Genomic DNA, 43,497 nt, shown 5'->3' with positions numbered 1-43,497 from the left:
GCGGCGTCGAGGTGGGACCGACCGCTCCCCCGGCCGGGCGGTCCCACCGCCGGGGCGATGACGCAAGCGACTCAGCTCGACAGGAAGGGCTGACCATGTCCCGGACCACACCCGCCACCCTTCGGACCGCTCCCCGAAGCGCCCCGGAAGGCCTGCCCGACCCACCTCGAACCGCGCCCCGGGCCGGAACCGGACCTGGCGCCGCGTTCGGGGCGGCTCGTCCGGGTGTTGGTGGCCGAGGATGACGGCCCCGGTCGCGCCGCGCCGGGCGCACCTGCCGTTGCGGCCGCTCTGGCTCTGCCGGGTCTGCGCGGCGCCCTGGCCGTGCGCCGCCGCGCGGCTCGATCTCGTCGCCGAGTACGCCGACGACCGGATCGCGCTCAGCGTCTACCTCTGCGCGGTGCTGCACGAGGCGGCCGCCGACCTGTACCGCCTGAACCCGCAGGACGGTCCGGATCCGGCGGCGCTGTTCACCCGCTTCCTCGCCTGGGCACCCCGGCGTCGCCTCACCGACGATTGATCGACTCGGGTTGCGGCATCCCGGCCCGTCCGGGCTGCCGATGACCGCAAGATGCCGCAACTGGAGTCGATCAAGCTGGCCGAGAGGGCAGGCGGGAGGGGGTCAGGGGTGGGTCATGCGGAGCAGGTCGAGCGCCTCCTCCAACTGGGTCTCGGAGAGCTTGCCGGAGTCGAGGTGACCGCGCGAGATCACCACCTCCTTGATGGAGATCTGCTTCGCCAACGCCTCCTTGGCGATCGAGGCGGCCTCGTCGTAGCCGAGGTGACGGTTGAGCGGAGTGACGATCGACGGCGAACCCTCGGCGTACGACAGGCAGACCTCGGCGTCCGCGACCAGGCCGACCACGCACCGGTCGGCGAGCAGGCGGCTCGACGCGGCGATCAGCCGGATCGACTCCAGGATGTTGCGGCCCATCACCGGCAGCATGACGTTCAACTCGAAGTCGCCCTGTGAGCCGGCGAAGGCCACGGTCGCGTCGTTGCCGACCACCTGGGCGCAGACCTGCCGGACGGCCTCGCAGACCACCGGGTTGACCTTGCCGGGCATGATCGACGAGCCCGGCTGGAGGTCCGGGATACGCAGCTCACGCAGGCCGGCGCGCGGGCCGGAACCCATCCAGCGGATGTCGTTTGCGATCTTGTAAAGCCCGACGGCGACGGTACGCAACTGCCCCGACGTCTCGACCAGTGCGTCCCGGGCACCCTGCGCCTCGAAATGGTTGCGCGCCTCGGTCAGCGGCAGCCCGGTCGAGGCCCGCAACTTCTCGATCACCCGGGCGGCGAAACCGAGCGGAGTGTTGATGCCGGTGCCGACCGCCGTGCCGCCCAGCGGCAGCTCCGCCAGGCGCGGCAGTACGCCCTCCAACCGTTCGATGCCGTAGCGGACCTGGGCGGCGTACCCGCCGAACTCCTGCCCGAGCGTCACCGGGGTGGCGTCCATCAGGTGGGTACGCCCGGCCTTGACGACGGTCTCGAACTCCTCGGCCTTCGCCTCCAACGCACCCGCCAGGTGGGTCAGCGCCGGCAGCAGATCCCGTACGACGGCCTCGGTGGCGGCCAGGTGGATCGAGGAGGGGAAGACGTCGTTGCTGGACTGCGACGCGTTGACGTCGTCGTTGGGATGAACGCTGCTGCCCAGCTCCCGCCCGGCCAGGGTGGCGATCACCTCGTTGGTGTTCATGTTGGACGACGTGCCGCTGCCGGTCTGGAACACGTCCACCGGGAACTGGTCGTCGTAACCACCCTCGGCCACGTGCGCGGCGGCGGCGGCGATCGCCGCGGCCACATTCGCGTCGATCACGCCCAGATCGCCGTTGACCTCGGCCGCCGCGCCCTTGATCTGCGCCAGCGCGCGGATCTGGGCCGGCTCGATGCCCCGGCCGGAGATCGGGAAGTTCTGCACCGCCCGCTGTGTCTGGGCCCGCCACAGCGCCTCGGCGGGCACCTCCACCTCGCCCATCGAGTCACGCTCGATCCGGTAACCCGTCGCCTCTGGAGTCGTCACTCCTACATCCTGCCGCGCCGGCTGCGGACGTGCAGATGTTCGCGGCAGCCAGATCATCCGAACGCGGCGAGGGATTCCTGCACCTCGTACTGCTCCGGAACGTCGAGCTGCCGGAACAGGGCCAGCGCCCGGATCCAGTGCGAGCGGGCTTCGGCCGGGTCCGTGGCGCACCGGCAGCGGGCGATACCGTCCAGGGCCTGGGCCTGTTGATGCCGGAAGTCGACTCCGGTGGCGTCCTCCAGCACCCGGTGGAACAGGTTCCGGGCACTGCGCACGTCGCCCTGCTCCAGCAGTGCCCGGGCCAGCAGGTTCTGCGACGTGAACTGGCCCATCCGGTCGCCGGCCTGAGTGACGAGGGTCAACGCCTCCCGGTGGAGCCTGGCCGCCGACTCCGGGCGCCCTGCCTCCCGCTCGATCCTGCCCAGATCGTTGAGCACCTCGCTCTCGTTGATCCGATTCCCCGTCAGTCTGTGCAGGCGCAACGACGTGCGCAGCAGGCGGCGGGCGGGAGCCAGGTCGCCCATCCGGTAGCGAACGGCACCGACCTGGCCCAACGCGTTCGCCAACTGCCAGCGATCGCCCAGCACCCGGCTGAGCATGAGGTGGTTACGGCTGATGCGCAGCGCCTCCTCGTAGCGCCCCCACTGCAGGAGCAGGTAGCCGATGTTGTTGAGCAGCGTGGCCAGTTCCGTGGATCGGTCGGCACGCCGCAGCAGCCGCCCGGCCTCGCCGTAGTACTCCAGGCTGCGTTGCCTCTCCCCGGCACTGGCGTAGGCGCTGCCGAGGTTCCACAGGATGCGCGCCAACTGCCCCCCGGACCGCTGGCGCCGGCCCAACTCGACCGCCTGCTTGAGGAGCCGGATCGCGTGTGGAAACCGGGCTCTGCGGAACGAGACAGAGGCGAGATAGTTGAGCATCAGGGCCGAAGCCCACTCGTCGCCCAGCGCCTCGGCGGCCCGCAGCCCGGCGTCGTGCATCTCGGTCAGCTCATCGAGGTGCCCGCCGGTGAAGAACGGCCACCAGCAGGCGCGCGCCAACTGCCAACAACGCCGGGGAAAGGACCTTTCGGCCACCCGGCACAGTACGACGAGCGTCCTGCGGTTCTCCTCGAACCAGGCCCGCCCCGGCTCGGCGGCCAGCGACAGGAGGTCGGGGCGCAGCGGATCTGGCGGCGTGAAGTTCCGCAGGCTGCCGTACGACTCGAACTTGCGCGCGATCCGTACGGCCACGTCGACGTGGTGGTGCAGCATCCGATCAAGGGCGTCGTCGTGCTCGGCACGGTTGCCCGGCTCGTCGAGCATTCTGCGGGCGTACTCGCCGACCAGGTCGTGCAGCCGGTATCGGCCCGGCTCCGGCTCCTCGACCAGGTGCGCGTCGACGAGTTCGTCGAGTACATCCTGCGCCTCGTTCAGCGGCAGTCGGGTGAGCGCGGCGGCGACGGTCCTGTCGAAGCGTCCACCCGGGTGCAGGCCGAGCAGCCGGAACATCCGCTGCGCCGACGGTGTCACCTGGGCGTACGACAGGGCGAAGGCATCACCGACGGAGCGCTGCCCAGCCGCCAACTCGGCCAACGGGTCGCCGGCGTCGCGCAGTCGCTCGATCAGATCGCTGAGTTGCCAACGGGCGCGATGGGCCAGGCGGGCACCGGCCAGCCGGATCGCCAGCGGAAGATAGCCGCAGCGGCGCACCACCTCGGCGGCCGCCAACGGCTCCGCCGCCACACGCGCCACGCCCGCCACCCGCCCGAGCAGCTCGACCGCCTCCGCCGGATCGAGCAGCGGTAGCGAGTACGGACGCCCCTCGTCGAGCCCGACCAGGCGCCGTCGACTGGTGATCAAGGTCAGGCTGTCGGCCCCGGTAGGCAGGAGTGGACTCACCTGTTCGGCGTTGGCCGCGTTGTCGAGCAGCAACAGGACCCGTCGTTCGGTCAACTCGGTACGCCACATCGCGAGCCGGTCGTCCGGGTCCAGCGGTACCCGCTCCGGCGCGACGCCGAGTTGCCGCAGCAGGGACGCCACGGCCGCGGTGGCGGCCAGGGGGGTCCGGGTGCTGTGGCCATGCAGATCGAGGAAGAGCTGCGCGTCGGGGTACCGATCGGCCAGCCCGGTCGCGAGGTGCACCGCGAGGGTGGTCTTGCCGCTGCCCGGCATCCCGTCGAGCAGCAGGACCCGGGCCTGCTCACCTTCGATCTCCTTGACCAGTCGCGAGATCACCTCCTGACGTCCGGTGAAGTCGCTGATCCCCCGGGGCAGCGCCCGCACGGGTGGGTTCGGCAGTTGCCTGGGCCTGGTGAGGAGCAGGTCGCCGGCAAGCATCCGCTGGTGCAGGTCCTGCAACTCCGTGCCGGGATCGAGGCCCAGCTCCTCCGCGTACAGCCGGCGGCCGTCCTGGTAGACGGCGAGGGCCTGGGCCTGCCGACCGACGCCCGCCAAGGCCAGCATGAGCTGCCCCCGCAGCCGCTCCCGCAGGGGCTGCCGCTGCACCGCCTCGGTCAGCTCCTCGATCAGTTCGGCCGCCATCCCGAGCCGCAGCTCGATGTCCACACAATCTTCGAGGGTGTCGAAGCGCCGCTCGTCCAGGGTCTGGGCCCGCAGCCGCACGACCCGGCTGGCGATGCCGTCGAGGGCCGGCCCTCGCCACAACGCCAACCCGGACCGGTAGTGACGGGACGCGTCGACGAGCCGGCCAGCGGCGAGGGCGTCCCGTGCCAGCCTCACCTCGTGGGCGAACACCTCGGCGTCGAGTTCGCCGGTGCCGGTACGGACCCCGTAGCCGATGGGGTCGGTGACGATCGTCTCCGGTGGGACACCCAGGCTCACGAAGCGATGCCGCAGGCGGGAGACACAGGTCTGGAGCTGGGCGCGGGCGGTGGCCGGCGGTCGTTCCTCCCAGACCGCGTCGATCAGCTCCTCAACCGGCACGACGCGATTCGTCCGCAGCAGCAGGATCGCGAGGACGACCCGGTCCCGACCTGCGGTCACGGTGGCCTCTCCCCCACCGACCCGCAGCGGCCCCAGAATCTGAAACCGCATCCTCACGACTCGCCCGGTCGCGCCACGGCGCTGTCCAGCTCGGCGAGCAGCCGCTGCACCTCGTCCGCGTCTGGCGACTCGACCTGACGCATCAACGCCAGGGCCCGAACCCAGTGTGAGCGGGCAGCCGCCGGGTCACTGTCCAGCAGGCACCGGGCAATGCCGTCCAGCGCCCGGGCCTGCTCGAACCGGTGACCGATTCGGGTGGCGTCAACCAGGACGCGACCGAACAGGTCCTGGGCGGTGCGTACGTCATCCTGGTCCAGGATGGCGCGGGCCAACAGATTGCGGGACGCGCACTGGCCGGCCAGGTCACCGGCCTCGCTGATGGCGATGAACGCCTGCCGGTGCAGCGCCGCCGCCTCGTCGGGACGCCCTGCCTCCCGCTCCATCACGCCGAGTTCGTTGAGCATCTCGCCCTCGTCGAAGCGGTTCTTCCCGGCCCGGTGCAGGCGCAACGCCATCCGCAACAGCCGGCGCGCCGGTCCGGTGTGGCCGAGCCGGTGCCGGGTGATGCCGACATGCCCTATCGCGTTGGCCAACTGCCGGCGGTCACCGATCTCGCGGGCGAGCATCAGATGATTCCGGCCGCACTTCAGGGACTCGTCGTAGCGTCCCCACATGCACAGCACGTAGGTCATGTTGTTGAGCAGGGCACTCAACTCGGCCAACCGGTCGACACCGCGCAGCAGTGTCGCCGCCTCCCGGAAGTACTTGATCCCGCGACGCGTGTCACCGCCGGCCCAACTGTTGATGCCGAGATTCCACACCAGACTGCGTAGCAGGTGCCCCGGGCCGCTCCGCCGGCACAGCTCGACGCCCCGCTCCAACAGTTGGACGCCCTGCCGGAAGTCGGCCCGGCGGAAGTAGGCGGAGGCCAGGTAGTTGAGCATCAGTGCCTGCGCCGACTCGTCACCGACCGTCTCGGCCGCCCGGAGCCCCACCGTGTGCGTCTCGACCAGTTCGTCGAGGTGCCCGCCGTTGTAGAGAAGCCGCCAGCTGGCCCGGGCCAGCTGCCAGGCGCGCTCGGGAAACTCCGCTTCCGCCAGACCGGGTAGGGCCACCAACGCGGATCGGTTCTCGTCGAACCAGGCCAGACCCTGCTCGACACAGATCGTCACCAGATCGGGTCGCGGTGGGTCGGGCAGGCTGAGGGTGGTGCGGCTGCCGGGCGACTCGCTCTCCCGGCCGATGGCCGCCGCCACGTGCAGGTGATGATCCAGTAGACGCCGCAGCGCATCCCGCCGCTCCGTCCCGTTGGCCGGATCGGCCGACAGCGTCCGGGCATACTCGCGGACCAGGTCGTGCAGCCGGTACCGGCCCGGCACCGGCTCGTCGATCAGGTGGGCGTCGACCAGTTCGTCCAGCAGGTCCTGGGCCTCGGCCAACGGCACGTCGGCCAGCGCGGCAACGGTGGTGTTGTCGACCCGTGCGCCCGGATGCAGTCCCAACAGCCGGAAGGTGCGCTGGGCCGCCGCTGACACCTGTGCGTACGACAGGGCGAAGGCATCGCCGACGGAACGATGCCCGAGGGCCAGCTCGGCCAACGCGTCACGGTTGCCGCCGAGCCGCTCGGCCAGGTCGGCGATCCGCCACCGGGGCCGGTGGACCAGCCGGGCCCCGGCCAGGCGGATGGCGAGTGGTAGATGCCCACAGCGGCGGACCACCTCGACGGCGGCGGCCGGTTCCGCCGCGACCCGGTCGTCACCGGCGACCCGACCGAGCAGCTCGATCGCCTCGTCGACGTCGAGCACCGGCAGGGACGAGGGCCGACCCTCGTCGAGACCGACCAGCCGACGGCGGCTGGTGATCAGGGTCAGGCAGCCGGCACCGCTGGGCAACAGCGGCGCCACCTGCGCCGCGCTGGCGGCATTGTCGAGCAGCACCAGCGCTCGCCGGTCGGCCAGTTCGGTACGCCAGATGGCCAGCCGGTCGTCCGGGTCGACCGGGATGCGTTCGGCGGGTACGCCGAGCTGTCGCAGCAATGTGGTCAGGGCGGCGGACGGGCTCAATGGCGCCCGCTCGCTGTGCCCGTGCAGATCGATGAAGAGCTGGGCGTCCGGATAGCGCTCGGCCACCCGGGTCGCCACATGCACGGCCAGAGTGGTCTTTCCGCTGCCCGCCATCCCGTCGATCAGCTGGATCCGGGTCTCGCCATCCTCGATCTCCTTGATCAGCCGAGCCACCGTCTCCGCGCGCCCGGTGAAATCGTCGATCGCCCGGGGCAGCGCGCGGACCGCGGTGGTGGCACGGCGTTCGGACCCGGCAACGGCGAGGTCTCCGGCGAGCACCCGCTGGTGCAGATCCTGCAGCGCCGCACCCGGCTCGATGCCGAGTTCCTCGGCGTACAGGCGTCGGCCCTCCCGGTACCGGCCGAGCGCGTCGGCCTGCCGGCCGACGGCGGAGAGGGCCAGCATGAGCTGGCCGCGCAGCCGCTCCCGCAACGGATGCCGCTCCAGTTCCTCGGTCAACTCGTCGACCAGGGTCGCCGCATGCCCGAGCCGGAGCTCTACCTCCACGCACTCTTCCAGCACCGCCAGCCGCTGCTCGTCGAGGGCCTGCGCCCGACGCCGCACCGATGAGTTCGGGATACCGCCCAGTGCCGGCCCGCGCCACAGCCCCAGCGCCGCTCGGAACCGCCGGCGCGCGTCGCTCAAAGCCCCGCCGGCCACCGCGGCCCGAGCCGCCTCGACTCCCCGGGCGAAGACCTCCGTGTCCAGCTCACCAGCGTCGGTCCGAATGCCGTAGCCGACCGGATCGGTGACGATGGTGTCGGCCGGCAGGCCGAGCCTCGCGAGACGCTGTCGCAGCCGTGACACACAGGTCTGCAGCTGGGCCCGGGCGGTGGCTGGCGGGCTCTCCTCCCAGATCGCGTCGACCAGTTCCCCGACGGGGACGATGCGATTGGCCCGCAGCAACAGAACAGCGAGCACCACCCGATCCCGACCTGCCGTGACGGTGGCTTCGCCGCCGCCGACCCGCAGTGGCCCCAGGATCTGAAAACGCATCACTCTCCCACCCCGTGATGGTGGCAACTTTCAGCAGAGTAACCCCATCGATACCGAGCGGCGTAGTTGCCTGATAGCGATCTGAGAGTGGATCGACAGTGGCGGGCCGCACAATCTCGTTGGTTGCATCTACTGGTGCGATCGACGGGGGCGGTGCGCCCGGCCGTCCCGGGCCGGGCGCACCGATGTCGAAGGTGGTTCCGTCGGATGCGACGAAGCCGCCGGACAGCCGCAGCCGAGCAGTGGCAGCAGCGTCTCCGAAGCGGTCCGGCCTAGTGGCGGCCGATGGTGAGAACCGGCTTGGTCACCTCGGCGAAGAAGTCGTTGCCCTTGTCGTCGACCACGATGAAGGCGGGGAAGTCCACCACCTCGATCTTCCAGACCGCCTCCATGCCGAGTTCCGCGTACTCGAGGACCTCGACGTGCTTGATGCAGTCCTGGGCGAGCCGGGCCGCCGGGCCGCCGATCGAGCCGAGGTAGAACCCGCCGTGCTGCTCGCAGGAGCGGGTCACCTGCGCCGACCGGTTGCCCTTGGCCAGCATCACCATCGAGCCGCCGGCGGCCTGGAACTTCGCCACGTACGCGTCCATCCGGCCGGCGGTGGTCGGGCCGAACGAGCCGGACGCGTAGCCCTCCGGGGTCTTGGCGGGGCCGGCGTAGTAGACGGCGTGGTCGCGCAGGTACTGCGGCATCGGCTCGCCCGCGTCCAGCCGCTCGGCGAGCTTCGCGTGGGCGATGTCCCGGGCCACCACCAGCGGGCCGGTCAGCGACAGCCGGGTCTTCACCGGGTACTTGGACAACTCGGCGCGGATCTCGTCCATCGGCCGGTTGAGGTCGACGCGGACCACCTCGGTCGCGTCCAGCTGCGCGTCGGTGACCTCGGGCAGGAAGCGGGCCGGGTCGGTTTCGAGTCGCTCCAGCCACACGCCCGACGGAGTGATCTTGGCAACCGCCTGCCGGTCGGCCGAGCAGGACACGGCGATGGCCACCGGGCAGGACGCGCCGTGCCGGGGCAGCCGCACCACCCGCACGTCGTGGCAGAAGTAGCGACCGCCGAACTGTGCGCCGATACCGAAGTTGCGGGTCAACTCCAGCACCTCCGCCTCCAGCTCCAGATCCCGGAAGCCGTGCGCGGTCATCGAGCCGGCGGTGGGCAGGGCGTCGAGGTACTTCGCGGAGGCGTACTTGGCGGTCTTGAGGGCGTACTCGGCGCTGGTGCCGCCGATCACCACCGCCAGGTGGTACGGCGGGCAGGCGGAGGTGCCGATCAGCCGCAGCTTCTCCTCCAGGAACTGCATCATCCGCGTCGGGTTCAGCAGTGCCTTCGTCTCCTGGTAGAGGTACGACTTGTTGGCCGAGCCACCGCCCTTGGCCATGAAGAGGAACTTGTACGCGTCCGGGTGGCCGTCCGGGTCCTCGGCGTACAACTCCACCTGTGCGGGCAGGTTGCTGCCGGTGTTGCGCTCCTCCCACATGGTCAGCGGGGCGAGCTGCGAGTAGCGCAGGTTCAACCGGGTGTACGCCTGCCACACGCCGCGCGAGATCGCCTCCGCGTCGGTCCCGTCGGTGAGCACGTGCCGACCCCGCTTGCCCATCACGATCGCGGTGCCGGTGTCCTGGCACATCGGCAACACCCCACCGGCGGCGATGTTGGCGTTGCGCAGCAGGTCCAGCGCGACGAACCGGTCGTTCGGGGAGGCCGCCGGGTCATCGATGATCGACCGTAGCTGGGCGAGGTGGGCGGGACGGAGGAAGTGCGCGATGTCGTGCATCGCCTCGGCGGTCAGCGCGGTCAGCGCGGCCGGTTCGACGGTCAGGAACCGGCGACCGCCCGGGCCGTTGACCACGTCGACGCCCTCGTCGGTGACCAGGCGGTAGTCCGTCTGGTCCGGACCGGTCGGCAGCAGCGGGGCGTACGCGAAATCGGCACCGCTCACGACGGCACTCCGCTTCGCTCCGTGCCGCCGTGAGGCACCATCGCACCGCACCGATGATTCGCTCGCTGCCGCTCGCTCACGACGGCACTCCGCTTCGCTCCGTGCCGCCGTGAGGCACCATCGCACCGCACCGATGATTCGCTCGCTGCCGCTCGCTCATGACGGCAAAGCCTAGGGCAGAGGGTCTGGTCCTTCCCACCCACCGGGGGGCCCGATCATTTGCCGGGGTCAGGGGCGGCGCACAGCTCGTTCTTCGGACCGCAGCTGTCCTGCGGCTGCGGCACCGCGCCGCTGCCGGCGGGCCCCGGGTCGGCCCTGTCGGCCTCGCCCGGCGTGCCGCCGGCCGTCGCGCCGAAGCGGACGTACCCGATCTCCCGGCCCTCCCCGATCACCATGCCGGCGGGGCCCACGGCGAGGGCGTTCGCGGAGGTACGCAGCACGGCCAGTTCCCGCCCGGTACGCGGATCGAGCGCGACCAGCCGATTGGGTTTTTCGTCGGCGACGATCGCCGCGTACGGGGTGAGGGCGGCATCCGCCTTCTTCCCCGCCGGCCGCTTCCACCGGGTGCGCTCGGCGCCGAGTTCACGGGCGGAGACGGCGCCACCGTCAGCGGTGCGGACCAGCGCGTACCGGTCGTCGACGGCGAGCACCCGTTCACCGTTCGCGGTGACCAGCAACAACCGACCGTCGTACGCGTCGAGGACCGCCTCCCGGCCGTCGGGCGACACGCCGAGCAGCACGTTGCGGGCACCGTACGGGTCCTCCCGCTGCACGCAACCGGCGCTGTCGGCGGTGCGGAGGTTGAGTCCCGACTGCTGCCACGCCTCCTGGCCGGTGGCCGAGTCCCGACCGGAGATGGCGTAGTAGCAGCTACCGTCCTGCGACCGGGCGGTGATCCGCAGCAGGCGCCCGCCGATCACGGCGAGCCGCTCCTCCCGACCGGGTTCGACGTTCTGGAGCACCCGGCCGGTGGCGGTGTCCACCACGTGCACCCGGCCGTCGACCGGGAAGCCGAGCAGCGGCGGCACCGCCTCCGGGCCGGCCACCTCGCCGTCGATCCGGTTGCCGCTGAGCCGCCGGGTGTCGAGCAGATTCGGGTTGTCGGCGAGCAGGCCGGTGCTGACTCCGGGCAGGAAGGCGGTCCACAGCGGAGTCGTGCCGCGCGGGTCCCAGGCACTCAGCGTGCAGTCGGTGGCCTCCACGCAGCGGGCGTCCAGCAGCAGGTTGCGGTAGGTCCAGACGGCCACCGCGTCGTCGTCGCGGCGGCGGGTCACCCCGGTACCGGGGTCGAGCACCTCGTACCCCTTGACCAGCAGCTTGCCCACGACGACGACGGCTTCCTGCCCGGCGCCGGTGACCGCGCTCCAGTCGGCCTTGCGTTCCCACAGCTGCGTGCCGGCGGCCAGGCTGCGGGCCTCCACCCGGGTGCGCTGCTCGATCACGACGCTCTGCCCGGCGATGGTGACGCTGCGCGGGGTGCCACCGATACGTTGCTGCCAGACCACGTCCGGCTGGGAGATCGGTTGGGGCCGGTTGACCCAGTCCCACATGGTGGGGAACGGGTTCCAGACTCCGGTGGCGGCGAGCACCACCACCGTGATCAGGCCGAGCAGCAGCCAGCTACGTACGCCGAGGCCGCTCCCCTTCGCCACCGGGACACGGTAGCCAGCCACGCTCGCCACCGCCCGCACCACCCCGCGTGTCGCGCCGGGAAGATCGCGTCGGCCGCACCGCCGGCACCGCGAGGACCGGCCACAGGAGCAGCGTCGCGATGGCCGAGGCGGCCCCCGCGCCGGCCATCACCACCCCCGGGGCGAGCACCTCGCTGAGCGCGCCGGCCCCGGCGGCGGCCAACCCCTGCGCGGCCATCATGCCGGTGTTGACCAGTCCGAACGCCTGCCCCCGGCGCGCCTCGGGCACCGCGTCGAGGAACCGCCGGGCCAGCCCGAGCTGGTAGGCGAACCCGGCGGTCGCCACCGCGAACAGGGCCGCCGCGGGCAGCAGCGCCGGCCGGGCCAGGAACACCAGCATGGGTACGCCCAGCAGCAGCGCGAGCCACGGCGTCAGGCGTTCCCGCCGGGCCGGTGCCACGAACCGCCCCACCAGCAGGTCACCGACGAGCATGCCGCCCGCACCGGCCATCAGCAGGACGCCGGCGCTGGCACCCGGGCCGAGGTCGGCCGCGTACGGCACCGCCACTCCCTCGGCGCCGACCAGCAGCGAGCCGGGCAACCACTGGGCGAGCAGCAGGCCACGGATCCGGCGATCCGCCAGTAGCTGCCGGTTGACCCGCAGGGTCTCCCGGAACGCACCGGTTCTCGGGCCGCTGCCCGTCCGGGCGGCGCGGGCGGGACGAGGAGTCAGCCCGAACCGCACCAGCAGGGCGGAGAGGCCACAGGTCGCCGCGGTCAACCAGAGCGCGCCGTACGGGCCGACCAGCCCGAGCAGCAGACCACCGACGGCGAAACCGGCCACCTGCGTGCCCCCGGCGGCCACCGTGAGCAACGAACGACCCAGCACGTACCGGTCGCCGTGCAGCATCTCGGGCAGCAACGCGGTGCGGGACGCGCTGCTCACCGGACCGAAGAGGGCCACGACGGCGACCAGGCCGAGCATCGCCGACGGGGCGAGCACACCGGTGGCGAGCACCACCACCGTGGCCAGCCGCACCAGGTCGTAGCCGACGATCAGGGCGCGGGCCGGCCACCGGTCGGCCAGGGCCAGCAGGAACAGCCCACCCAGCGCGTGCGGCAGGAATCCGGTGACGTACGCGAGCGCGGCCAGCAGACCGGAGCCGGTGCGCTCGTAGACCAGCACGGAGAGGGCGAGCATCTTCACCGTCTCGCCGATCATGAAGATCCCGTAGCTGGCGAAGATCACCCGGAACTCGGCGACGGCGAGTACGTCCCGGAACGTGGCTGGCCGGTCGGCCAGGGCCGGCCGGCCCATGCTGGTGTCGGTCACGCCAGCCAGCCTGGTGGGCCCGTACCGGAGCCCTCTATCCTTTCGCTGGAGGACGAAAGGTCGGACGATGCGGATCGAGGTCACCCCGGCGGACGTGGCGGCCAGCCGGTACGCCGTCTCGCCGCTGGGCGAGGCGGTCTGGGCGCTGCGGCTGCACACCGGCCAACACGCCGTGCCGGGGCTGGCGCCCTGGGTGGCCCGTACCCGACCGGTGTTCGAGCGGTTGCGCCGGGACTGCCCGGCGGTGGGCGCGCTGATGGCGCTGCTGCGCCGGGGCGGCTACAACGCCGACTTCATCCAGCCGCCGCCCGCCGGCACCGGTCGCACCTTCGCCGACGAGCTGGCCGTGGTCCGGGCCACGCCGCTCGGGCAGGCCCGCGACGAGTTGTCCCGCAATCTCGCCGGACTGCCGACCCCACCGGCGTACGCCCACCGCATCTACGACGCGCCGGACGTCGTGGACCGGCTGGCCGACGCGATCGAGGCGTCCTGGACGGCCCTGGTGCAGCCGGACTGGCCGCGACTGCGGGCGGTGTTGGAACGGGACCTGGTACACCGCGCGGGCCGCCTGCTCGCGTACGGCTGGGGGGCCGCCGTGGCGGACCTGGACCCGAGGCTGCGCTGGGTCTCCGGCGGCGGCCTCGGCGCGATCGAGGTGGCCGACCGCGACCCCCGGAGCTACTCGTTGGACGGCCGGGGCCTGCTCTTCATCCCCACGGTCTTCGGCATGATGATCAACTACGTCGAGCCGCCGTGGCCGTTCGCGATCGTCTACCGGGCCTCCGGGGTGGCCGAGCTCCTCGGCCCGCCCGACCCGGGCCGGCCCGAGGACGCGCTGGACCGGCTGGTCGGGCGGTCCCGCGCGGCGGTGCTGCGGGCGCTCGCCCTGCCCGCCACGACCAGCCAGCTCGTCGGGCAGCTCGGGATGAGCCTGGGCGGCGTCGGCGACCACCTGTCGGTGCTGCGCGACGCGGGCCTGATCACCCGGGTCCGCTCCGGCCGGTCCGTCCGCTATCGCCGCACCCCGCTGGGCGACACGCTCGCGGCGAACTGACCGGACTCACCGCACCGCCGAGCGCAGCAGTGGCAGGACCCGGTAGGGGATCTGCTCGGCCAACGCGATGATGGTGGAGGCACGGGTGATCCCCTCGTACGCCACGATCTGGTCGATCACCCGCTGGAGGTCGGTGTTCGAGCGGGCCACGATCCGGCAGAGCAGGTCGCCCGAGCCGGTGATGGTGTGCGCCTCCAGCACCTCGGGGATCGCCGCCAGGTGCCGGGTGACCGGGTCGTGCCCGTGCCGTTGGCTGATCTCCAGAGTGACGAAGCTGGTCACCGTGAAGCCGAGCGCGGCCGGGCCGAGATCCGGCCCGAAGCCGGCGATGACGCCCCGGCCGACCAGCTTGTCGAGCCGCGCCTGGACGGTCCCCCGGGCGACCCGGAGCCGGCGCGAGCACTCCAGCACGCCGATCCGGGGTTCCTCGGCGAGCAGTTCGATGAGTCGCACGTCCAGCTCGTCGAGCTGGGCAACCTGACCAGTGTTCATGCGTGAGGACCATACCGTTTGTGCAACCTGACCAGCGTACGCCGTGAGGGTTGCCCAGTGCGCCCGGTCACCGCGATGCTCGGCACACAGCACACGATCCCGTCGGCCCACCAGGCCGGCCGGTACGCGAGGGAGGCCACCATGACCCAGGCGATCGACCGACCCCAGCCGACCGAGGAGGTGGACGTCGACGCTCTCGTCGGCGCCGTCGACCACGACACCAGCAAGGACCCGTTCCCGGTCAAGGGCCTCGACTACGTGCATTTCATGGTGGGCAACGCCAAGCAGGCGGCGCACTACTACTCCACGGCGTTCGGCATGACCTGCGTGGCGTACCGGGGGCCGGAGCAGGGCTACCGGGACTACGCCGAGTACGTGCTGACCAGCGGTTCCGCCCGTTTCGTCCTGACCGGCGCGGTACGCCCCGACGCGCCCGGCGCCGAACACGTGACGAAGCACAGCGACGGCGTGATCGACATCGCGCTGGAGGTGCCGGACGTCGATGCGGCCTACTCGCACGCCGTCCAGCAGGGCGCGAACGGCCGGACCGAGCCGACCGACCTGACCGACGAGCACGGCACGGTCCGCTTCGCGGTCATCGACGCGTACGGCGACACCCGGCACACGCTCGTCGACCGGTCCCGCTACACCGGTCCGTTCCTGCCCGGCTTCGTCGCCCGCGGCCCGATCGTGGACCGGCAGCCGATGATCGACGCCGGCATCCAGCCGAAGCGCTTCTTCCAGGCCGTCGACCACGTGGTCGGCAACGTCGAGCTGGGCCGGATGGACGAGTGGGTCGAGTTCTACCGCCGGGTCATGGGCTTCACCAACATGGCCGAGTTCATCGGCGACGACATCGCCACCGACTACTCGGCGCTGATGAGCAAGGTCGTCGCGAACGGCACCCGCAAGGTGAAGTTCCCGCTCAACGAGCCGGCCATCGCCAAGAAGAAGTCGCAGATCGACGAGTACCTGGAGTTCTACCGGGGCCCCGGTGCCCAGCACATCGCCGTGGCCACCAACGACATCCTGGCCAGCGTGGACGCGATGCGGGCGGCCGGCGTCGACTTCCTGGAGACCCCGGACTCGTACTACGACGACCCGGAGCTGCGCGCCCGCATCGGCGAGGTACGCGTACCGATCGAGGAACTCAAGTCCCGCAAGATCCTGGTCGACCGGGACGAGGACGGCTACCTGCTGCAGATCTTCACCAAGCCGGTGCAGGACCGGCCGACCGTCTTCTTCGAGCTGATCGAGCGGCACGGCTCGCTCGGCTTCGGCAAGGGCAACTTCAAGGCGCTCTTCGAGGCCATCGAGCGGGAGCAGGAGAAGCGCGGCAACCTGTAACACTGTCGAGCGTGACCCAGCCTCCCCCGCCCCCGACACCGCCGGCCGGCGAACCACCGGCCGGCGGTGTCACGCCGTCCACCAACCCGCCACCGGTTCCGGCGCAGTGGGCCCCGCCCGCCCAGCCGCCGCCGGGACAGCCGGGTCCACCGGGGTACGCTCCGCAGCCGCCCTGGGCCGCCGGACCGCCACCGCCCGGCTGGGCCGCCGGACCGCCACCGCCGGTGCTGGGTCCGGGCGGGCAGCCGCTGGCGAGCTTCGGTGACCGGCTGCTGGCGTACCTGATCGACGGGGCCATCGCGACCGGGGTCCTCATGGTGCTCTTCGTGCCGATCTTCCTGGTCTTCTGGTGGCGGATACTCTCCACGCTCGGCTGGACCAACCCGGACGGCACGCCCGCCGAGCCGGACCCGGCCACGATGTTCACCGATGTGATGTTGCCGATGCTGTTGCTCCAGGCCGGGCTGGTCGTGCTGATGCTGGGGATCTACTGGCTCTACCACGTCGAGTATCTGAAGCGCACCGGGCAGACCGTCGGCAAGAACGTGATGAAGCTGCGCGTGGTCCCCCTCGACCCGACCCGCAGCCTGGACCGTCGGATGGCCGGCAGGCGCTACCTCGTGCAGTTCGTCGGCGGGGCCCTGGTGCCGGGTGGCAGTTACGTCGACGGCCTCTGGCAGTTGTGGGACAAGCCCTGGCAGCAGTGCCTCCACGACAAGTTCGCCGGGACCGTCGTCGTTAAGGTGTCGAGGTGACTGAGCGCAGCGAGGCCGCGCCGTGAGCGTGGCACCCGGTTGGTACGTCGACCCCGCCGACCCGGAGACCCGCAGGTACTGGGACGGCGAGGGCTGGATCGGCGCGCCCATCCCGGTGGAGGCCACGCCACCCGAGGGCCCACCCCCGCCCGAGCCGGCACCGGAGCCCACCTCCCCGGCGTCCGTCTCGACACCACCCGGGCCCGACCTGCCCTCCGCCGGCACCGCGCCGACCACCTGGCCGCACGGCCTGTCGACGGGCCGGCCGGCTGACGGGACGCCGGGTTGGCCCGGCGGGCAGGGGCAGCCGGGCACGCCACCGACCTGGCCGAGCGGGAACCCGCCGCAGGGGCCACCGCCCGGCTGGCCGTACCCGACCTGGCCCGGACGTCCGCCGGCCCCTCGCCCGCACGGCCTGCCGCTGGCCTCGTTCGGTGCCCGGCTGGCGGCCCGGCTGATCGACTTCGGCGTCGTCGTCCTGCTCAACGCCCTGGTCAACGGCTGGTTCGTCTGGCGCTACCTGCAGGAACTGTCGGCGCCACTTGACGAGTTCTGGCGCCGGGTGCAGTCCCAGGACCGCACCACCGACCCGCTGCCCGCCGCCGGCGACCAGGCCGGCGCGCTGGTGGTGACGATCCTGCTCATCGCCACCGCGCTCTGGCTGGCCTACGAGGTGCCGTCGATGGCCGCCAGCGGGCAGACCTTCGGCAAGCGGCTGCTGCGGGTCCGGGCGGTGCCGGTCGAGGCGGACGCGCCGTTGGGCTTCGGCCGGGCGCTGCGCCGGTGGAACACACTCGGCCTGCCCACGCTGCTCTGGTACTGCTGCGGCCTCGGCCTGCTGCTCCAACTGATCGACGCGCTCTCACCGCTGTTCGACCATCCGCTACGGCAGGCGCTGCACGACAAGCGGGCGCAGACCGTGGTGGTCCAGCTTCCGCGTACCCCCGACGACCGCGCCAACCCCCCGGGAGAAACCTCATGACCGACGGACGAGACCAGGCGGCGGTGCGACTGACCCGCGCCGACCTGGACGCGCTGCCCAACTACGTGCCCGGCCGCAGCCCGGCCGACCTGGCCCGTGAGCTGGGCCTGCCCGAGGCGATCAAGCTGGCCAGCAACGAGGTGCCGTACGGCCCGCTGCCCGGCGTGGTGGACGCGGTGGCCGAGGCGGTCGCCGGAGTGCACCGCTACCCGGACATGGGCGTGGTCGCGCTCCGCCAGGCGCTCGCCGAGCGGTACGGGGTGCACGTCGACCGGGTGGCGACCGGCTGCGGTTCGGTGGCGCTGGCCGAGCACCTGGTCCGCGCCACCTGCCTGCCCGGCGACGAACTCGTCTACTCGTGGCGCTCGTTCGAGGCGTACCCGATCATCGCGGCGACCAGCGGCGCGACGAGCGTGCAGGTGCCCAACGACGCCGGGCACGGGCACGACCTGGGGGCGATGGCCGCGGCGGTGACCGACCGCACCCGGATGATCCTGGTCTGCAACCCCAACAACCCGACCGGCACCGCGGTACGCCGAGCGGAGCTGGACCGCTTCCTCGACGCCGTACCCGACGACGTGCTTGTGGTGATCGACGAGGCGTACCGCGAGTTCGTCACCGACCCGGCGGTGCCGGACGGGCTGGACTACGCCGACCGGCCGAACGTCGCGGTGCTGCGCACCCTGTCCAAGGCGTGGGGCCTGGCCGGCCTGCGGATCGGTTTCCTGGTCGCCCAGCCGCAGGTGGCGGCGGCGGTCCGCAAGGTCGTCACGCCGTTCTCCACGAGCATGGCCGCCCAGGCGGGCGCGCTGGCGGCGTTGGCCCAGGCCGACGAGGTACGCCGGCGGTGCGCGCTGGTGGTGGCCGAACGCGAGCGCGTCGGCGAGGCGTTGGCCAAGCTCGTCCCCGGCGTGCCGGCCAGCCAGGCCAACTTCGTCTGGCTGCCACTCGGCGACCGGGCGGTGGAGTTCGGCAAGGCGTGCGAGTCGCGGGGTGTGATCGTCCGTCCGTTCCCCGGTGACGGGGTGCGCGTCACCATCGGCACCCCGACTGAGAACGACGCCTTCCTGGCGGCCGCCGAGGCCGCCCTGGGCTGAGCCGGGCCCGCCGCTGGGCGCACCGGAGAGCCGGAGGTGGCCACCGGACCGGCCCGCCGAGAGCCGTACCGGGCCGGTCCGCCATCCCCCAGCGGACCGGCCCGGAGTCTTCTACCCCTGCGGCACCGGCTCCCGCTGTTGCGACCGCCGCCGGTAGGCGAAGCCGAACAGCAACGCCAGCACCAGCCCGGAGGCGACCAGTCCGCCGGCCAGCACCGCGCTCGACCGGTCGGCGCTCGCCGCCGCCGGGACGGTCGTGCCGCCGAAGCTGACCGTGCCGCTGGCGCTGCGCTTGGTCCAGCCGCTGGCCAGGTCGAGCTTGGCCGACCAGGGCCCGTCGGGCAGGCGGGAGTCCAGCGCGATGCGGACGGTGGTGCTGCCGTTCAGGGGCAGCGTCGCGGCCTCGACCCGGACCGGATCGGTGGCCAGACCCCCCGGCCCCTCAGCGAGCCGGAGTTCGCCGGCCAGGTCGAGCGCCCGCTTGCCGGTGTTGCGCACGTCGGCGGTGACGATCGGCGTGCCGTCGGGCTCCCGCAGGCCGGTCAGCGGCCCGATCTCGAAGCCGGACGGCGGCTCCCCGCCCGGGCCCACCGACAGGTAGACCCGGATGCCGGCGCGACCGACGTTGCGGATCTGCTGGCCGTCCGTGCCCGAGATCTCGGCCCAGACCACCGCGTACCGCTCGCCGGCTTCGGCGTTCCGCGGCACCCGGATGGTGACCAGCGCCTCCACCTCCTCGCCGGCGGCCAGCGCCTCCTCGCCGGGCTCGACCCGGATCCAACTGCTCAGCTCGTTCTCGGTCCGGTCCGGCGCGATGACGAAGCCCTTCTTCGTCACCGCCGCCGCGGCGGCGTAGAGCGCGACCTTGCGGTGGATCTCCGAGGAGTTCTTGACCATGATGCGCCGCTTGATCGTGGTGCCGGGCTTGACGTGGTCGACGATGTACTTGTGCGCCCGGGAGTCGTCGCGGCGGTTCACCGGTGCGTCGAGCAGGCGCACCCCGACCGACACGTCGGGGCCGCTGGGACTCGGCGAGGCGCTGCCGCTCGGCTGCGGCGGCTTGGATCGGCCGTCCCGGCGATCGGCCGCCGGCAGGTCGACGACATCGGGCGGAGCCGGTTCGGCGCGCGTCACCGCCCGGGGCACCGGCACCGCCCCGGCTGCGGTCGACGCCGGCACCCCGGCCGTGACCAGAACGGTCACGGCCAGGGTGAGGGCGCTGACGCGGTCATGCCACCGAATGGGTGATCACCCCCGTGTAGGTGCCGCCGACCGCGCCACCCGGAATGGTGATCCGGATGTCCGGTGCCCAGGTCGCGGAGTTGTTGCCGGAGCCGGAGGTCTTCGAGAAGGCGACCCTCGGCACGTTCAGCACCACCGCGTCGGCCTGGGTGGGCTGGCCGGGCACGAAGGTGCCGGTACCGGTCGTGGCGATGGCACCGCCGGACCAGTACTCGACCAGGTTCGGCAGGATCGTCTCCTCCGGCGTGCCACTGCCGGTGGTGAAGGCGGTGGTGCTCACCGTCGCCGTCCAGGTGGCGGTCAGCGCCGACCGGCTGTCAGTGACCGTGACGTTGCCGAGTTCCCCGGTGATGGTGGAGCCGGCGAAGGCGGCCCCCAGGTTCACCGCCGGTGGGACGGTGATGTCCAGGTTGGCGGTGGAGACCGTGAAGGTCACGATGGTGTCGCCGGACGGTGCGGCGGCGGCGGGCGCCGCCAGGGCCACCACGGCGGCCGCGGCGGCAGTCAGGGTAAGAAGTGGCTTCCTCATGCCGACGACGCTAGAGCGCACGATCGGCACGCAGAGGGATGTTTTGGACAAATAACCCATCAGGCGACAGAGTGGGTGATCGTGCCCGTGTAGGTGCCGGCGACGATGCCGGTCGGCACGACGATCCGCAGGCTCGGGTTCCAGGCGACCCGGTTGTTGCCGTTGCCGGAGGTCTTGCGGAACGCCTCCCGGGTCACGTTCAGCGCCACCGCCTGCGCCTGGGTGAGCTGCCCGGGCACCAGCGTGCCGCCACCGGTGCTCTGCACCGCCGGCCCGGACCAGTAGAAGACCGAGGCGTTGGAGATGGTCCGCTGCGCCCCACCCCCACCGGTGGTGAAGATCGTGGCGGAGACCGTCGCCACCCAGGTGTTCGGGTTGACCGGGCCACGGACGTCCGTCACCTCGACCCGACCCATCGGCCCGGTCAGCACCCCGCCGGTGAAGGCGGTGCCGAGATTGACCGCCGCCGGCACGGTGATGTCCACCCCTTCGGTCTTGACCAGCCGGACGGTCCGTCCGGTCGGGGCGGCGGCCTCCGCCGGAGCGGCGGCGACAAGGATGACGATCACGCCCATCAGGGCTGCCAAAAGACGCACAGTGGGACTATAAATAACTTATGTCCGTTTTGTCGAGCTGACGCTTGTCACTGTCGCTCACGTCGCGGCGACGATCAACGATTCGGCGGTGAGGTAGTACCGCTGGTCGTCAGCATCACGGTCCACCGGCCGACGCAGCCGCTCCACCACCACGAAGCCGTCGGCCGCGTACGCGTCGCCCGGTGCCCACCCGGTGCCGTCGGAGCCGATGTCGAGGACGAAGCCGGACAGTCGTGCACCGGTGGCCGGGTCCAGCGTGACGAGTTCGTTCGCCTCGGTCAGCACGTGCACCCGGCCGGGCTGGACCGCGATCACCCGCCCCGGGCCGACCTCGGCCCGCCAGCGTTCCTCGCCACCGGGCACCGCCTTGCCGATCAACACCCCGTCGACCAGGCTCACCGCCGTCCCGTCGACCAGTTCGGTGCCCGGGCCGTCCAGCGACGGCACCTGGACCGGATCCGCCGGGCCGAGCAACCAACCCTGGGCGGGCCCGTCGCCGGGGCGGGCGGTGCGCAGCGCGGCACAGCCGTCACCGTCCGGCCGGCAGCCGAGCAGCGCGGCGGTCAGCTCGTCACCGGCGTCCGGCGGTCGCCACCTGGCCGTCACCACGCCGGTCGCGGTGTCCCGGAACTCGACCACCGCCGGACCGTCGCAGTCGTCCACGGTCAGCAGCCGACCACCCGAGCCGGCACCCACCGGCTCCCGGCAGCCGGAGCGCACCGCCGCCCGCCACAGCTGTCCGCCATCGGCCAGGTCGACCGCCTGGACCGCACCGTCGCCGGAGCTGACGACCACGTGACGGCCGTCGGCGGTACGGCTCACCGTGAGCCCGCTCGGCCGCCAGACGAGGGCCGTGCCGGTGCGTCGGGCCACCCGCTCCGCCGCCGGCTCCGGCCCCGCCGCCCGCCAGGCGACCCGACCGGTACGCGCCTCGATCGCCACGAGTTGCCCGTCCGACCACCGGCTCACCACGGTCGTCCCGCTCGCCACCACCGCGTCCAGGCTCGCCGGCCAGCGCCGGAAGGACCAGTACGGGGTACGTCGGCTGCGGCTGTCGACCGGTTGGTCGGCGTACACCTGCCGGGGGGCGGCGTACACCCGGAGCCGACCGTCGACGATCAGCGGAGCGACCGGCAGGCGACCGGTCACCCCGGGGTCAGGCATGCTCCGCGCCGGGTAGTCGTCCCCGGCCGGGGTGCTCACCTCGGCCGGCGCCAGGACCCGGTACGCGATGACCCCGGCCGCCGCGGCGACACCCACCGCCGCCACCGCCGCCACGATCCGCCGACGACCCGCCGCCCACCCCATGCCGCACCTCCGCACGGCACCCTACCCAGCCGCCTCCGAACCCGCCCCGAGCCGCCCAGCCAAACCCGCCCACCAAGCCCGCCCAGCGAGCGCCGCGCCCGCCGACCCCGTCGCGCCCGTCCCAGGCCAGTCGAACTCGCCGCCGACCGTCGCGACATGCGGCATGCCGCGGCCTCTCGATGGGCGTGATGCCACTGTTTGCCGCAACTCGCGAGAACACCCGCGCGGGTCCGGCCGTAGCGGAGGCGTGGGGCGCCCGGGAGACGGGGTCAGCGGCGGTGGATCAGGCAACGTCGGCGTGGTGGGCACTGGCTGCGGCGGCCAGGGCGGCGATGTCCTGCCGCAGCACCCGCTCCGCCGCTCGCGCCGCCAACCCACCGAGCAACAGTGCCAGCGCCCGGCCGGTCACCGCGGCCGGCTGAGCCCGCACCGTCACCGTCACGGAGGCGCAGCGACGTCCGCGACGGCGGATGTCCCGCAGCGTCCAGGTGATCCGGTAGTCGACGCCGTCACCGGGCGAGCCGAGGACCAGCCGCCGGGGCGGCTCGGCGGCCAGCACGACGAAATCCTCGGCCATCGTGCCGCCGCCCGGTCGCCTGCGGATCTCCCGCCAAGACGTACCCGGGCCGAACGTACCCGGTGTCAGCAGTCGCACGGGCCGATCACCGCACCTGGACAGGTCGGTGAGCACCCGCCACAGATCGGCCGCGGATGCCGCGACCACGCCGTTGACCGCAACGGTCGACATGCCACCTCCCGTGGCACCGACGGTACGCGGCGTGAGCGTGGCTCGGGGTCCCCGTACGGAGAATCCTCCGCCGGAGACCCCCTGCTACCGGCATCAGCCGACGAACCGGCCGTCCCGGATCGCGTCGACGAACGCGGTCCAGCCCGGCGGGCTCACCACGAGCACCGGCCCGGCCTGGTCCTTCGAGTCGCGGATGCCCACCACACCGCGGACGGCGGCCAGGTTGTCGGCCACCTCCACGCAGAGACCCTGGTCGTTGGAGCGGCTGCTGGTCCGCCAGACCGCGTCCACGAGATCGTGCATCGTCGTCATCTCCCTCAGTCTCGACGTCGCGCCACCCGGGGACCGGGCCGACCGGAAAGGGGGGCACCGGCCGGCCCGGCGCGGCATGGCGACGGAATTCCGAGGCGATCAACGAAGACGGTGACGATCCTTGATCGCACCCGCTGTGCGATCAAGGACAGCTGTCGGGTTCAGGTCAGTTCGACGGCAGGACGGTGCCCGTGACCTCGCCCAACGTGAGGGTGGTGCCGTCCGGGCCGGGTGCGGTGGCGGTGATCGTCACCGTGTCACCGTCGGCCAGGAAGGTGCGCTCCGTCCCACCCACGGTGACCGGTTCGGTGCCGCCCCAGCTGAGTTCCAGGAACGAGCCGACCTGGTCGCGCCGAGGGCCGGAGACGGTGCCGGAGGCGTAGAGGTCGCCGGTGCGCAGCGAGGCGCCGTTGACGGTCAGGTGCGCCAACTGCTGGGCGGGGGTCCAGTACATGTCGGCGAACGGCGGCTCGCTGACCGGCTCCCCGTTCCAGCTCACCTTCAGCCGCAGGTCCAGCCCTTGGTGCGGTTCGTCGCGCAGGTAGTCGGCGACCGGCGGGTCCTGCGTCGGGCCGGCGACGAACGCGTCCCGTAGCGCGTCCAGCGGAGTGACCCAGGCGGCGACCGAGGTGGCGAACGACTTGCCCAGGAACGGCCCGAGCGGCTGGTACTCCCACGCCTGGATGTCCCGTGCCGACCAGTCGTTGACCAGCACCACGCCGAAGACGTGGTCGGCGAAGTCGGCGGCGGCCACCCGGCGGCCGAGTGGGCTCGGCACCCCGACCACGAACCCGACCTCGGCCTCGATGTCCAACCGCGCCGAAGGGCCGAACGTCGGCCCGTCCGAGCTGGGGCGCTGCCCCTGCGGGCGCACCACCGGGGTGCCGGAGACCACGACCGTGCCGGCCCGGCCGTGATAGCCGATCGGCAGATGCTTCCAGTTCGGCAGCAGCGGCGGCTGGCCGGGACGGAAGATCAGGCCGACGTTCGACGCGTGGTGTTCCGAGGAGTAGAAGTCGACGTAGTCCGCCACCTCGAAGGGCAGCTCCATCCGCACCTCGTCCACCGGCACCAGCAGCGGCTCCACCGCAGCCCGGTGCGCCGGGTCGGTCAGCAGCTCGGTGATCCGATCCCGCACCGCGGTCCACTGCGGACGACCGAGCGCCAGGAACGTGTTGAGCGTCGGCCGGCCCAGCGCGCCACCGGCCAGCACCAGGTCCGCGGCCTCCGCACCGGCCAGGTCCAGCACGAGGTCGCCGACGCGTACGCCGATGCGCGGTTCGTCGTCGCCCACCCGGAACACCCCGTACGGCAGGTGGTGCACCCCGTACCCGGAACCCTCCGCGCCCGGCACCCAGCTCGCCGGCTGACTCTCGCTCATGCCTCGAAGCCTCCGTTCACCAGCCCGAGCCGGATCAGATCGGTAAGTGGTTCCACGATGCTGCACGAGCCGAACCCCACCCACAGCGGGCGCGCCGCGTCGTGCCGACCGTCGACGGCCTGCACCAGCGGGCGCTCGTCGCGCACGGTGAGCAGCTCGGCGACGGCACCGACGGTCGCGCCCTCGGCGGCGGCCAGGGTCGCGGCGAGCACGTTGCCGAAGCCGTGGTGGGTGAAGCCGGTCTCCGGGTCGACGTTCCGCACCGCGTGGTGCAGCCCGGCGGTCAGCTTGAACGGCAGCTCCCGGTCCCGGCAGGCGCAGATCACGGCGGCCAGCTCGGCGGGCGTCGGGAACAGCTCGGCGGCCAGCCCGCCGGTGCGGAACTTGGCGGCGACCGACGTCCCCCGGGCACGGGCGTCGGCGAGCGCGTCCAGGGCATCCATCAACCCGAAGGTGAGCGGCACCTCCGCGTAGACGGGGACGCCGTCCAGCCGCTCGGCCAGCTTCACCAGCTCGGTCAGTCCAGGTCGGGGGTCCTCGCCCCGCCGCGCGACGGGCACCTCGACCTGTCGGGCGGTCACCCCGAGCGGGGGCAGGAACGACAGCGCGAAGGGCAGCCGGTCGAGGCCGGTGTCACCGACCAGCCCGATCGCGAAGCTCTCCTCGGGGTCGACCAGACCGCTCAGCTCGCCCGCCGTGATCGCCGAGGCGGGCAGCAGCAGCGGGCCGACCAGGTCGGCGTACCACGCGGCGCGGTGCCGCCGGTGAGCCGCCACGGCGTCGGGCAGCGGCGCGCTGCCCGGCGGGAAGACGGCGGCGTCGTCGACCAGGCCGGCGACGAGAGTGGGCAGCTGCGTTGACACGAGACAAGAATGTACGGGACGCTTCAAGAAGCGGACAACAGCGTCCGATTATCGGACGTACAGCGGACCGGGAGGGCGAGAATGCCGTACTACCGCAGCGTCGGCGAGCTGCCACGCAAGCGCCACACCCAGTTCCGGCAGCCGGACGGCAGCCTCTACACCGAGGAGCTGATGGGGCAGGAGGGCTTCTCCTCCGACTCGTCCCTGCTCTACCACCGGTACGCCCCGACCGCGATCGTCGCCGCCGAGGAGTTCACCCCGCCGGCCGTGACGCGGCTGCCGAACCTGCCGCTCAAGCCCCGGCACCTGCGTACCCACAAGCTCGACGGAACCGGCGCGGACCCGGTCCTGGGCCGGCGGTACCTGCTCGCCAACGACGACGTGCGGATCGCCTACGTCCTGGCCGACCGCCCCTCGCCACTGTTCCGCGACGCCACCGGCGACCACTGCCTCTACGTCGAGGCCGGCACCCTGCGGGTCGAGTCGACGTTCGGTGTGCTCGACGCGGTGGCCGGCGACTACGTGATCATCCCGACCTCGACGGTGCACCGCCTGGTGCCCACCGGCGACACCCCGACCCGGCTGCTCGCCGTGGAGGCGTCCGGGCACATCGGCCCACCCAAGCGCTACCTCTCCGTACGCGGTCAGTTCCTGGAACACTCGCCGTACTGCGAGCGCGACGTCCGGGGGCCGGACACCCCGCTGCTGGTCGACGGCACCGACGTCGAGGTGCTGGTCCGCCATCGGCGCGGTTGGACCCGACATGTCTTCGCCAACCACCCGTTCGACGTGGTCGGGTGGGACGGGCACCTCTACCCGTGGGCGTTCTCCATCCACGACTTCGAGCCGATCACCGGCCGGATCCACCAGCCGCCACCGGTGCACCAGACCTTCGCCGGCCCGAACTTCGTGATCTGCTCGTTCGTGCCCCGCAAGGTCGACTACCACCCGGACGCCATCCCGGTGCCGTACCACCACCACAACGTCGACTCCGACGAGATGCTCTTCTACACCGGGGGCAACTACGAGGCGCGGCGCGGCTCCGGCATCGAACAGGGCTCCATCTCGCTGCACCCGTCCGGCTTCACCCACGGACCGCAGCCCGGCGCGGCGGAACGCGCCATCGGCGTGGACTTCTTCGACGAGCTGGCGGTCATGGTCGACACCTTCCGCCCGCTCGACCTCTGCGACGCCGCGACGGAGTGCGAGGACGACGCGTACGCCTGGACCTGGGCCCGCCGCCCCTGAGGTGGTCAGGCCACCGGCCGGCCGATGATCGCCAACCGGGCGGCGGTGGCGATGGCGATGGCCAGGACCAGCGGCCACGGGCTGCCGGTCAGGGCGTAGAGCAGGATCAGCACCGGTGCCGCCGCGGCGGCGTACACGGCCAGAACGAGCGGACGGTCGGTGCGCCGCAGCACGGGCAGCACGGTCCGGGTCAGTCCGGGCAGCCGGGACGCCTGCTGCCAGAGCACGATGCCGCCGCCAGCGGCCGCCACCACCGCCAGCAGCCGGGAGAATCCGGTGCCGGTCGCGGTCGAACAGGCGACCACGGTGGCGGCGACCGCCGACCAACCGGCGCCCCAGAGCACGAACTGCCGCAGTGCCGCCGGCACCGGCCGGCGTGCCACGACCGGCCCGGTGCCGAGGTGGTCCGGCCCGGCTTCGCCAGGCCCCCGCTCCGGGTCTGCGACGCGGCCGGTCACCGGCCCGCCGGTGGGTACGTCTCCGCCCGGCACCGGCCGGTTCGGGCGCTCCTCCGGTCCGGCGGGACGGCTGGCGTCGACGTCGTCAGCAGCCGCACGCCCCGCCTCTTCCGGGTCACGTCCGGGCCGGTCCGGATCGTCGCGGGCCACGTCCGGCCGGGCCGACTCGTCCGGCACCTCGTCGGCGCGGCGCGGATCGGTCGGCGGCAGGTTCGCCACCGCCGCTTCGGCAAGTCGCTCCAGTGCGGCGCTCCACCGGCGCTGCTCCAGCCGCAGTACCCCGACGTCGTCGGCCATCTCCGCCAGGCGCGGGTCCAGCCGGAGCGCCTCCCGGTAGGCCCGCTCCGCCAGGTCGTACATCCGCATGTTGGCCGCGACCAACCCCAGCACCAGGTGGCCCTGCGGTTCCTCGGGGGCCAGCTCCACCGCGCGCCAGGCCGCGTTCAACGCCGGCTGGCCGTTGCGCGAGCCGGCCAGGATCGCCGCCGCGCTGCGCTGGGCGTACGCGTCCTGCGGCCCCAGAGCCAGGATCTCGTCTGCGGTGCGGGCGGCCTCGGCATACCGTTCGAGGTCGCCGAGGGCCAGCCCACGGGCGACGAGCGGGGGCACCTGGCCCGGCGCGGCGGCCACCGCCGCCTCGGCGGCGGCGAGCGCCTCGGTCGGTCGGCCGGCGGCCAGGTGCACCCGGGCCAGCATGGTCGACACCTCGGCGGCGGCCGGGTCGAGCGCCAGCGCGAAGCCGAGTTCCGCCGCGGCCTCGTCGTAGCGGCCCAGCTCGGCCAGGAGCGTGGCACGTTCGAGGTAGCCGTCGGCGGCGGGCGGGTCGGCGGACATCGCGGCGAGCCTAGGCGCTCGGCTGCTCGTACACCAGGGCGACCGCGATCCCGGCGAGTCCCTCACCGCGCCCGGTGAAGCCCAGGCCGTCGGTGGTGGCGGCGGAGACCGTGACCGGCGCGCCGACCGCCTCCGACAGCACCCGCTGAGCCTCCTCCCGACGTGGGCCGATCTTCGGACGGACCCCCACCACCTGCACGGACACGTTGCCGATGGCGAATCCGGCGGAGCGGACCCGACGGGCCGTCTCGGTGAGCAGGGCCACCCCGCTGGCCCCGGCCCACTCGGGCTGCCCGACGCCGAAGTTGGCGCCGAGATCGCCCAGACCGGCGGCGGAGAGCAGGGCGTTGCAGGCGGCGTGGGCGGCCACGTCGGCGTCCGAGTGCCCGGCCAGGCCGTCCTGCCCCGGCCAGTGCAGACCGGCCACCCAGCAGGGCCGACCGGCCTCGAAGGCGTGCACGTCGGTCCCGATGGCCACCCGAGGAACGATCATGAGCCGAGGGTACGCGCTACCGCCCGGTCGCCAGCAGGTGCTCGGCCAGCGCCAGGTCGAACGGTCTGGTGATCTTCAGAGCGTGCTCCGAACCGGGCACGCAGTGCACCGCCACGCCCTGCTTCTCCACCAGCCCCGCGTCGTCGGTGAGGGCGTCGCCGGCGGCGGCGTGGGCGGCGGTCAGCACCGCCCGGCGGAATCCCTGTGGAGTCTGCACGGCGCGTAACGCGGCCCGGTCGACGGTGCCGAGCACCATCTCGTCCGCGTCGACCTCCTTGATCGTGTCGACGACCGGCAGCACCGGGATCACCGCTTGGTGGCCTGCCCGGACCGCCGCGGCCACCGACTCCACGAGTGCGGGCGGGGTGAGCGCTCGGGCCGCGTCGTGCACCAGGACGATCTCGGGACCGGCGGGTACCGCGGCGAGCGCGGCAGCCACCGAGCCCTGCCGTTCCGCGCCACCGGGCACCACGGTCACCGGTGCGACCGGTGCGAGCAGGTCACGCACGGCCGCCACCTCCGCCGCCGGCGCGGCCACCACGATGCTGTGCACCGAGGGGGCTTCGGCCAACCGCCGAACCGCGTGCGCCAGCAGCGGCTCACCGGCCAGCAGCCGAAGGGCCTTCGGTCGACCGGGCCCGAGGCGTACGCCGGCACCGGCCGCAGGCACGAGGACCGCGACGTCACCGCACGGGTTGAGCTGCGCGGTCACGTCGCGGTCCTCGACGGTTTGTTCACTACGAATCGGGTACGACGATGCGGTGCGGACTAGGCCTCCGTCAACACCTTGTCGAGCAACGTCTCCGCCTCGTCCTTGGTGCTCTTCTCGGCCAGCGCGACCTCGCCGACCAGAATGTCGCGGGCCTTGGCGAGCATGCGCTTCTCACCCGCGGACAGCCCTCGCTCCCGCTCGCGACGCCACAGGTCGCGGACGACCTCGGCGACCTTCAGCGGGTTGCCGGAGGCCAGCTTCTCCAGATTCGCCTTGTAACGCCGCGACCAGTTGGTCGGCTCCTCGGTGTGTGGAGCCCGGAGAACGTCGAAGACCTTGCCGAGGCCCTCTTCGCCAACCACCTCGCGCACACCCACGATCTCGGCGTTCTCGGCCGGTACCCGGACCGTCAGGTCACCCTGCGCGACCCTCAGGACGAGGTACTGCTTGGGCTCGCCCTTGATGACCCGAGTCTCGATTGCCTCGATGAGTGCGGCCCCGTGGTGGGGGTAAACAACGGTCTCGCCGACACTGAAAACCATAGGTTCGAAACCCCTTTCGCTGTGTCTAGGGTAACACGCTCAGGCACCGATGTCTCACCGCTGTCCTGACCGTTGGCGCAGCTCAGGGGCCCTGTGAGAGGTATTTCTTCGGCTTGACAGACCATCCAGATGGTGATTCGAACACGTTGCGTAACCTTGGGATGACCCCCGGACACCGCCGTCGTCGACGTGGAGATCCGGGAGAACAAGCGCCGAGGCTCGGCAACACACCCGCTGGAGATCAAGGGCTACGCACCCGTTCCATGGTATCCCGCCGCAGCCGGACGCGAGCAGTGGTAGCGGTACCCGGCCCGGTGCGGGACGCTTGAGGGGTGCCGCGTCCGCGCACCCATGAGGTTCCAGGGGGTCGTAATGGGCAAGGCTGACGCCGATGGTCCCGGGCTGCCCGACCTGCCGCCGGAGTGGGGCCGGGTGGTCGTCCCGGACGACCTGGCCGCGCTGGCCGACGAGGCCGAACAGGTCCGTCGCGAGCTGCGGCGGGCGGCCGCGGACCGCCGCCGCTGGCGTCCGCCCACCGGCCCGGTGCTCGTACTGATCGTCGCCGTCCTGACCACCATCGCCGGCCTGGCCGCTGTCACCTGGCCCCGGGCCGGCCGGACCGGACCGGCCGCCGGCACCCCCGACCCGGCGCCGGCGCAACTGACCGGACGCCAACTACCCGCGCTCGACCTGGTCGACGGCGGGCAGTCACCGGTGCCGCTACGCGGACTGCTGCCGGTCGTGGTGCTGCTGGTGGACGGCTGTGCCTGCCCGGAGCAGGTGACCGAAGCGGCGACCGCGGTTCCGCCGGGGGTCAACGTGGTCACCGTGGCGGGCACCCGGCCACGGGCGGCACCGCCGGGGACGTCGGTACGGGCACTCGCCGACCCGGCCGGCGGCCTACGCGCCTTCCTGCACCTGCCGGCCGGCCAGCTCGGCGTGACGGCCGTGCTGGCCGACCGTTCCGGCCGGATCACCCTGGTGGTACCCGAGGTCACCTCGGTCGCCGACCACCACGCCGAACTGTCCCGGCTGGCCGCTTGATCCCGCCCTGCGCCCCAGGCCCGCCGGAACTGCTCACGCCAAGACGACCAGCCGGGCCTCGATCTGGACCGGCTGCGACCCGGCCGGCGAGAACGACAACCGGGCCGCCGCGCCGGTGCCGGTTAGTTCCATCAGGACCTGCCCACCGTCGCAGCCCACCGTCATCGGCGCCGCCGACCGGGCCCCGCTGACGGCCACCAGCAGCTCACCCGGGCCGGTGCAGCGCAGCCACAGCAGGTGCCGCTCGCCGCGCTCCAGCCGGGTCTGCCGCACCACCGCGCCGCCTGGGCTGAGCCGCGCCGACTCGGTCCAGACCGCTTCGGTCGCGCCCCGCCAGCCGTCCGCGACGGCGGAACTCGTGACGGTGCCGTCCACCGGTGGGCCGTCCGTGCCGGCCACCGCTCCGGTACGCGGGTCGACCAGGACGGCGGAGGTCGGCTCGGGCACCACGCCGGTGACCGGGTTATCCCGCCAGTACGTGGCCGACGACGACCCGCCCGGCACGACACCCGTGTCGCTTCGCGCCTGCGGTGCCTGCGCCTGCCACCACCAGCCGCCGAGGGTCAGCACCCCCACCCCGACGGCGGCCAGCAGTGCTCCGCGCAACTGATGGATGGCATCGACGTCCATCCTTGAAGAGTAACTCTGTCGACTGATCAGGCGTGCCGTTCCAGCAGGGCGGCGTAGAGGGTCAGGCCGGGCCCGAAGGCCAGCATCACCACGCGGCGCGGTGCCGGTGCCGACCGGAACAGGCGGTCGAGGATCAACAGCACCGTCGGCGAGGAACAGTTACCGTGCTCGTCGAGCGTCTCCCGGGACGCCGCCAACGCAGCCGGCGCCAGGCCCAGTTCCCGCTCCACCACGTTGAGGATGCGCGGGCCGCCCGGGTGCACCGCCCAACCGTCCACCTCCGACCGGTGGGTGCCGTGCCGGGCCAGCACCTCGTCGACCAGCCCCCGAACGTGCGCCGACAGCACCTGCGGCACCTTCGGTGACAGCCCCATCCGGAAACCGGTGTCGGTCACCTCCCAGGTCATGTGGTCGGCGGTGGAGGTGTCGGTCACCGAGGCGACCTCACGTACGGCGTACCCCCGCCCGCCGGGCACGACCACCGCGGCGACCGCGGCGTCGGAGAAGAGCGCATGGGAGACGATCTGCTGAGTGTCCATCCGGGCCGAGGAGGGCTGCAGGTGCAGGCTGGTCAGCTCGGCACAGAGCAGCAGTGCGGGACGGCCCCGAGCGGTGACGAAGTCGCCCACCGCACCCAACCCCGGCAGCGCCGCGTAGCAGCCCATGTGACCGACGAACATCCGCTGGGTCGTCGCGGCCATGCCGAGATCCCGGGCGAGCAGGATGTCCAGCCCGGGGGTGGCGTACCCGGTGCACGAGCACACGACGAAGAGACCGACGTCCCGGGCATCCAGTCCGGCGGCGGTCAACGCCCGGCCGACCGCCTCCTTGCCCAGCGGTAACGCCTCGACCAGGTAGCGGAGCATCCGTCGCTCGGTCGGCCAGTCGGAGACGTCCTCAAGCAGCGGGTTGACCGCCGCCTGCCGCCGGGTCACCCCGGAATGCGCGAAGATCCGCTCCGCCAGGGCGCGGGTCGAGCCGGAGAAGTGCCGGGAGAAGAACCGCTCCCACAACTCCTGCTGGTCGGCCGAGGGCGGATGGGCCGTGCCCAGGCCCGCGATAACCGGTACCGACACGGTCCCACCTTCCTCTCGCACGCTCACATCTCACGCCTGCCGACCCCGCGCCGGTCCACGACCGCCAGGCCCGCAGGTTCATTCCCTCACGCTCACCAACGAGGACTCGATCCGTCCCGGTCCGGGTCACCGCCGAGCGCGGCGATGCCGAGCCAGTCGGCACAGACGTCGGAGGTCGCCGGGTGCAGCGACCCGCAGCGGGCGTCGCGGTACAGGCGTTCCAGCGGATGACCCCGTCGGGTGGCGGAGGTGCCGGCCGCCTCCAGCATGGACGCGGCCACCTCCGCCGCGGTGGTGCCGGCCAGCAGCTTGGCCCGCCACACCCACCGGTTGGTCTCCTCGGCACCCGGTGCCTCGTCCACCCGTCGGGCCGCCTCGGCGACCACCAGCTCCGCCGCCGCCACAGCGGCGTCGGCACGGCCCAGCCGGGCGCGTACCGCCGGCAGCCCGGCGAGGTTGCGGGTGTTGAGGTGTTCCGCCGCCGCGTCGATCGCCGCCCGGGCCACCCCCACGTAGACGGCCGCATAGCTGGCCACCAGCCAGTGCGGCATGAGCTGGGCCACCACCAGGGCCAGCCCCTCGACCCCGCCGAGCAGCCGGTCGGTCCCGACGGTCACGTCGAGGTGCAGGTCGTGCGAGGCGGTGGCGCGCATGCCGAGAGCGTCCCAGGTCGGCTCGACGGTGAGCCCTTCTCCGGCCGGAACCAGGAACTGCGAGACCACCGACGGGTCGGCGGCGCTACGGGCCGCCACCAGGTAGCCGTCGGCGTGGCCGGCACCGGAGCAGAAGGTCTTGCTGCCCTTGATCCGCCAGCCGCCGTCGACCGGTTCGTAGACCGTGGCCAGCTGGGACAGCCGGGCACCCGCGCCCCGCTCGCTCATCGCCACCGCGTACCACGCCCCGTCGGCCGCCGCCCGTAACAGGCGGTCACGGGCGGCCAGCGCCTCCGCCGGTACGCCGAGTGCCTCGGCCAGTTCCTCGGTGACCGCGCCGAGCGCACCGGTCACCGAGGCGTGCATGTTGAACACCAGAGCGGTGGCACCGTTGCCGCGGGCCAACTCGGTGGCCACCGCCGCGTACCCGGCGAAGGTGGCACCGGTGCCACCCAGCTCGGCCGGGACCATCAGACCGAACAGCCCCGCCTCGCGCAGGTCGGCGAAGTCGTCCACCGGGAACGAACCGTCCCGGTCGTGCGTGGTGGCGCGCGCCGCCAGCCGGGGCGCCAGCCGCCGGGCCGCCGCCGACGCTCCACTGCGCTCGGTCATGGATGGAACCCCCTCTTCGGCCATTGCCATACCCTCACCCGGATCGGCTATCCGTCGCGCACCCCGTGACCCTGGTAGAGCACCGCCCTCGACCCGGTCGACACGATGCGTGGTGCCTGGCCGACCGGGGTCGCCACGCCCGTCACCTGCCGCAGCAGCCACCGCAGCAGTCCCGGTATCCCGGGCCGGACACCACGGATCCGCAGGTCGACGCCGTGCCGGGCGCACTCGGCGACCAACTCTCGGTCGTCGACGAACAACCGGGGGTCGTGGATGCCGCGCGGCACGGTGGGCAGACGCTCGGCGATGCGGACCGCGACCAGCCGGGCCAGCGCGGTGTCGTTGAGGGTGTCCAGCACCAGCAGGCCACCGGGGCGCAGCAGGCGGCACGCCTCGGCCACCGCCGCACGCCAGTCCGGGACGTGCTCCAGCAGCTCACCGGCGGCGACCACGTCGGCACAGCCGTCCACCAGCGGTACCGCCGTGACGTCGCCGTTCACCACCGTCACACCGTGCGCCGCCGCCTGGGCCAGCGCCGAGCGGGTCAGGTCCACCCCCACATGCCGGTAACCCTTGCCAACCAGGTGTGGGGCGAGCAGACCGGCCCCGCAGCCGAGGTCGACCAGGAGCGCGCCGGGTCGCGCCGCCGGGGGCACCAACGCGGCCCGCGCCCGGGCCAGCCAGTGCAACATGGCGAACACCCCGTCCGGCCGCCACCATTCGTCCGCCAGGTCGTCGTACTGGCGCGGATCGTTGCGGGGCAGCACGAGGCCGGCGTCACGCATGGCAACGAGCGTGGCACGACTCCCCGGTAACGACCAGACTTCCGTTATGTCGTCGACGGTGTTAGGGCTGGTCAGAGCGAGCCATCCGGAGCCGACCGCGGCGGTCACCACAGTGGCCGGTCTGCTCGCCGTCGGTGTCGGGCATCCACCCGGCGGCGTCGTCGCGGTAGTGCTCACCGTGGCGGCCAGCCAGTTCACCGTCGGCTGGACCAACGACCTGCTCGACGCCGACCGCGACACGATGGTCGGGCGTGCCGACAAACCGTTGGCCTCCGGCGCGCTCGGGCGGCGTACCGTCGCGGTCGCCGCCGCCGTGGCCGCCACCGCCACCGTGGCACTGGCCCTGACCACGAACCCGGCGGCGGCGCTCTGCGCCATCGTCGCCCTGGTCTCGGCGCTGCTCTACGACTGGCCGCTGAAGTCCACCCCGATCTCGGTGCTGCCGTACGCGGTCTCCTTCGGTGCGCTGCCCGCCTTCGTGGTGCTGGCCCTGCCCGACGCCCCGCCACCCCCCGCCTGGCTGGTCGTCGCGGCGGCCCTGCTCGGCGCGGGTGCCCACTTCGCGAACGTGCTGCCCGACTTCGCCGACGACGCCCGGACCGGGGTCCGTGGGCTGCCGCACCGGCTCGGCGCGGCGGGCAGCCGGGCGGCCGCTGCCGGGCTGCTGATCGCGGCGACCGTGACGCTCGTGCTCGGGCCACCCGGACCGCCGACCGGCGTGGGTCTCGCGGCGGTGGGCGCCACCGTCATGATCTTCATCGTGGCCTGGTACGCGGGCCGCACCGGCGAGCACGCCGGAGCCCGGCCGGTGGCGGCCTTCCGCGCGGTGCTGCTGGTCGCCCTGATCGACGTCGTCCTGCTGGTCACGAACGGTCGGTTGGTCTGAGTTCCACCCCGACGGCTGGCCGCACCGGGTCGGCGTGCGGGCCACGATCAGCGCCAACTACCCTGGAGCCCGGTCTGCGCGGGCATGGCCAGCGGTTCCGGCGGGCGAGCCGGGTGTGATCGTGACGAGGAGGACCGACGTGAGGCGCTCGATCAGGGGTTCCCGGCGGGCTGCCGTGCTGCTGCCCGGGATCGCGGCGGCAGCCGGGCTGCTGCTGTCCGGATGCGGCGCCGGCCAGATCTCCGAGACGGCCAACAAGGTCCCGTCGATCCAGGGCGTCAACCTCGAGGCCGGCGACGGGCGGTACGCCGTACGCGCCGCCGCGCTGGCCTACCCCGGTGCCGAGGGCTATCAGGCCGGCGAAAACGCGCTGCTCAACGTCGTCCTCTACAACGACTCGCCGGATCCGGTCACGGTGACGGTCAGCTCGCCGGACGCCCGGGAGGTGGTGCTCACCACGGTCGCCGCCGCGACCAACCCGTCGCCCACCGGCTCGCCGTCGCCGACCACCTCCCCCTCGCCGGAGGAGTCTCCCGAGGGTTCCCCCTCGCCCGACAACTCCGCCTCGCCGGACAACTCCCCCTCACCGGACGACTCCCCGTCGCCGAGCCCGACCGGGCCACCCACGTCCGCGCCGGCCCGGATCGAGATCCCTCCGCTGAGCTACGTGCAGCTCAACACCGAGGGTGAGCAGGTGCTTCAACTTGTCGGGCTGAACGAGACCCTGCTCGCCGGCCAGAGCGTCACGCTGACCTTCGACTTCGGCGGCGAGACGGTCACCAGCCCGGCGCCGATCGCCGTGCCGCTCTCGCCGCTGCCGCAGCCGTCGCCGGTCATCGAGCGGCACACCGAGTACGAGGGCGAAGGCGGCCACTGAGCACGGCGGGCCGGCCACGCCGACCGAGCCGATCCAGGTAGTTCCGACGGCACCGCGGCCATGCCGACGGTGCCGTCGTCGTACCCGGGGGTTAGCGTCGCTCGGGTGAGCATCTCCCGATCGACCCCGTCCCGGGCGGGCACCGGTTCGCGCAGCCGGGCCGCCGCTCGCGAGCCTCGGCCCGCGTACGAGTGCGACGCCTGCGGACATCAGCCACCGAAGTGGGTGGGACGCTGTCCCGAGTGCGGCGAGTGGGGCTCCGTGGTCGAGTGCACGGTCACCGGCCCGACCGTCTCGGGCCGCGTGGTGACTTCCCGGATGCCCGCCGAGCCGGCCCGCCCCATCGCCACCATCAGTGCGGCACCGGCCCGGGCCAGACCGACCGGGGTCGGCGAGCTGGACCGGGTCCTCGGTGGTGGTCTGGTGCCCGGTGCCGTGGTGCTGCTCGCCGGAGAGCCGGGGGTGGGCAAGTCCACCCTGCTGCTCGACGTCGCCCAACAGTGGGCCGCCGGAGCGGGCAGCCCCTCGCTGGTGGTCAGCGGTGAGGAGTCGGTCAGCCAGGTACGGCTGCGGGCGGAGCGGATGGGCACCCTGCACGATCAGCTCTTCCTGGCGGCCGAGAGTGACCTCGCGGCGGTGCTCGGTCACCTCGACGCGGTCAAGCCGGGACTGCTCGTCCTCGACTCGGTGCAGACCATCTCCACCACCGGCACCGAGGGCGTTCCGGGCGGGGTGACCCAGGTCCGGGCGGTCACCGCCGCGCTGGTCGCGGTCGCCAAGGAACGCGGGGTCGCCACCGTGCTGGTCGGCCACGTCACCAAGGACGGCCAGGTCGCCGGCCCCCGGGTGCTCGAGCACCTGGTCGACGTGGTGCTGCACTTCGAAGGCGACAAGCACTCCTCACTGCGGATGGTGCGTGGTGTCAAGAACCGGTTCGGCGCCGCCGACGAGGTCGGCTGCTTCGAGATGCACGAGGGCGGCATCAGCAGCCTCGCCGATCCCTCCGGGCTGTTCCTGACCCGTTACTCCGAGCCGGTCCCGGGCACCTGCGTGACGGTGGCGATGGAGGGGCGACGGGCGCTGCTCACCGAGGTGCAGGCGCTGATCGGGGCCACCGTGGCCGGCTCGCCCCGGCGTACCGTCTCCGGGCTGGACTCCGCCCGGCTGGCGATGGTGCTCGCGGTCCTCCAGCGCCGTACCGAACGACTCACCCTGCACGACCGGGAGGTCTTCGCGGCCACCGTGGGCGGCATCCGGGTGGTGGAGCCCGCCGCCGACCTCGCGGTCGCCCTCGCCGTCGCCTCCGGAGGGCTCAACCTGGCGATCGCGCCGCACCTGGTGGCGATCGGCGAGGTCGGCCTCACCGGCGAGGTGCGGCGGGTGGGCGCGGTACCGCGCCGACTGGCCGAGGCGGCCCGGCTCGGCTTCCGGCTGGCCCTCGTGCCGCCCGGCTGCGGACCCACCAGCACCGGTGCCGGGCCGGAGCAGATGCGCGTGATCGAGGTCACCGACGTCCGTTCGGCGTTGCAGGCCGCGGCGCGGGCGTCGGCGGAGTGAGACGGCCACCGGGCGGGTCGGGCAGGGCGGGCGGAATCGTGACACATCACAGTAACCGCGAGAGCACCCACCGCAGGGCAGTCCGTAGACTGTGCCCGTGCCGATCGACCGCGATACCACCAAGCCAGCCGGCGCGACGCCCCACGCCCGCACCGCTGCCGTGGGCTCGCCCGCCCGACCCATCAGCGTGAGCGTGACCGGAGGCGGCGTCGCCGGTGACCCGCTGCGCGCGAACCTGGCCCTGATGGCACCCGGCACCGCGCTGCGCGACGGGTTGGAGCGGATCCTGCGGGGTCGCACGGGCGCACTCATCGTCCTCGGCTACGACAAGGTGGTCGAGGGGCTCTGCACGGGCGGCTTCCCGCTGGACGTCGAGTTCTCCGCGACCCGGGTCCGGGAGCTCTGCAAGATGGACGGCGCGGTCGTGCTCTCCAGCGACGGCACCAGGATCGTGCGGGCGGCCGTGCACCTCATGCCCGATCCCACCATCCCGACCGAGGAGTCCGGCACCCGGCACCGCACCGCGGAGCGGGTCGCCCGGCAGACCGGCTACCCGGTGATCTCGGTCAGTCAGTCGATGCGCATCATCAGCCTCTACGTCAACGGTCAGCGGCACGTGCTCGACGACTCGGCGGCGATCCTCTCCCGGGCGAATCAGGCACTCGCCACGCTTGAGCGGTACAAACTTCGCCTCGACGAGGTGTCCGGCACGCTCTCCGCCCTGGAGATCGAGGACCTGGTCACCGTGCGTGACGCGGTGGCCGTGGTGCAGCGGCTGGAGATGGTCCGCCGGATCGCCGACGAGATCGCCGGTTACGTGGTCGAGCTGGGCACCGACGGGCGGTTGCTGGCCCTCCAGCTCGACGAGTTGATGGCCGGCGTGGACGCCGACCGCACCCTCGTCATCCGGGACTACCTGCCCACCGGCCGCAAGCCCCGGACCCTCGACGAGGCGCTCGTCGAGCTGGATCTGCTGAGTGCCACCGAGCTGATCGACCTGGTCTCGGTCGCCAAGGCGATCGGCTATCCGGCGGCCTCGGACGCGCTGGACGCCGCGGTCAGCCCGCGCGGCTTCCGGCTGCTGGCCAAGGTGCCCCGGCTTCCGGTGGCCGTGGTCGACCGGCTGGTGGTGCACTTCGGCAGCCTGCAACGGTTGCTGGGCGCCACAGTGGAGGACCTGCAGGCGGTCGACGGCGTCGGTGACGCACGAGCCCGCGGTGTACGCGAAGGGCTGTCGCGGCTGGCCGAGGCGTCCATCCTGGAACGCTACGTCTGACCGGGTCCCACCCGAACGATCCGAGGCCGCGCCGGTGGACCGGCAGGGCGTTTCCGAGCGCCGGCTAGCTGATGACGAGTTTCGCGGGTTGGCTCAGCTTGGTGCCCACCCGGGCGAAGACCTCGTACCTGCCGGCCTGCACCACCGGCCCGTTCGCCACGCCGTTGGCGCACCGGCTGCTGTCCCTGCCGTTCCAGTTCACCTGGTAGGAGCGTTCGAAGCCCGGGGTGAAGGACTGCACGTCCGACCCGGCGGCCGTGCCACAGGTGTCCGAGGACCAGACCACCTCGGCACCGGCCTTGATGTACAACTCCTGGGCGGTCGCGCCGACGTCCCGGCTGCACGTCCGGTCGGACCTGTTACGGATCTTCAAACTCAGGTCGACGGACGCCCCCGAGGCGGCCTCCGCCGGCGACGCCACGGCGGTCACCGAGAGTTCGGTGTCCGCACAGTTGCCCTCGTCCGCCACGGGATCGGCCGCCGGCGGGTCATTGCTGAGGCTCGGTTCGTTCTCCGGCTCGTTCCCCGCGTCGGCGGTCCCGCCCTCCGGATCGGCGGGATCGGCCCCGGCGTCACCGGACGGCGGCGAACCGGTCTGCGGGGTCAGCACCGACCCGGTCGGATCCGGCGTGCCGGTCGCCACGCCCGGCTCGGGCTTGCCGTCACCGGTCGCGTCGTTGCCCCCGGTGGGCCCGTTGCACGAGTAGAACAGGACAATCAGGAAAAGCAGCACCGCACCGAGCACGACGGCGCGACGCCGCCAGTACACGGTGGGAGGCAGAGGGCCGACCGTCAGACGCATGATGACCCCACCGTAGCGGCGGCCGGTGCGGCGGACGGCAGCGACGCGCCGGGGCTCACCCGTGCCATCGGATCCGACCCTCCATTAACGACGGTTCGCACCGGCGGCGGTCACTCAGGGCAACCGACCGGCCCGACTCAGAGGTAGACCTTGCGCTGGTAGATCGCGTGCGCGCCGGCCACCCGATCCAGGAACAGCAGGCCGGCGCAATGGTCGATCTCGTGCTGCAGCGCGCGGGCCTCGAAACCGTCCGTCACCAGGCGTACGGTCTCACCACTGCCGGGCAGCGCACCCTCCACCACCAGCCGGCTCGCACGTTTCACGTCACCGGTCAGGTCCGGCACCGACATGCACCCTTCCCGACCCGCCTTCCAGCGGGTGGCCTCGACCACCCGGGCGTTGCAGAGCACGAAGACGCCGTGCCCGGTGACCGTCTTGGGATGCCCGGTGACGTCCACCGCGAAGATCTGCGCGCTCACCCCGACCTGTGGGGCGGCCAGGCCCACGCAGCCCGGCGACACCCGCATGGTCGCGATCAGGTCGGCGGCGAGTCGCACCGTCTCACCGGCGGTCGGGTCGACCTCGCCTCCCGGCCGGCTGAGCACCGGATCCGGTGCGCAGAGCACCGGGATGACACGGCCGGTGCCGACCACCTCGGGAACCCAGTCACCCAGGCCCACGTACGCGTCCGGCTGCGCGTCCCGGTTCGGCGCGTCCGAAGTGCCGCTCACAGCATGTCCGGTTCGGCAGGTCGGAGAGTCACCTCGACCCCGAGACCGGCGGCCACCTCCGCCAGCCGGCCGGTGAGCGCCTCGGCCGCACCCGGAGGCAGTTCCACCTCGGCCACCACCACGTAGAGCGTCCCGGCCAGTCGGGTGCTCAGATCGGTGACGTTGCCGCCGGCCTCGGCCAGCGCCCGGGTCATCGCGGCCACGATGCCCATCCGGTCGGCGCCGTGCACCGCCATCACGTACGGTTCGCCGGCGGGCGCGGTCTCACCGTCCGGCGTCACTTCGCGTACCGTCGCCAGCAGTTGGCCGTCGGCGGCCAGCGCCGCCAGCGCGGTCTCGACCTCGGCGGCGGCCGGGCCGACACAGATCAGGGTCATCGCGAAGTGTCCCCGCAGCCGGGTCATGGTGCTGTCGGTGAGGTTGGCTCCGAGCCGGGCGAGCACCTCGGCGACGTCAGCCACGATGCCGGGCCGGTCCCGGCCGATGACGGTGATCGCAAGCTCGTTCATCCGGGCATTCTGCCCGATCGGCACACGTCGTCGTGGTCGGCCCGCCCGACCGTCCGAACGGCGGGACCGTGGCGCGTGACATCATCGGCGTCGCGATGACAGAACCCACATTCGCCGGTCGGGTGAGCCGGTGGTACGAGCAGCACGCGCGGGACCTGCCCTGGCGCCGACCCGAGGCGGACCCCTGGGCGATCCTGGTGAGCGAGGTCATGCTTCAGCAGACCCCGGTCGCCCGGGTGGTGCCCGCCTGGCAGGCGTGGCTGGAGCGCTGGCCGACGCCGGCCGCCCTCGCCGGGTCGAGCCCGGCCGAGGCGATCCGCATGTGGGGACGGCTCGGTTATCCCCGTCGCGCGGTCCGGCTGCACGAGTGCGCGGTGGCCATCGTGGAGCGGCACGGCGGTGCGGTGCCGGACCGGCTGGAGCAGTTGCTCGCCCTGCCCGGCGTCGGTACGTACACCGCCCGGGCGGTCGCCGCCTTCGCGTACGGCCAGCGTCACCCGGTGGTCGACACCAACGTACGCCGGGTGGTCTGCCGGGCGGTGGCCGGTGAACCGGATGCCGGCCCGACCACCCGTCCGGCCGATCTGGTCGCCACCGAGGAACTGCTGCCCGCCGAACCGGCCGCCGCTGCCCTGGCCAGCGCCGCCTTCATGGAGTTGGGCGCGGTCGTGTGCACCGCCCGGGCGCCTCGCTGCGGGGTGTGCCCGGTCGAGTCCACCTGTGCCTGGCGGGCTTCGGGGCGCCCCGCTCCAGCCGGTCCGACCCGCCGGCCACAGCGGTACGCCGGCACCGACCGCCAGGTACGCGGCCTGCTGCTCGGCGTGCTCCGGGAGGCCAGCGGGCCGGTGCCGCACCAACGCCTGGACCAGGTGTGGGCCGACGACGTACAGCGGGCGCGGGCACTGGCCGGACTCGTCGACGACGGTCTGGTCGAGCCGATCGGTGCGACGTCGTTCCGGTTGGTCGGCGACGGCCCTGCGGTACCGGTGACTGGCTGAGTACGCGTACGAGGGCCGGCCCCGGTTGGGGCCGGCCCTCGGTGTCGGGCTGGCGGATCAGGCGGAATAGCCTCGGCTGGCGATCCAGTCGGCCAGCGCGTCGGTGCTGATCCAGTACTCGGCCCGGCTGGCGTCGGCCGAGTCGGCGATCTTCATCTGGTCGCCGCCGTCGCGGTAGCCGGTCACCGCGATGTAGTGGCCGCCGTCGAAGGTGTGACTGCCCCCGTCGAGGTCGGTGGCGGTGCCCACGACGTTCGCCACGACGCCCCGCCCGCTGTCGACGGCGCGGACGACGTCGTCCCGCAACCGGTCGGTCTCGGCCCGGTCGGCGGCCTGGCCGGGGATCTCCACCGTGCGGTAGACATCCTTGCCGGCCTTCCGGTTGAGCGCCTCGGTGATCAGGAAGGCCGAGTCGGTGCCCCGCTCGGTGGTGCCCATCTCGCGGGCCAGGTCGTCCTGGGAGACGTCCTTGTTCAGGATGCTCAGGGTGTTACGCACCGCGGCCGGACCGCAGTAGTAGAAGTTCGGCTGGGCCTCGTAACGAAGCGTCAGCTGCCGCTCGCCCTTGCCGTGCCCTCGCGAGGTCACGGCGGCCAGTGGGTCGGAGCTCGCCGGGGCGGCGGTCGCGCCCACCGGGCCGGCGATCATCCCACCGGCGCAGACGGCACCGGCGGCGGTCAGGGCGGCCTTACGGATCGGACCAGTCATGATCGTTTCCTTCCGTCTCGGGGGATCGACACGACACCAGGAGATGGGAGGTTGCGAGTACCGCGTCGTCGGATGGAGGCGGCGCGTTACGCCTGCTCCGGATTCGCAACGACCTGGGCGGGCCCGGCATTTCCGGGTCGGCCCTGGCAGCCGGTCGTCGCGGTTACTCCTGCGTACAACGGCCTCGCGGACGGGTCCATGCCCCGACAAACCGTGACCACCGTCACGACAATTACCCACAAAGCGGACGGAAGGCTCGATGCGGCTGGTTAATCCGGACTCGGACAGACGACGGCGGCCCCGGGGGCAGTCGCCCCCGGGCCCCCGCGGCTGGGGGGGGCCACAAAACCGGCCCCCCCCCCCGCGCCCGGCCCCCGCCCCCGGGGGGCGGGGGGG

39 protein-coding genes and 1 pseudogene are annotated in these 43,497 nt (G+C 72.7%); 13 read left to right on the top strand and 27 right to left on the bottom strand.

All coding sequences use genetic code 11. From position 1 onward, the window contains the following. Nucleotides 1-241: 241 nt before the first annotated feature. A complete protein-coding gene (locus V5O40_RS20595) occupies nucleotides 242-520 on the top strand; it encodes a hypothetical protein (RefSeq protein ID WP_332906986.1) in 279 nt (92 codons plus the stop codon). A gap of 102 nt (nucleotides 521-622) precedes the next feature. Here the strand turns inward: V5O40_RS20595 and V5O40_RS20590 are convergent, their stop codons facing one another. From V5O40_RS20590 to V5O40_RS20565, 6 genes are all read right to left on the bottom strand, one after another. Continuing rightward, nucleotides 623-2,023, bottom strand: coding sequence for a class II fumarate hydratase (locus V5O40_RS20590; protein WP_332906985.1), 1,401 nt, complete (start codon nucleotides 2,021-2,023; stop codon nucleotides 623-625). A 53-nt stretch (nucleotides 2,024-2,076) separates the two neighbouring features. Further along, a complete protein-coding gene (locus V5O40_RS20585) occupies nucleotides 2,077-5,055 on the bottom strand; it encodes an AfsR/SARP family transcriptional regulator (RefSeq protein WP_332906984.1) in 2,979 nt (992 codons plus the stop codon). 2 nt (nucleotides 5,056-5,057) lie between these two features. Continuing rightward, on the bottom strand, nucleotides 5,058-8,063 hold the full coding sequence (locus tag V5O40_RS20580) for an AfsR/SARP family transcriptional regulator (protein ID WP_332906983.1): 3,006 nt from the start codon (nucleotides 8,061-8,063) through the stop codon (nucleotides 5,058-5,060). 272 nt (nucleotides 8,064-8,335) lie between these two features. Further along, on the bottom strand, nucleotides 8,336-10,000 hold the full coding sequence (locus V5O40_RS20575) for a fumarate hydratase (protein WP_332906982.1): 1,665 nt from the start codon (nucleotides 9,998-10,000) through the stop codon (nucleotides 8,336-8,338). Between the two features lie 215 nt (nucleotides 10,001-10,215). Further along, complete coding sequence (locus V5O40_RS20570) at nucleotides 10,216-11,652, bottom strand: outer membrane protein assembly factor BamB family protein (protein ID WP_332906981.1); 1,437 nt, start codon at nucleotides 11,650-11,652, stop codon at nucleotides 10,216-10,218. Then, nucleotides 11,621-12,949, bottom strand: coding sequence for an MFS transporter (locus V5O40_RS20565; protein ID WP_332906988.1), 1,329 nt, complete (start codon nucleotides 12,947-12,949; stop codon nucleotides 11,621-11,623). The genes V5O40_RS20570 and V5O40_RS20565 overlap by 32 nt, the downstream gene beginning before the upstream one ends. Before the next feature lie 82 nt (nucleotides 12,950-13,031). Between V5O40_RS20565 and V5O40_RS20560 the strand changes: the two genes are divergently transcribed. Further along, nucleotides 13,032-14,018, top strand: a complete 987-nt coding sequence (locus V5O40_RS20560; RefSeq protein ID WP_332906980.1) for an ArsR/SmtB family transcription factor — start codon at nucleotides 13,032-13,034, stop codon at nucleotides 14,016-14,018. A 6-nt stretch (nucleotides 14,019-14,024) separates the two neighbouring features. On the opposite strand, the gene V5O40_RS20555 is transcribed toward V5O40_RS20560, so the two are convergent. After that, a complete protein-coding gene (locus V5O40_RS20555; RefSeq protein WP_164448589.1) occupies nucleotides 14,025-14,510 on the bottom strand; it encodes an Lrp/AsnC family transcriptional regulator in 486 nt (161 codons plus the stop codon). A gap of 141 nt (nucleotides 14,511-14,651) precedes the next feature. Between V5O40_RS20555 and hppD the strand changes: the two genes are divergently transcribed. Genes hppD through hisC form a run of 4 tightly spaced genes read left to right on the top strand, consistent with a single transcriptional unit; the run spans nucleotide 14,652 to nucleotide 18,691 of the window. Beyond that, nucleotides 14,652-15,857, top strand: a complete 1,206-nt coding sequence (gene hppD / locus V5O40_RS20550) for a 4-hydroxyphenylpyruvate dioxygenase (RefSeq protein WP_164448590.1) — start codon at nucleotides 14,652-14,654, stop codon at nucleotides 15,855-15,857. A gap of 11 nt (nucleotides 15,858-15,868) precedes the next feature. After that, nucleotides 15,869-16,612: an RDD family protein gene (locus tag V5O40_RS20545; RefSeq protein ID WP_332906979.1), complete on the top strand. Its 744-nt coding sequence runs from the start codon at nucleotides 15,869-15,871 to the stop codon at nucleotides 16,610-16,612. A gap of 22 nt (nucleotides 16,613-16,634) precedes the next feature. Further along, nucleotides 16,635-17,594, top strand: a complete 960-nt coding sequence (locus tag V5O40_RS20540) for an RDD family protein (RefSeq protein ID WP_332906978.1) — start codon at nucleotides 16,635-16,637, stop codon at nucleotides 17,592-17,594. Further along, nucleotides 17,591-18,691, top strand: coding sequence for a histidinol-phosphate transaminase (gene hisC / locus V5O40_RS20535; RefSeq protein WP_332906977.1), 1,101 nt, complete (start codon nucleotides 17,591-17,593; stop codon nucleotides 18,689-18,691). Before V5O40_RS20540 ends, hisC begins: the two co-directional genes overlap by 4 nt. Nucleotides 18,692-18,802: 111 nt before the next feature. Here the strand turns inward: hisC and V5O40_RS20530 are convergent, their stop codons facing one another. The 8 genes from V5O40_RS20530 to V5O40_RS20495 all read right to left on the bottom strand — a co-directional run bounded on the left by V5O40_RS20530 (nucleotide 18,803) and on the right by V5O40_RS20495 (nucleotide 25,670). Beyond that, nucleotides 18,803-19,894 carry a COG1361 family protein gene (locus V5O40_RS20530; RefSeq protein ID WP_332906976.1) on the bottom strand — a complete coding sequence of 364 codons (1,092 nt, stop codon included), beginning with the start codon at nucleotides 19,892-19,894 and terminating at the stop codon, nucleotides 18,803-18,805. Nucleotides 19,895-19,919: 25 nt separating this feature from the next. Further along, nucleotides 19,920-20,462: a hypothetical protein gene (locus tag V5O40_RS20525; RefSeq protein WP_332906975.1), complete on the bottom strand. Its 543-nt coding sequence runs from the start codon at nucleotides 20,460-20,462 to the stop codon at nucleotides 19,920-19,922. A 59-nt stretch (nucleotides 20,463-20,521) separates the two neighbouring features. Then, a complete protein-coding gene (locus V5O40_RS20520) occupies nucleotides 20,522-21,058 on the bottom strand; it encodes a WxL domain-containing protein (RefSeq protein ID WP_332906974.1) in 537 nt (178 codons plus the stop codon). Nucleotides 21,059-21,115: 57 nt separating this feature from the next. Then, nucleotides 21,116-22,366 carry an outer membrane protein assembly factor BamB family protein gene (locus tag V5O40_RS20515; protein WP_332906973.1) on the bottom strand — a complete coding sequence of 417 codons (1,251 nt, stop codon included), beginning with the start codon at nucleotides 22,364-22,366 and terminating at the stop codon, nucleotides 21,116-21,118. Nucleotides 22,367-22,649: 283 nt separating this feature from the next. Then, the gene (locus V5O40_RS20510; RefSeq protein WP_332906972.1) at nucleotides 22,650-23,114 is read right to left on the bottom strand and encodes an SRPBCC family protein; all 465 of its coding nucleotides are present in this window, start codon (nucleotides 23,112-23,114) and stop codon (nucleotides 22,650-22,652) included. Between the two features lie 93 nt (nucleotides 23,115-23,207). Continuing rightward, nucleotides 23,208-23,417 carry a DUF397 domain-containing protein gene (locus V5O40_RS20505; protein WP_332906987.1) on the bottom strand — a complete coding sequence of 70 codons (210 nt, stop codon included), beginning with the start codon at nucleotides 23,415-23,417 and terminating at the stop codon, nucleotides 23,208-23,210. Nucleotides 23,418-23,592: 175 nt separating this feature from the next. Then, on the bottom strand, nucleotides 23,593-24,807 hold the full coding sequence (gene fahA, locus V5O40_RS20500; protein WP_332906971.1) for a fumarylacetoacetase: 1,215 nt from the start codon (nucleotides 24,805-24,807) through the stop codon (nucleotides 23,593-23,595). Next, entirely contained in the window at nucleotides 24,804-25,670 is an 867-nt protein-coding gene (locus tag V5O40_RS20495) for a hypothetical protein (RefSeq protein WP_332906970.1), read from the bottom strand. Before V5O40_RS20495 ends, fahA begins: the two co-directional genes overlap by 4 nt. 81 nt (nucleotides 25,671-25,751) lie before the next feature. On the opposite strand from V5O40_RS20495, the gene V5O40_RS20490 reads away from it, so the two are divergent. Further along, complete coding sequence (locus V5O40_RS20490; RefSeq protein ID WP_332906969.1) at nucleotides 25,752-26,918, top strand: homogentisate 1,2-dioxygenase; 1,167 nt, start codon at nucleotides 25,752-25,754, stop codon at nucleotides 26,916-26,918. A gap of 677 nt (nucleotides 26,919-27,595) precedes the next feature. Here V5O40_RS20490 and V5O40_RS20485 read toward each other — a convergent pair. The 4 genes and pseudogenes from V5O40_RS20485 to V5O40_RS20470 form a co-directional block, all read right to left on the bottom strand. Further along, nucleotides 27,596-28,210: pseudogene (locus V5O40_RS20485) on the bottom strand (tetratricopeptide repeat protein); the annotation flags it as partial. 10 nt (nucleotides 28,211-28,220) lie between these two features. After that, entirely contained in the window at nucleotides 28,221-28,703 is a 483-nt protein-coding gene (gene ispF, locus V5O40_RS20480) for a 2-C-methyl-D-erythritol 2,4-cyclodiphosphate synthase (protein ID WP_332906968.1), read from the bottom strand. A 16-nt stretch (nucleotides 28,704-28,719) separates the two neighbouring features. Continuing rightward, nucleotides 28,720-29,415 carry a 2-C-methyl-D-erythritol 4-phosphate cytidylyltransferase gene (ispD, locus tag V5O40_RS20475; protein WP_332906967.1) on the bottom strand — a complete coding sequence of 232 codons (696 nt, stop codon included), beginning with the start codon at nucleotides 29,413-29,415 and terminating at the stop codon, nucleotides 28,720-28,722. A gap of 56 nt (nucleotides 29,416-29,471) precedes the next feature. Beyond that, the gene (locus tag V5O40_RS20470) at nucleotides 29,472-29,957 is read right to left on the bottom strand and encodes a CarD family transcriptional regulator (RefSeq protein WP_007073334.1); all 486 of its coding nucleotides are present in this window, start codon (nucleotides 29,955-29,957) and stop codon (nucleotides 29,472-29,474) included. Between the two features lie 372 nt (nucleotides 29,958-30,329). Between V5O40_RS20470 and V5O40_RS20465 the strand changes: the two genes are divergently transcribed. Then, the gene (locus V5O40_RS20465; RefSeq protein WP_332906966.1) at nucleotides 30,330-31,001 is read left to right on the top strand and encodes a hypothetical protein; all 672 of its coding nucleotides are present in this window, start codon (nucleotides 30,330-30,332) and stop codon (nucleotides 30,999-31,001) included. 33 nt (nucleotides 31,002-31,034) lie between these two features. Here the strand turns inward: V5O40_RS20465 and V5O40_RS20460 are convergent, their stop codons facing one another. The 4 genes from V5O40_RS20460 to V5O40_RS20445 all read right to left on the bottom strand — a co-directional run bounded on the left by V5O40_RS20460 (nucleotide 31,035) and on the right by V5O40_RS20445 (nucleotide 34,757). After that, the gene (locus V5O40_RS20460) at nucleotides 31,035-31,631 is read right to left on the bottom strand and encodes a hypothetical protein (RefSeq protein ID WP_332906965.1); all 597 of its coding nucleotides are present in this window, start codon (nucleotides 31,629-31,631) and stop codon (nucleotides 31,035-31,037) included. 26 nt (nucleotides 31,632-31,657) lie between these two features. Continuing rightward, a complete protein-coding gene (locus V5O40_RS20455) occupies nucleotides 31,658-32,707 on the bottom strand; it encodes a type III polyketide synthase (protein ID WP_332906964.1) in 1,050 nt (349 codons plus the stop codon). 92 nt (nucleotides 32,708-32,799) lie between these two features. Further along, complete coding sequence (locus V5O40_RS20450; protein ID WP_332906963.1) at nucleotides 32,800-33,972, bottom strand: acyl-CoA dehydrogenase family protein; 1,173 nt, start codon at nucleotides 33,970-33,972, stop codon at nucleotides 32,800-32,802. A 47-nt stretch (nucleotides 33,973-34,019) separates the two neighbouring features. Next, nucleotides 34,020-34,757, bottom strand: a complete 738-nt coding sequence (locus tag V5O40_RS20445; protein WP_332906962.1) for a methyltransferase domain-containing protein — start codon at nucleotides 34,755-34,757, stop codon at nucleotides 34,020-34,022. A 46-nt stretch (nucleotides 34,758-34,803) separates the two neighbouring features. Here V5O40_RS20445 and V5O40_RS20440 point away from each other — a divergent pair, with 46 nt between their 5' ends. From V5O40_RS20440 to disA, 4 genes are all read left to right on the top strand, one after another. Next, nucleotides 34,804-35,643 (top strand): UbiA family prenyltransferase, encoded by an 840-nt coding sequence (locus V5O40_RS20440; protein WP_408631912.1) that lies wholly within the window; start codon nucleotides 34,804-34,806, stop codon nucleotides 35,641-35,643. 139 nt (nucleotides 35,644-35,782) lie between these two features. Then, nucleotides 35,783-36,520, top strand: a complete 738-nt coding sequence (locus V5O40_RS20435) for a hypothetical protein (protein WP_332906960.1) — start codon at nucleotides 35,783-35,785, stop codon at nucleotides 36,518-36,520. 60 nt (nucleotides 36,521-36,580) lie between these two features. Next, nucleotides 36,581-38,077, top strand: coding sequence for a DNA repair protein RadA (gene radA / locus V5O40_RS20430; RefSeq protein WP_408631911.1), 1,497 nt, complete (start codon nucleotides 36,581-36,583; stop codon nucleotides 38,075-38,077). Between the two features lie 97 nt (nucleotides 38,078-38,174). Beyond that, the gene (disA, locus tag V5O40_RS20425; protein WP_269738538.1) at nucleotides 38,175-39,353 is read left to right on the top strand and encodes a DNA integrity scanning diadenylate cyclase DisA; all 1,179 of its coding nucleotides are present in this window, start codon (nucleotides 38,175-38,177) and stop codon (nucleotides 39,351-39,353) included. Nucleotides 39,354-39,417: 64 nt separating this feature from the next. Here the strand turns inward: disA and V5O40_RS20420 are convergent, their stop codons facing one another. The 3 genes from V5O40_RS20420 to V5O40_RS20410 form a co-directional block, all read right to left on the bottom strand. Next, on the bottom strand, nucleotides 39,418-40,155 hold the full coding sequence (locus tag V5O40_RS20420; protein ID WP_332906958.1) for a hypothetical protein: 738 nt from the start codon (nucleotides 40,153-40,155) through the stop codon (nucleotides 39,418-39,420). 137 nt (nucleotides 40,156-40,292) lie between these two features. Then, complete coding sequence (locus tag V5O40_RS20415) at nucleotides 40,293-40,886, bottom strand: peptide deformylase (RefSeq protein WP_332906957.1); 594 nt, start codon at nucleotides 40,884-40,886, stop codon at nucleotides 40,293-40,295. Beyond that, nucleotides 40,883-41,395: a glycine cleavage system protein R gene (locus V5O40_RS20410; protein ID WP_332906956.1), complete on the bottom strand. Its 513-nt coding sequence runs from the start codon at nucleotides 41,393-41,395 to the stop codon at nucleotides 40,883-40,885. The genes V5O40_RS20415 and V5O40_RS20410 overlap by 4 nt, the downstream gene beginning before the upstream one ends. Nucleotides 41,396-41,490: 95 nt before the next feature. Between V5O40_RS20410 and V5O40_RS20405 the strand changes: the two genes are divergently transcribed. Continuing rightward, on the top strand, nucleotides 41,491-42,393 hold the full coding sequence (locus V5O40_RS20405; protein WP_332906955.1) for an HhH-GPD family protein: 903 nt from the start codon (nucleotides 41,491-41,493) through the stop codon (nucleotides 42,391-42,393). A 57-nt stretch (nucleotides 42,394-42,450) separates the two neighbouring features. Here the strand turns inward: V5O40_RS20405 and V5O40_RS20400 are convergent, their stop codons facing one another. Continuing rightward, entirely contained in the window at nucleotides 42,451-43,104 is a 654-nt protein-coding gene (locus V5O40_RS20400) for a C39 family peptidase (protein WP_269738750.1), read from the bottom strand. Nucleotides 43,105-43,497: the final 393 nt, after the last annotated feature.

This window comes from Micromonospora palythoicola, from assembly GCF_036689795.1.
Classification (GTDB): domain Bacteria; phylum Actinomycetota; class Actinomycetes; order Mycobacteriales; family Micromonosporaceae; genus Micromonospora; species Micromonospora palythoicola.
This window is presented reverse-complemented; position numbering and strand designations above follow the sequence as displayed.

Excerpts from the sequence above, each read along its gene's own strand:
- V5O40_RS20490 (WP_332906969.1), top strand. The coding sequence starts at position 25,752 with ATGCCGTACTACCGCAGCGTCGGCGAGCTGCCACGCAAGCGCCACACC.
- V5O40_RS20445 (WP_332906962.1), bottom strand. The coding sequence starts at position 34,757 with ATGCGTGACGCCGGCCTCGTGCTGCCCCGCAACGATCCGCGCCAGTAC.
- V5O40_RS20420 (WP_332906958.1), bottom strand. The coding sequence starts at position 40,155 with ATGCGTCTGACGGTCGGCCCTCTGCCTCCCACCGTGTACTGGCGGCGT.
- V5O40_RS20525 (WP_332906975.1), bottom strand. The coding sequence starts at position 20,462 with ATGAGGAAGCCACTTCTTACCCTGACTGCCGCCGCGGCCGCCGTGGTG.
- V5O40_RS20515 (WP_332906973.1), bottom strand. The coding sequence starts at position 22,366 with ATGGGGTGGGCGGCGGGTCGTCGGCGGATCGTGGCGGCGGTGGCGGCG.
- V5O40_RS20580 (WP_332906983.1), bottom strand. The coding sequence starts at position 8,063 with ATGCGTTTTCAGATCCTGGGGCCACTGCGGGTCGGCGGCGGCGAAGCC.
- fahA (WP_332906971.1), bottom strand. The coding sequence starts at position 24,807 with ATGAGCGAGAGTCAGCCGGCGAGCTGGGTGCCGGGCGCGGAGGGTTCC.
- V5O40_RS20470 (WP_007073334.1), bottom strand. The coding sequence starts at position 29,957 with ATGGTTTTCAGTGTCGGCGAGACCGTTGTTTACCCCCACCACGGGGCC.
- ispF (WP_332906968.1), bottom strand. The coding sequence starts at position 28,703 with ATGATCGTTCCTCGGGTGGCCATCGGGACCGACGTGCACGCCTTCGAG.
- hisC (WP_332906977.1), top strand. The coding sequence starts at position 17,591 with ATGACCGACGGACGAGACCAGGCGGCGGTGCGACTGACCCGCGCCGAC.
- radA (WP_408631911.1), top strand. The coding sequence starts at position 36,581 with ATGCCGACGGTGCCGTCGTCGTACCCGGGGGTTAGCGTCGCTCGGGTG.
- V5O40_RS20450 (WP_332906963.1), bottom strand. The coding sequence starts at position 33,972 with ATGACCGAGCGCAGTGGAGCGTCGGCGGCGGCCCGGCGGCTGGCGCCC.
- V5O40_RS20465 (WP_332906966.1), top strand. The coding sequence starts at position 30,330 with ATGGGCAAGGCTGACGCCGATGGTCCCGGGCTGCCCGACCTGCCGCCG.
- V5O40_RS20510 (WP_332906972.1), bottom strand. The coding sequence starts at position 23,114 with ATGTCGACCGTTGCGGTCAACGGCGTGGTCGCGGCATCCGCGGCCGAT.
- V5O40_RS20460 (WP_332906965.1), bottom strand. The coding sequence starts at position 31,631 with ATGGACGTCGATGCCATCCATCAGTTGCGCGGAGCACTGCTGGCCGCC.
- V5O40_RS20595 (WP_332906986.1), top strand. The coding sequence starts at position 242 with ATGACGGCCCCGGTCGCGCCGCGCCGGGCGCACCTGCCGTTGCGGCCG.
- V5O40_RS20505 (WP_332906987.1), bottom strand. The coding sequence starts at position 23,417 with ATGCACGATCTCGTGGACGCGGTCTGGCGGACCAGCAGCCGCTCCAAC.
- V5O40_RS20405 (WP_332906955.1), top strand. The coding sequence starts at position 41,491 with ATGACAGAACCCACATTCGCCGGTCGGGTGAGCCGGTGGTACGAGCAG.
- V5O40_RS20560 (WP_332906980.1), top strand. The coding sequence starts at position 13,032 with ATGCGGATCGAGGTCACCCCGGCGGACGTGGCGGCCAGCCGGTACGCC.
- V5O40_RS20410 (WP_332906956.1), bottom strand. The coding sequence starts at position 41,395 with ATGAACGAGCTTGCGATCACCGTCATCGGCCGGGACCGGCCCGGCATC.
- V5O40_RS20440 (WP_408631912.1), top strand. The coding sequence starts at position 34,804 with ATGTCGTCGACGGTGTTAGGGCTGGTCAGAGCGAGCCATCCGGAGCCG.
- V5O40_RS20555 (WP_164448589.1), bottom strand. The coding sequence starts at position 14,510 with ATGAACACTGGTCAGGTTGCCCAGCTCGACGAGCTGGACGTGCGACTC.
- hppD (WP_164448590.1), top strand. The coding sequence starts at position 14,652 with ATGACCCAGGCGATCGACCGACCCCAGCCGACCGAGGAGGTGGACGTC.
- V5O40_RS20565 (WP_332906988.1), bottom strand. The coding sequence starts at position 12,949 with ATGGGCCGGCCGGCCCTGGCCGACCGGCCAGCCACGTTCCGGGACGTA.
- V5O40_RS20585 (WP_332906984.1), bottom strand. The coding sequence starts at position 5,055 with ATGCGGTTTCAGATTCTGGGGCCGCTGCGGGTCGGTGGGGGAGAGGCC.